This is a genomic window from Comamonas sp. (assembly GCF_036643215.1).
In the GTDB taxonomy this organism is placed as follows: Bacteria; Pseudomonadota; Gammaproteobacteria; order Burkholderiales; family Burkholderiaceae_C; genus Comamonas.
This window is the reverse complement of the sequence record NZ_JAVXSJ010000004.1, coordinates 170,180-213,113: the sequence shown is the minus strand read 5'-3', so window position 1 is coordinate 213,113 and position 42,934 is coordinate 170,180. Positions and strand designations below refer to the sequence as shown.

36 protein-coding genes (1 of these 36 only partly in view) are annotated in these 42,934 nt (G+C 60.1%); 22 read left to right on the top strand and 14 right to left on the bottom strand.

The annotated features are described in order from the left end of the window. Positions 1-177 precede the first annotated feature (177 nt). Complete coding sequence (gene dnaA, locus RSF91_RS05280) at positions 178-1,584, bottom strand: chromosomal replication initiator protein DnaA (RefSeq protein WP_332567424.1); 1,407 nt, start codon at positions 1,582-1,584, stop codon at positions 178-180. Between the two features lie 494 nt (positions 1,585-2,078). On the opposite strand from dnaA, the gene rpmH reads away from it, so the two are divergent. The 4 genes from rpmH (at position 2,079) to yidC (ending at position 4,849) form a co-directional block, all read left to right on the top strand. After that, entirely contained in the window at positions 2,079-2,213 is a 135-nt protein-coding gene (gene rpmH / locus RSF91_RS05275) for a 50S ribosomal protein L34 (protein ID WP_012207856.1), read from the top strand. Between the two features lie 64 nt (positions 2,214-2,277). Then, positions 2,278-2,835, top strand: coding sequence for a ribonuclease P protein component (locus RSF91_RS05270; protein WP_332567423.1), 558 nt, complete (start codon positions 2,278-2,280; stop codon positions 2,833-2,835). Beyond that, positions 2,832-3,131, top strand: coding sequence for a membrane protein insertion efficiency factor YidD (gene yidD, locus RSF91_RS05265; protein WP_169106476.1), 300 nt, complete (start codon positions 2,832-2,834; stop codon positions 3,129-3,131). Before RSF91_RS05270 ends, yidD begins: the two co-directional genes overlap by 4 nt. Continuing rightward, positions 3,128-4,849, top strand: a complete 1,722-nt coding sequence (yidC, locus tag RSF91_RS05260) for a membrane protein insertase YidC (RefSeq protein WP_332567422.1) — start codon at positions 3,128-3,130, stop codon at positions 4,847-4,849. Before yidD ends, yidC begins: the two co-directional genes overlap by 4 nt. Before the next feature lie 79 nt (positions 4,850-4,928). On the opposite strand, the gene mnmE is transcribed toward yidC, so the two are convergent. Beyond that, on the bottom strand, positions 4,929-6,362 hold the full coding sequence (gene mnmE / locus RSF91_RS05255; RefSeq protein ID WP_332567421.1) for a tRNA uridine-5-carboxymethylaminomethyl(34) synthesis GTPase MnmE: 1,434 nt from the start codon (positions 6,360-6,362) through the stop codon (positions 4,929-4,931). A 142-nt stretch (positions 6,363-6,504) separates the two neighbouring features. On the opposite strand from mnmE, the gene RSF91_RS05250 reads away from it, so the two are divergent. Both RSF91_RS05250 and RSF91_RS05245 read left to right on the top strand, forming a co-directional pair. Continuing rightward, on the top strand, positions 6,505-8,022 hold the full coding sequence (locus tag RSF91_RS05250) for a sulfatase-like hydrolase/transferase (protein ID WP_332567420.1): 1,518 nt from the start codon (positions 6,505-6,507) through the stop codon (positions 8,020-8,022). Between the two features lie 196 nt (positions 8,023-8,218). Continuing rightward, complete coding sequence (locus tag RSF91_RS05245; protein ID WP_332567419.1) at positions 8,219-10,528, top strand: NADP-dependent malic enzyme; 2,310 nt, start codon at positions 8,219-8,221, stop codon at positions 10,526-10,528. 65 nt (positions 10,529-10,593) lie between these two features. Here the strand turns inward: RSF91_RS05245 and RSF91_RS05240 are convergent, their stop codons facing one another. Together RSF91_RS05240 and RSF91_RS05235 are read right to left on the bottom strand one after the other, a co-directional pair. After that, positions 10,594-10,746: a hypothetical protein gene (locus tag RSF91_RS05240; RefSeq protein ID WP_332567418.1), complete on the bottom strand. Its 153-nt coding sequence runs from the start codon at positions 10,744-10,746 to the stop codon at positions 10,594-10,596. 137 nt (positions 10,747-10,883) lie between these two features. Next, positions 10,884-11,678: a tyrosine-protein phosphatase gene (locus RSF91_RS05235; RefSeq protein WP_332567417.1), complete on the bottom strand. Its 795-nt coding sequence runs from the start codon at positions 11,676-11,678 to the stop codon at positions 10,884-10,886. 181 nt (positions 11,679-11,859) lie between these two features. On the opposite strand from RSF91_RS05235, the gene RSF91_RS05230 reads away from it, so the two are divergent. From RSF91_RS05230 to RSF91_RS05220, 3 genes are all read left to right on the top strand, one after another. Then, complete coding sequence (locus RSF91_RS05230; protein ID WP_332567416.1) at positions 11,860-12,975, top strand: helix-turn-helix transcriptional regulator; 1,116 nt, start codon at positions 11,860-11,862, stop codon at positions 12,973-12,975. A gap of 105 nt (positions 12,976-13,080) precedes the next feature. Next, entirely contained in the window at positions 13,081-13,641 is a 561-nt protein-coding gene (locus RSF91_RS05225; RefSeq protein ID WP_332567415.1) for a lipocalin-like domain-containing protein, read from the top strand. Then, the gene (locus tag RSF91_RS05220; RefSeq protein ID WP_332567414.1) at positions 13,638-15,110 is read left to right on the top strand and encodes a flavin-containing monooxygenase; all 1,473 of its coding nucleotides are present in this window, start codon (positions 13,638-13,640) and stop codon (positions 15,108-15,110) included. The genes RSF91_RS05225 and RSF91_RS05220 overlap by 4 nt, the downstream gene beginning before the upstream one ends. A gap of 62 nt (positions 15,111-15,172) precedes the next feature. On the opposite strand, the gene RSF91_RS05215 is transcribed toward RSF91_RS05220, so the two are convergent. Then, the gene (locus RSF91_RS05215) at positions 15,173-18,112 is read right to left on the bottom strand and encodes a DNA topoisomerase III (RefSeq protein WP_332567413.1); all 2,940 of its coding nucleotides are present in this window, start codon (positions 18,110-18,112) and stop codon (positions 15,173-15,175) included. Between the two features lie 117 nt (positions 18,113-18,229). Between RSF91_RS05215 and RSF91_RS05210 the strand changes: the two genes are divergently transcribed. From RSF91_RS05210 to RSF91_RS05200, 3 genes are all read left to right on the top strand, one after another. Continuing rightward, positions 18,230-18,733, top strand: coding sequence for an SET domain-containing protein (locus RSF91_RS05210; RefSeq protein WP_332567412.1), 504 nt, complete (start codon positions 18,230-18,232; stop codon positions 18,731-18,733). Between the two features lie 129 nt (positions 18,734-18,862). Next, positions 18,863-19,693 (top strand): biotin--[acetyl-CoA-carboxylase] ligase, encoded by an 831-nt coding sequence (locus tag RSF91_RS05205; RefSeq protein WP_332567411.1) that lies wholly within the window; start codon positions 18,863-18,865, stop codon positions 19,691-19,693. Between the two features lie 21 nt (positions 19,694-19,714). Then, a complete protein-coding gene (locus RSF91_RS05200) occupies positions 19,715-20,560 on the top strand; it encodes an SPOR domain-containing protein (RefSeq protein WP_332567410.1) in 846 nt (281 codons plus the stop codon). Positions 20,561-20,651: 91 nt separating this feature from the next. Here the strand turns inward: RSF91_RS05200 and RSF91_RS05195 are convergent, their stop codons facing one another. The 4 genes from RSF91_RS05195 to RSF91_RS05180 all read right to left on the bottom strand — a co-directional run bounded on the left by RSF91_RS05195 (position 20,652) and on the right by RSF91_RS05180 (position 24,591). Then, the gene (locus RSF91_RS05195) at positions 20,652-21,629 is read right to left on the bottom strand and encodes a tripartite tricarboxylate transporter substrate binding protein BugE (RefSeq protein ID WP_332567409.1); all 978 of its coding nucleotides are present in this window, start codon (positions 21,627-21,629) and stop codon (positions 20,652-20,654) included. A 169-nt stretch (positions 21,630-21,798) separates the two neighbouring features. Then, positions 21,799-23,241 (bottom strand): sensor histidine kinase, encoded by a 1,443-nt coding sequence (locus RSF91_RS05190; RefSeq protein WP_332567408.1) that lies wholly within the window; start codon positions 23,239-23,241, stop codon positions 21,799-21,801. Between the two features lie 83 nt (positions 23,242-23,324). Beyond that, on the bottom strand, positions 23,325-23,999 hold the full coding sequence (locus tag RSF91_RS05185) for a response regulator (RefSeq protein ID WP_099739524.1): 675 nt from the start codon (positions 23,997-23,999) through the stop codon (positions 23,325-23,327). Positions 24,000-24,099: 100 nt separating this feature from the next. Further along, positions 24,100-24,591 (bottom strand): MarR family winged helix-turn-helix transcriptional regulator, encoded by a 492-nt coding sequence (locus RSF91_RS05180; protein ID WP_332567407.1) that lies wholly within the window; start codon positions 24,589-24,591, stop codon positions 24,100-24,102. A 137-nt stretch (positions 24,592-24,728) separates the two neighbouring features. Between RSF91_RS05180 and recA the strand changes: the two genes are divergently transcribed. The 3 genes from recA (at position 24,729) to RSF91_RS05165 (ending at position 27,240) form a co-directional block, all read left to right on the top strand. Beyond that, on the top strand, positions 24,729-25,844 hold the full coding sequence (gene recA, locus RSF91_RS05175) for a recombinase RecA (protein WP_169106462.1): 1,116 nt from the start codon (positions 24,729-24,731) through the stop codon (positions 25,842-25,844). 153 nt (positions 25,845-25,997) lie between these two features. Then, positions 25,998-26,474, top strand: coding sequence for a recombination regulator RecX (gene recX / locus RSF91_RS05170; protein WP_332567406.1), 477 nt, complete (start codon positions 25,998-26,000; stop codon positions 26,472-26,474). 40 nt (positions 26,475-26,514) lie between these two features. Continuing rightward, the gene (locus RSF91_RS05165; protein ID WP_332567405.1) at positions 26,515-27,240 is read left to right on the top strand and encodes a hypothetical protein; all 726 of its coding nucleotides are present in this window, start codon (positions 26,515-26,517) and stop codon (positions 27,238-27,240) included. Positions 27,241-27,326: 86 nt separating this feature from the next. Here RSF91_RS05165 and yddG read toward each other — a convergent pair whose 3' ends face one another. Next, a complete protein-coding gene (gene yddG / locus RSF91_RS05160) occupies positions 27,327-28,238 on the bottom strand; it encodes an aromatic amino acid DMT transporter YddG (protein ID WP_332567404.1) in 912 nt (303 codons plus the stop codon). 181 nt (positions 28,239-28,419) lie between these two features. Next, a complete protein-coding gene (argC, locus tag RSF91_RS05155; protein WP_332567403.1) occupies positions 28,420-29,352 on the bottom strand; it encodes an N-acetyl-gamma-glutamyl-phosphate reductase in 933 nt (310 codons plus the stop codon). Positions 29,353-29,834: 482 nt separating this feature from the next. Between argC and sucC the strand changes: the two genes are divergently transcribed. The 3 genes from sucC to RSF91_RS05140 all read left to right on the top strand — a co-directional run bounded on the left by sucC (position 29,835) and on the right by RSF91_RS05140 (position 32,748). Next, positions 29,835-30,995 carry an ADP-forming succinate--CoA ligase subunit beta gene (gene sucC, locus RSF91_RS05150; RefSeq protein ID WP_332567402.1) on the top strand — a complete coding sequence of 387 codons (1,161 nt, stop codon included), beginning with the start codon at positions 29,835-29,837 and terminating at the stop codon, positions 30,993-30,995. A 20-nt stretch (positions 30,996-31,015) separates the two neighbouring features. Continuing rightward, complete coding sequence (gene sucD / locus RSF91_RS05145) at positions 31,016-31,915, top strand: succinate--CoA ligase subunit alpha (protein ID WP_099739510.1); 900 nt, start codon at positions 31,016-31,018, stop codon at positions 31,913-31,915. A gap of 146 nt (positions 31,916-32,061) precedes the next feature. Continuing rightward, entirely contained in the window at positions 32,062-32,748 is a 687-nt protein-coding gene (locus tag RSF91_RS05140; protein ID WP_332567401.1) for a TerC family protein, read from the top strand. Between the two features lie 863 nt (positions 32,749-33,611). On the opposite strand, the gene RSF91_RS05135 is transcribed toward RSF91_RS05140, so the two are convergent. Beyond that, the gene (locus RSF91_RS05135; protein WP_332567400.1) at positions 33,612-34,493 is read right to left on the bottom strand and encodes a DMT family transporter; all 882 of its coding nucleotides are present in this window, start codon (positions 34,491-34,493) and stop codon (positions 33,612-33,614) included. 205 nt (positions 34,494-34,698) lie between these two features. On the opposite strand from RSF91_RS05135, the gene pyrF reads away from it, so the two are divergent. The 3 genes from pyrF to RSF91_RS05120 all read left to right on the top strand — a co-directional run bounded on the left by pyrF (position 34,699) and on the right by RSF91_RS05120 (position 37,645). Then, complete coding sequence (pyrF, locus tag RSF91_RS05130) at positions 34,699-35,526, top strand: orotidine-5'-phosphate decarboxylase (protein WP_332567399.1); 828 nt, start codon at positions 34,699-34,701, stop codon at positions 35,524-35,526. Between the two features lie 20 nt (positions 35,527-35,546). Then, positions 35,547-36,455: a LysR substrate-binding domain-containing protein gene (locus RSF91_RS05125; protein WP_332567398.1), complete on the top strand. Its 909-nt coding sequence runs from the start codon at positions 35,547-35,549 to the stop codon at positions 36,453-36,455. A gap of 206 nt (positions 36,456-36,661) precedes the next feature. Then, complete coding sequence (locus RSF91_RS05120) at positions 36,662-37,645, top strand: Bug family tripartite tricarboxylate transporter substrate binding protein (protein WP_332567397.1); 984 nt, start codon at positions 36,662-36,664, stop codon at positions 37,643-37,645. 118 nt (positions 37,646-37,763) lie between these two features. Here the strand turns inward: RSF91_RS05120 and RSF91_RS05115 are convergent, their stop codons facing one another. Beyond that, a complete protein-coding gene (locus RSF91_RS05115; protein ID WP_332567396.1) occupies positions 37,764-38,969 on the bottom strand; it encodes an NAD(P)/FAD-dependent oxidoreductase in 1,206 nt (401 codons plus the stop codon). An 89-nt stretch (positions 38,970-39,058) separates the two neighbouring features. Between RSF91_RS05115 and RSF91_RS05110 the strand changes: the two genes are divergently transcribed. Next, positions 39,059-40,141 (top strand): PQQ-dependent sugar dehydrogenase, encoded by a 1,083-nt coding sequence (locus tag RSF91_RS05110; protein WP_332567432.1) that lies wholly within the window; start codon positions 39,059-39,061, stop codon positions 40,139-40,141. Between the two features lie 68 nt (positions 40,142-40,209). Here the strand turns inward: RSF91_RS05110 and uvrA are convergent, their stop codons facing one another. Beyond that, a protein-coding gene (gene uvrA, locus RSF91_RS05105; RefSeq protein WP_332567395.1) for an excinuclease ABC subunit UvrA crosses the window boundary here: on the bottom strand, positions 40,210-42,934 show its 3' portion. 317 nt of this gene lie beyond the right edge of the window; the window shows 2,725 of its 3,042 coding nt (coding positions 318-3,042); its start codon lies off the right edge, out of view; the stop codon is at positions 40,210-40,212.

Genomic DNA, 42,934 nt, shown 5'->3' with positions numbered 1-42,934 from the left:
GCAGGACCGCGAGAACTTTGTCTTGTGTGGCTTTCAGGACGATCATGTCAACCTCAGTGAATTAAGTGCGCATTTGTTTTGACGCGGCGGCGTCCGCAGGGCGGAGCGGACGCTCCCTCATGCCGCGTAAATTCCCCATTTTGCCGTGTGTGAGTGACATCCATGGGGGAGTTTTCATCAACCCTTGAGCGTTTGCTCCAGCACATGCAATTGCTGGTTCAGCTCGGTATTGGTCTGGCGCTCGCCTGCGATCTTGCGTACCGCGTGCAGCACCGTCGTATGGTCGCGGCCGCCAAACAGCTCGCCAATCTCGGGCAGGCTCTTTTGCGTCAGCTCCTTGGCCAGGTACATGGCAATCTGGCGCGGGCGGGCAATACTGGCCGGGCGCTTCTTGCTGTACATGTCTGCGACCTTGATCTTGTAGTAATCGGCCACCGTTTTCTGGATGTTTTCCACAGAAATTTGGCGGTTCTGAATACTGAGCAGATCGCGCAGCGCCTCGCGGGCCAGCTGAATCGACACTTCCTTCTGATTGAAGCGCGAATAAGCCAGAATTTTGCGCAGCGCGCCTTCCAGCTCGCGCACGTTGGAGCGCACGTTCTTGGCCACGAAGAAGGCGACTTCCTCGGGCATCTCGGCGTTCTCGGCGCGGGCCTTGTTGATCAGAATCGCCACGCGCATTTCCAGCTCAGGCGGCTCGATGGCGACCGTCAGGCCGGAATCGAAGCGCGAAACCAGACGCTCGTGAATATTGGCCAGACCCTTGGGATAGGTGTCCGACGTCATCACGATGTGGCTCTTCTTGGCCAGCAGGGCTTCAAAGGCGTTGAAGAATTCTTCCTGCGTGCGGTCTTTGTTGGCAAAAAACTGCACATCGTCGATCAGCAGCAGATCGAGCGAGTGGTAACGCTCTTTGAACTCATCAAAGGTGCGGCGCTGGTAGGCCTTGACCACATCCGACACAAATTGCTCTGCGTGGATATAGAGAATCTTGGCGTCTGGCTTGTCCTTGAGCAGCTGGTTACCCACAGCGTGCACCAAGTGGGTCTTACCCAGACCGACACCACCATAAATGAACAGCGGGTTGTACAGATGACCGGGCGAGCCTGCCACGTGCATGGCCGCCGAGCGAGCCATGCGGTTGGCCGTACCTTCCACCAGTGTCTCGAAGGTGAGAGCCGGGTTCAGGCGCGTGCGGAAAACTGGGGCGCTGGCTTCTTCATTCGTCACCGTAGGCACGGACACATTGTGCGCCTGAGGTGCCGACTGTTGTGAAGATGAAGGAGGGCGCACATAAGTACGCACAACGCTTTCTCGCTGAGCAAGTGCTAACTCAAGAGTAACTGGCTGGCCGTACAGCGACTCCAGCATGGCCGAGATGCGGCCTGCGTACTGGGCGCGGATCCAGTCCAGTTTGAAGCGGTTGGCCACATAGACGGTGACCTTGGAAAAATCTTCTGCAACTAGAGCGGTAAGCGGCTTGATCCAGGTGTTGAATTGCTGCTCGGGCATTTCCTGGCCCAGTTGCTCCACGCAGACCTGCCACAGGGCCTGGCCTGCATCATTGGTTGGTTCCTCTGTCATTGTCAAAAGTCTAATTGTGGATAGGAGGAACAGTTGCGGGGCTTGTATTGTAGCTTTTGCGGAAGTTATCCACAAAATATCAGAAGGCTATCCCCGGCTCCGGTGCGTGATAGGCTGCACATCCTAATAGATTGGCAGTCCGCTGTTTGTAAAGAATCTCTGACGCGGCCGCGTGCGGGCCGTAATGACCCGTGAGTCCATGGCGATTTCAAAGGTCATTGCATCAAAGGCCCAACACTGTGATAATCGCAGGTTTCCCTGAATGTGTTCAGGGTGATATGAACCGGGCGCCAATTTTTGTGCGCGCGCGCCCAGTGGCTTTTGCGCTGTGGCGAGTGCTTTGTACCGTTTATTTCCTGCAAGCCTGATGACATGCTCGACATGTGAAAAAATATCGGACTTGACGGTGAGAGTGTGCGGCGCAAAACCTGGATGGTCGGGCGCGGATATAGCGCCTTGCCGACGCAAATACTGAACCTTCTCAAGGAACCAACATGAAACGTACTTACCAACCTTCCAAGACTCGCCGCGCCCGTACCCACGGTTTCCTGGTTCGCATGAAGACCAAGGGTGGCCGTGCCGTGATCAACGCACGTCGCGCCAAGGGCCGCAAGCGTCTGGCCGTCTAAGGCCAGAGTTGGTTAGCGGTCTGCACCTTCGCTGCGCTGAAGGCCTCTGACTGGAGGTTCTCTTATGCAAAGGCTGAAAACGCGTCCGCAATTCCAGGCCACCATGTCCGCGGGCACGATTGCCCGCACGCCTCATTTCGCCTTGCACCGTATGGAGCTGGCGGCTGAGGTAGCGGAGATGGTTGCCAACCCCAAGACAGGGCCCGGATCGAATGATCCGCAGGCCCTGTTTGGCGTTGGTGCCGTACGAGAGCAGGCTTGGCTGGGCGCCATGGTGCCCAAGCGCTGGGCGAAACGCTCGGTCACGCGCCATACCATCAAGCGCCAGATTTATGCGGTGGCCACGGATTACGAGGCGGCTTTGTTGCGTGCTTCTTATGTGGTGCGACTGCGTTCGGGGTTTGACCGTAAGCAATTCGTCAGTGCAACTTCGGAGCTGCTCAGTGCAGCCGTTCGTCAGGAGTTGCAGCAGCTTTTTGCCTCGGCCGCACGCCGCCTGGCGCAGCCGCGTCAAGCGACTGAGGGTGAGACGGGTTTTAAGAAAATAAAGCCTCAAGCCCTTGATAATCAAGCGCAAGTAGCTACTGATTTGATAGTAAATCAGGCGGAGCACCAGCCATGATGCAGCGATTGCTCATGGCCTTGGTGCGTGGCTACAGGTTGCTGCTCAGCCCCTGGCTGGGCTCGGCCTGCCGCTTTGAGCCGACTTGCTCGGCTTATTCCCTTCAAGCGCTGGAGCAACACGGCGCTGCTGTAGGCTCTTATCTGACACTGTGCCGTCTGGCACGTTGTCATCCGTGGTGTGACGGAGGGCATGATCCCGTGCCACAGCAAAAGCCCAGGCTGTTTTCCTTTCTGGATAACGCTTCGGACTCTTCCGCGACCACCCAACCTTCCTCACCTAAGAAGTCTTCATGAACGATATTCGCCGCACCATACTGTGGGTGATATTTGGCTTTTCCATGGTTTTGCTCTGGGACAAGTGGCAAATCCATAACGGCAAAAAGCCCACTTTCTTCCCTTCGCCGCAAACCGTCAGTGCGCCTGCGGCTGATGACGCCAAGCCCGCTGATGTCAGCGTCCCTCAGGCGGCAGCTACCGGTTCTGCCGGTGATGTGCCCGGCACAGCCACGGCTGCTGGCGCTGCGGCTCAGCCTGCTGCGCCCGCAGCACCTCGCCAGAGCGTGACCGTGACCAGCGATGTGATGAGCCTGACCTTCGACAGCGAAGGCGGCACCATTAAGCATTCTGAGTTGCTCAAGTACTCCGACACCGTGGATGAGAAAAAGCTCATGCAGGTGTTTGAAGAGAACGCCAAGCGTGTGTACATGGGCCAGACGGGTCTGATCGGTGGCAATTTCCCCACCCACAAGACACCGATGACCGTGATGCCCGGCGCACGTGAACTCAAGGACGGCCAAGACAGCGTGCAAGTGCGCTTCGAGTCCGCCGACATGGGTGGCGTGAAGCTGATCAAGACCTTCACACTCAAGCGTGGCTCTTACGCTGTGGATGTGCAGCACGATGTGGTCAACACCGGCACTGCCGCTGTGAACCCCCAGCTGTACATGCAGCTGGTGCGTGATGGCAACAAGCCTGAGCACGAGTCCAGTTTCTACTCCACCTTCACGGGCCCAGCGGTTTACACCGAAGCCAAGAAGTACCATAAGGTTGAGTTTAAGGACATCGAGAACAACAAGGCTGAAGTCGATAAGTCCTCCACCAGCGGCTATGTGGCCATGGTGCAGCACTACTTCGCCAGCGCCTGGTTGCTGGCCGATGGCACACAGCGCGACAACTTCGTGCGCAAGGTGGGCGACAACCTGTACGCCGTGGGCATGATCACGCCCGTGGGTACGGTGGAACCCGGCCAGACCAAGAGCGTGAATTCGCGCCTGTTCTCCGGCCCTCAGATCGAGCCCATGCTGGAAAAGCTGTCGCCCGGTCTGGAACTGGTCAAGGACTATGGCTGGTTGACGATTCTGGCCAAGCCTCTGTACTGGTTGCTGTCTGAGCTGCATAGCTTCATCAACAACTGGGGCTGGTCTATCGTGGCGCTGGTGGTGCTGCTGAAGATCGCTTTCTACTGGTTGAACGCCAAGGCATACTCGTCGATGGCCAAGATGAAGGCTATCAACCCCAAGATTCAGGAAATGCGCGAGCGCCTGAAGGACAAGCCTCAGCAGATGCAGCAGGAGATGATGCGCATCTACCGCGAGGAGAAGGTCAACCCCATGGGTGGTTGCTTCCCCATCATCATTCAGATGCCTGTGTTCATGGCTCTGTACTGGGTGCTGCAATCCAGCGTTGAAATTCGCAACGCGCCTTGGATTGGCTGGATTCACGATCTGTCGATGCCTGACCCGTTCTTCATTCTGCCGCTGCTGATGACGCTGTCCTCGCTGCTGCAGACGGCTCTGAACCCCGCTCCTCCTGACCCCATGCAGGCCAAGATGATGTGGATCATGCCGCTGATGTTCAGCGTGATGTTCTTCTTCTTCCCCTCGGGTCTGGTGCTGTACTGGCTGACGAACAACATCTTGTCGATCGCTCAGCAGTGGATCATCAACAAGCGCATGGGCGTACCACCTCAGTTCAACCTGCCAAAGTTTGGCAAGGCTGCTGAAGGCAAGTAAGCCGAGCGCTGAAACAAAAAACCGCCATCCTTTCGGATGGCGGTTTTTTTATGGGTGCTTGATGGGAGAAAGAGAGCGCTTATTTGCCGATGCAGAAGCTGGAGAAGATCACACCCAGCAAATCATCAGAGCTGAACTCGCCGGTAATCGAGTTCAGCGAAATCTGGGCCAGGCGCAGCTCCTCGGCCAGCAAATCCAGGTGTGCAGCCTGTGCGGCCAGCTGCTCATCGGCCATCTCCAGATGGGCTTCTACGGCCTGCAGCGCTTCCACATGGCGGGCGCGGGCCAGGTACAGACCTTCGGGGGCAGATTGCCAGCCAGCGACTTCCAGCAGGCGCTTACGCAAAGCATCGAGACCATCGCCAGTGCGGGCAGACAGAGCAATCTGGCCCGAATCCGAAGCCAGCTGGGCCGTGTGGCGGGCCTGCACATCAGCCTGCGCCATATCGGTCTTGTTCCAGACATGGATGACGGGCACCAGTGCTGGCAGCTTTTGCTGCAGGGTAGCGGCAATCTCGGTATCGGCGGCGGCATAGTCGGCCTGCTCTACGCGGGTCAAGTCATGCAGGAACAGCACGGCATCGGCGGCTGTAATCTCGTCCCAGGCGCGGGCAATGCCAATGCGTTCCACCTCGTCGTCGCTGTCGCGCAGGCCTGCGGTGTCGATCACATGCAGGGGCACGCCCTCAATCTGAATGGTTTGCTGCACCTTGTCGCGCGTGGTGCCTGCAATCGGGGTGACGATGGCCAGCTCAGCCCCGGCCAAGGCATTGAGTAGCGAGCTTTTGCCTGCATTGGGCTGGCCGGCAATCACCACCTTGATACCTTCGCGCAGCAGCGCACCCTGATGGGCGCGGGCCAGCACGGCGGCAACCTGGGCGCGCAGGCGTTCGAGCTGGCCAAAGGCATCGGCTTTTTGCAGAAAGTCGATTTCTTCTTCGGGGAAGTCCAGCGTGGCTTCCACCAGCATGCGCAGATGCACCAGGGCATCACGCAGCACATGAATTTCTTGTGAAAAAGCGCCTGACAGCGAGCGGCTGGCGCTGCGCGCAGCGGCTTCGGTGCTGGCGTCGATCAGGTCGGCAATGGCTTCGGCCTGGGCCAGATCGATCTTGTCGTTGAGAAAAGCGCGCTCAGTAAATTCACCGGGCTGGGCTAGACGCAGGCCGTTCAGCACGGCCTTTCCATCGGCGTCAGCAGTCTGCGCAGCCTCAAGGCAGCGGGCCAGCAGCAGTTGCAGCACCACAGGGCCACCGTGGGCCTGCAGCTCCAGCACGTCTTCGCCGGTGTAGCTGTGCGGGCCAGGGAAGTAGATGGCCAGACCGTGATCGATGGGCGAGCCCGCTGCATCCTTGATGGGCAGATAGGTCGCTTCACGCGGCTTCAGGTCCTTGCCGCAGAGCACCTTGACCAGCGCCGCGATACTTTTGCCTGAAACCCGCACAATCCCCACGGCTCCGCGACCCGGCGCGGTGGCTATGGCTGCAATAGGGTCGTTGTGGCGGGGAAGCATGGGCGGACTTTCGATCGAGAGGAACAGCCGCGAATCATAGCCCTGCGGGTCCAACCATTGAGCTCTGTGGTGAGTACAGCTCTCTGCGCTCTGTAACAACAGAGGACTTTTCATACAATGGTCATCAAACCGATCCCCAAAAATGAATCAATCTGCCTTTGTGACGAAACTGGGTTGTGTACTGGCCTGGATACTGCTTTTTTCACCTCCATTTCTCATTCGTGCGAATGGAAAAGAGGTTGGATACACGCTTTTAGCGGCGATTTTCTTTTATCCGCTGGCGCAGTCCCGAAAAACTCTCGCTGTGTGTATTCCGCTGCTGATTTTTGTTGGCGCGGCCAATATTTTTCATGCCCAGTTTTTGGGCAACATGATTGATGAGTTCTCTGTCGCCACGTTATTACGCACGGAGGTGCATGAGGCCACCGAGTTTCTGGGCTTGATCAACCATCAAATGATTTTTGTGCTGCTGGGCTGGTTGGTGGCAAGCCTTGGGTGTAGCTACTTTCTCTTCAGGCATTGCGGCGTTGATCAGGCGGGTACTTTTCCGAATTGGAGGAAGAGGATGCTGATGGGTATCGGATTGCTTTGGAGCGGCTTCTTTGCTTATGGTGCCACTCAGCAATTCACAGTCAATGACTATGTGCACAAACTACGGAATATCTATCCCATGCACATGGTCAAGGCGGCCGTGCGCTATGCCGATTTGGAGAAAGAGGTCTTCTATCAGCCTAAATTGCCCACCAAGCCGGGCACAGCACAGGCGAACACATTAGTCGTAGTCATTGGTGAAAGTGCCAGCAGTCATCGCTGGTCTCTGCTGGGCTATCAAGCAGACGATACCAATCAGTCACTGCGCCAGATTTCTGGCTTGCGCACTTACAAGGTCATGGCCAATGGCCTCAATACTGCCCAGGCCTTGCCGTATATCTTGACGGGGCAGTCTGCCTTCGATAGCCAGAAAAATGCATCGCCTTCGTTTCTGGATTTGGCTCGGCATGCAGGATATAAGACTTTTGTCTTTTCCAATTCCAGATTCAATGACAAAAGCGAAGACCTTTATTCGCAGATATTGCGTCGCTCAGCGGATGTTTATGCGAAAGTCGGCAACGGGGCACATGATGAAGTTATGACGTCTTGGCTGGAAAAATCGCTGGCGGATGAGGCCCCTTATAAGCTGGTGGTTCTTCATACCTATGGCAGTCATCCAGATTTCACCAAGCGTTATCCTCGCTCCCTCTACTCAGGGGGGGATGGATACGACAACTCGATTCGTTACACCTCGGATCTGCTGGCCGACTGGATTCGCCTGGTGGATGCCGCATCCGCTGAGCCCAGCGCTCTAATTTATGTCTCTGACCATGGCTTGGGTGTCCCGCCCTGTGTGGACAGTCCGCGTCAGGGCAATGACCAGTCCGTTCTGGAAGTACCGCTCGCGTATTGGGGAAATGCGGCAATAAGGAGTACCCAGGTGGATGAGGGCACCGTTATCTCTGACAAGCCTATGGTGCACAGCACGACCCTGGCTCCAGAGATTTTGGTCACTGCTCAGGGCTACGATGTGAAGAAAGCAATGCCCCATTTGCAAGACAGTCGCAAGCTATATTTTGATGGGGTGCCTTATGCGGACATGTATCGCAATGACTTCTGCACGCCCTGAAGAGCAAGGCTGCTATGTGTGTATTAGTCACCTCAGTGTGACCTAGGGCGTTGTGCTGGAACCTCTTTTTTTTGATAGCGCTCAGCCTACAATCGAAAACCTGATTCCTTCATCTGCAGTGTGAAACTGGGCCGGGCCACGAGCCCATAGAGAGTCCTTACTGCGGATGCTTCAAATAGCGAGCTGGAGACCGTTGATGTCCGACACCAAGCCAATTACTTCGATCGACAAGCGTGCGCTGCTGCGTCAGGCCGCTCTGGAATATCACGAGTTCCCCAAGCCCGGCAAAGTGGCTATCTCGGCGACCAAGCCCATGGCCAATCAGCATGATCTGGCACTGGCTTACTCGCCCGGCGTGGCTGCACCTTGCGAAGAAATCGTCAAGGACCCTGCGGCGGCCTACAAGTACACCAGCCGTGGCAATCTGGTGGGTGTGATCTCTAACGGCACGGCTGTGCTGGGTCTGGGCGACATTGGCGCTCTGGCTTCCAAGCCCGTGATGGAAGGCAAGGGCGTTCTGTTCAAGAAGTTCGCCGGCGTCGATGTGTTCGACATCGAAATCGATGAAAAAGACCCGCAGAAGCTGGTTGAAGTCATCGCCGCGCTGGAGCCTACCTTTGGCGCCATCAACCTCGAAGACATCAAGGCACCTGAGTGCTTCTATGTCGAGCGCGAGCTGCGCAAGCGCATGAACATTCCCGTCTTCCACGACGACCAGCACGGCACAGCCATCACCGTGGCGGCTGCTATGGTCAACGCGTTGAAGGTTGCGGGCAAGAAGATCGAAGAGATCAAGCTGGTGTCTTCGGGCGCTGGCGCTGCGGCATTGGCTTGCCTGAACCTGCTGCTGGAAGTGGGCCTGAAGCGCGAAAACGTGTTTGTGACCGATATCGCTGGCGTGGTCTACGAAGGCCGTACCGAGCTGATGGATCCGGACAAGGCGCTGTTTGCCCAGAAGACCGAGCTGCGTACGCTGGGTGAAGTGATTGAAGGCGCTGACGCCTTCCTGGGTCTGTCGGCTGGCAATGTGCTCAAGCAGGACATGGTCAAGAAGATGGCGGCCAAGCCCATCATCTTTGCGCTGGCCAACCCCAACCCTGAAATCACACCCGAAGATGTGAAGGCCGTGCGTGACGATGCCATCATCGCCACCGGCCGCACGGACTACCCTAACCAGGTTAACAACGTCCTGTGCTTCCCTTACATCTTCCGCGGCGCGCTCGACTGCGGTGCGACCACCATCACCACCTCGATGGAAATTGCCTGCGTGTATGCCATCGCTGATCTGGCGCAGGCCGAGCAGTCCGAAGAAGTGGCCGCCGCCTATGTGGGTGAAGCCCTGAGCTTCGGCCCAGAGTACCTGATTCCCAAGCCTTTCGACCCACGCCTGATGCTGATCGTGGCTCCTGCCGTGGCCAAGGCTGCAGCAGAAGCCGGTGTTGCCAAGCGCCCTATCGAGGACATGGACGCTTACCGCGAGCACCTGAAGACCTTTGTCTACGCTTCGGGCACCATGATGAAGCCCATCGTCATGGCCGCCAAGAAGGCCGCCAAGAAGCGCGTGGCCTATGCGGAAGGCGAGGAAGAGCGCATCCTGCGTGCAGCCCAGATCGTGGTGGACGAGCGCATTGCACGTCCCACCTTGATCGGTCGCCCGAGCATCATTGCCCAGCGCATCGAGAAGTTCGGTCTGCGCCTGAAGGAAGGTCAGGACTACGACGTGGTCAACGTCGAGCATGACGAGCGCTACCGCGACTTCTGGAAGACCTACCACCGCATGACGGAGCGCAAGGGCATTACCGAGCCCATCGCCAAGATCGAAATGCGCCGCCGCCTGACGCTGATCGGCTCCATGCTGCTGCACAAGGGCGAGGTTGACGGCCTGATCTGCGGCACCTGGAACAACACCAATGTGCACCTGAACTACATCGATCAGGTCATCGGCAAGCGCAGCGGCGTGACCACCTATGCCTGCATGAACGGTCTGCTGCTGCCTGAGCGTCAGGTCTTCTTGGTCGACACCCATGTCAACTACGACCCGACTGCCGAGCAGCTGGCCGAGATCACCATCATGGCTGCAGAGGAAATGATGCGCTTTGGTATCAAGCCCAAGGCTGCGCTGCTGAGCCATTCCAACTTTGGCTCCAGCAACCAGCCTAGCGCCGTCAAGATGCGCCAGACCCTGGAGCTGCTGCGCGAGCAGGCCCCTTGGCTGGAAGTCGATGGCGAGATGCACGGCGACGTGGCTCTGGACGGCAAGGCCCGCGCCAAGCTCATGCCCAACAGCACGCTGCTGGGTGATGCCAACCTGCTGGTGCTGCCCAATATTGATGCAGCCAACATCAGCTACAACCTGCTCAAGCAGGCGGCTGGCGGCGGCATTGCGGTTGGCCCGGTCCTGCTGGGTGCCGCCCAGCCAGTGCACGTGCTGACTCCCAGCACCACGGTGCGCCGCATTGTGAACATGACGGCGCTGACCGTTGCAGATGCGAATGTGAGCCGCTAAGCGCTCTCAACAAAAAAGCCCGCAGCACTTAAAGGTGCTGCGGGCTTTTTGCATCTGAGCTTTGTTTACCAGGTGCGGGTGACGCCGGTATCAATGGTGCCAAACACCTCTACGCCGCTGGCGCTGCCAGAGCTGCTGGAAGAGCTTGGCATGGTGCCCGAGCAGGCGCTCAGCGCCATCGCAGCGACGGTTGCGGCCAGAGTTAGCCATTTGCGCATAGTGCACTCCTTGCCCGCAAGCAGCGCGGGCCATGCTTCATGGTAGCGCGTGGTTGATGCCCGCTGGCCAGAGACGGTTATGCATGAAATATGCCTATAGCGCTTTAATATCAAGCGCTTGTAGCTATGCTTTTTGATTACTCGGAGAGGTAAAGATCGGCCAGTCGCTCGCGGGCCGCGCGGTCCACACCCAGAGCTTGAGTCAGGTAGCTGTCCAGGTTGTCGTACTGGTTGCGAACGGTATCGACTGACGCCATCAAATAGGAAGGCTGCACGCGCCACAGTGCATCCAGCGCCTCTTCCGATATCTGGCCCAGCATGGAGGCCGGGGGGCGGCGAAAGAGCTGATTGGTCAGCAGGTAGTCATCCATGATCTGCTCCTCGTCCACACCCAGAGCGGTGAGCAGCAGGGCGGCAGCCCAGCCGGTACGGTCCTTGCCGGCGGTGCAGTGAAAGACCAGCGGCGCATCGCTGCTTTGCAGCAGAGTGAAGAACTCGGCAAAGCGCTGACCATAGACATTCACAAAGCTGCGGTAGGTGTCATGCATCAGCTCCACTGTGTCGCCTGCCGTCAGGTCCTGGCCTTTTTCAATCATGGACTGGGCGCGCTGCACCACGGTGGGCTCTACGGTCAGTGCATGGCGGCTGAGCTGTGGCCAGTTGTAGGCCAGATGTGCGCTTTCCCCCAGACCACGAAAGTCTGCGCTGCGGCTCACGCCCAGGGCTTTGAGCTGGTTCAGGTCATCTTGTGTCAGATGGGCCAGATGGGCCGAGCGGTACAGCTTGCGCCACTGCAAGTGGCGACCATCCAGGCCCTGGTAGCCGCCCAGGTCGCGAAAGTTGGATGCACCCTCCAGGGCAATGGGGCGGCTGAAGTGAGGGGCTTGCGCTTCAAGGCCGGTGGCCATGATCAGGTCATCGTTTGCATTCATACCAATGCTTATAGCGGATTGCCGCAAAAAAGGCATGTCTTTGGAGTTACCGGCGATGCGCAAGCCCCGAAAAAGTGCTGCAGGCTTTGCAGCACAGCGCTTTCATTTTCACGATGACGCATCGAATGCCGGCTTGGCCTCAACTTGGCTTTAAGCTGGGTGTTTTAAGCTCAGGCATACCATGGCGATAGAAAACGGGCTGGACGAGTCACTGCTTCTGGCCATTTATGCGGGCCCGCTAGAGGCCGATCCCTGGCATGGCTTTCTTCAGCGCTATCGCGAGCAGCTGAAGGCACTGGACCTGGGCATGAGCATCCGTATTCCCCAGCTGGGCCAGACCCTGGTGTGGCTGCATGACGGCGCCACTGATCCACGGCATATCGCGCAATATCGCCAGACGTATTTCCGGCAAGACCCTTGGCATACCCATCCAATGACGGCGGGCGATGTGACCACCATGGACAAGGTGATTACGCTGGACGTATTGCGCAGCACACCGTTTTTTCGCGAGTTCATGCATGAGCATGGTGCGCTGCATGGCATGCGGGCTGTGATCTGCAGCGACGAAGGGGGGCTGGCTTCTTTGCTGTGCGGGCGCAGCAAGGAGCAGGGCAATTTCACCGCCACCGACCTGGCGCAGTGCCGCGCCATGCTGCCGCATCTGCAGCAGGCGTTGCGCAGTTATCAGGCGCTGGTTCTGGCGCAACTGCAGGGCTTGCAATGGACGGGAGGCGGCTTGCAAAGTCTGCTGCTGGATGCCCAGGGCTATCTGCTGCCCCTGGCGCAGAGCCCACAAGTGCTGGCGCGCCTGCCTTTCATCAAGACCCATGAGAATCGAATTTTTGTGCAGGAAGTGGAAGCCAACAGTCAGTTGCAGCTGTTGATCGCACAGGGCCTGAAGGCTTTGTCGCTGCCCAAAAACCAGCCACGTACGCTGGGGCATATCGGCCTGGGAACAGGTGCGCGAGATGGTCGCAGCATCGCGGTGCAGTTGCTGCCGGAGATGCCATTGCTCAAAACGGCATCGCCCAGAATCAGGTTGCTGATCGGTGCGGGAGGTCAGACTGACGGCGGCTCTTCGAGTGCTATTGCGCAGGTCTTTGGGCTTTCGGCTGCGGAGGCTGAGGTGGCCTTGTTGCTGGTCTATGGCCACAGCCTGCGTTCAGCGGCGGAGGTGCTGGGTGTCAGCGAACACACCGTGCGTACGCAGACCAAAAAAATCTATGCCCGCACCGGCTGTTCTGGGCAGGTGCAATTGGTGCGCAACATACTCGGCAGTAGCGCTTTCACGGCCTGAATTCATACACCATACGGTGTATGAAATTTCCTTTGACTGTCTCTATAGTTTTTGTGAGTCACCGCAGCAAGGCGGCAGGCACACAGGAATTGAAGGAGCACAGCAATGATGATTCAGACATGGAAAACAGGGCTGGGCAGCTGGCCATCAAGAGCGCTGCTCAGTCTTATGGCGAGTGGCCTGATATCAGCGCAGGCACAGCCGCAGAAAGTGGCTCAGGGCCGTCAGGCTGCGACTGCAGGCAGTGCTGCTGCGCTGGTTGGAACCTGGAAGCTGCTCTCTGTCGAAACCCGCATGACCGATGGCAGCAGCCATGCGACGTTTGGTCAGAACCCCGAGGGTTACCTGATCTACGGCAGCGACGGGATGATGAGCGTGAACATGCAATGGGCGGGTCGCAAGCCTTTTGCATCGGGCATTGCCAGAGAGGCCAGCCAGGAAGAAAAAGCCTCGGTCTCCGATCTTTTTTCAGGCTACGCAGGGCGCTACGAAGTGCAGGAGGCAGACAGCACGGTGATTCACCATATCGAGGTCTCCTCTTTTCCCAACTGGAATGGCGTGCAGCAGCCGCGCATCTACCAGATCGATGGTGACCAGCTGACCTTGTACAACAAGCTACCCATTGCGAACAGCATTTCCTATCTGGTCTGGAGGCGCGTGAAATGACAGATACGGAGCGATTCAACCGCCAGTTGCGCGTTGTCATCATCGGTGCTGGCATGTCTGGAATTCTGGCGGCCATCAAGCTGCGCGAAGCGGGCTACCGGCATGTGGCCATCTATGAAAAAGCGGGCCGCATAGGCGGTACCTGGCGCGACAACAGCTATCCGGGGCTTAGCTGTGATGTGCCGGCACACGCCTATACCTACTCGTTTGCACCCAATGCGGAATGGAGTCGGCATATGGCTCCGGGCCCGGAAATTCAGGCCTATTTCGAGCACATGGTGAAGCAGCACGATCTTGCATCCTGTATTCACTTCAACAAGGAAGTGACGGCCTGCGAATGGCTGGGTGATGCATGGCGGCTGGGCACCTGTGATGGCGGGTTTGAAGAGGCCGATGTGGTCATTGCGGCTACCGGTGTGTTGCACCACCCAAAGTATCCGCAGCTGCAGGGGCTGCAGAAGTTTGAGGGCGACTGCTTTCACAGCGCGCGCTGGGACCACGGTGCGGCGCTGGATGGCAAGCGCATCGGCGTGATTGGCAATGGCTCGACAGGGGCTCAGCTGATCTCGGCGCTGGCCGGGCGTGCGGCCAAGCTCACCCACTTTCAGCGCACTGCACAGTGGATTCTTCCGGTGGAAAACCCCGCTTTCACGGAAGCGCAGAAACAGGCGTTGAGGGATGATCCAGCGCTGCTCAAGCAAGCCCAGGCCAGCGAGTCTTACCTGGCGATCGTGGACCATTTCACGCGGGCGGTGATTGACGCCAACTCCCCCGAGCTGGCTCATCTGCAGACGGCCGTGGAAGAGAACCTGGAGCGCAGCATTACAGACCCCGTGCTTCGTGAAAAGCTCAGGCCCCAGTACCGCGCGGCCTGCAAGCGGCTGATTGTTTCGCCGGACTACTACCAGGCCATACAGCACCCACAGGTCGCCTTAGTCAACGATGGCATCGAGTGTGTGGAGCCAGGGGGTATTCGCACCCGCGACGGTGTGCTGCATGAACTGGATGTGCTGGTGATGGCCACAGGTTTTCACGCAGATCGATTTGTGCGTGACATGAATGTGGTGGGCAGCAATGGTCAGGTGCTCAACGAGGTATGGGCTGAGCGGCCTTTTGCCTATCTGGCCATGTCGGTTCCGGGTTTTCCGAACTTCTTCATGCTCAACGGCCCTTCCGGGCCAGTCGGGAATTTCTCGCTCATTGATGTGGCCGAAGCACAGTGGAACTACATCGCCCAACTACTGGAGCCATTGCGCGAGGGGCGCTATCAGCAAATCAGTGTCGGGCAGGAGGCCATGGATGACTACGAGGTCTCGCGCATAGAGGCTGCCAGAAACACGGTCTGGGCATCGGGCTGCAGCAGCTGGTATCTGGATGCCCAGGGCATTCCCGCCACCTGGCCCTGGAGTTATGCGCATTTCCGCGAAGTCATGACCACCCCAGACTTTGCGCATTTCGACTGCGCATGATCCATAAAAAAAACCGTGCAGCCAGAAGCTGCACGGTTTTTTTTTGCGGGTGCCAGCGGTGATCAGCTAACGTGCTTGCCCACGATGCCGGCCAGTTCAAACATATTGACCTGATCCTTGCCAAACACAGGCTTGAGCTTGGCGTCGGCATTGATGACGCGCTTGTCCTTGGCGTCTTGCAGGCTGTTGGCCTTGATGTAGTCCCACAGCTTTTTGATGACTTCGGGGCGCGAAGTGGCTGCGTCGCCAATCACGGCTGCCAAGTCGGCGCTGGGCTGCAGCGTGGCGCTGACGGTGCGGGGCTTTTTGACCGCAGGGGTCTTGGCGGCAGCCGTTTTCGTGGCAGTTTTTGTAGCGACTTTTTTGGCTGCAGCGCCCGTCTTCTTTGCGGCTGCAGCTGTTGTTTTGGTAGCAGCTGCACCAGCCGTTTTGCGCGCCGGGTACTTGCTCTCGCGCTGCTCGAACTCGAAGTTCACCTTGCCCGCAGCACCGTCCCACGCCAGGAAGGCCTTGAAGTTGCGGCGTGTGCGGTTGGAGACAAACTTCTCCAGCAGATCGGTCTTTCCGGTCTGCAGCAGCTTGGTCATCTGCTCGCGCTCTATGGGCTGCTGCAGGATGATCTGGCCGCTCTTGAAGTCGCAGCTAGGCGTGGCCTGATCCAGCGTAGGCACGGCCTTGGAGCAGACGTAGTTGGCACCATGCTCGAAGACGGGCGAGCCGCACTTGGGGCAGGGGCCTAAGGACTGCTGGCTGGCAAAGTCCACGATCTCGCCGGTGTCCTCGGAGTCCTTGTCGTCGCCGAAGTCGAACTCCAGCTTGTAGTTCTTGGCTTCTTCGTCGTGCACGATGGCCACTTCGGCCGTGAAGGGCCAGCCCGCCTTGGAGCGGAAGCCTTCCAGAGGGCCAATGCGGCGCTCGCGCAGCAACTGCTCAGCCTCGGCTGTTTCAAACGTACGGCCAGCGGGCGACTTGGTGAACGAGAAGCCGCACCCCTCGCTGGCACCTGTGGCACCCGTGCAGGCGTAGCGGCGGTAGTTTTCCTTGACCACGCCGCCGCAGTTGGGGCAGGGCGTGGCCAGCGTGGCGTAGTCACCGGGGATGGTGTCGCGGTCGTATTCCTTGGCCTTTTTGACCAGTTTCTCGGTCATGGCCTTGATCTGCTGCATGAAGGCTTCACGCGACAGCTCGCCCTTTTCCATCTGCGACAGCTTGTATTCCCACTCGCCGGTCAGGTCGGCGCGGCACAGCTCTTCCACTTCCAGGCCGCGCAGCAGTGTCATCAGCTGGAAGGCCTTAGCCGTGGGGATCATTTCGCGGCCTTCGCGCAGCATGTACTTTTCAGTAATCAGGCCTTCGATGATGGAAGCGCGCGTGGCTGGCGTGCCCAGGCCCTTTTCTTGCATGGCGCTGCGCAGCTCTTCGTCATCGATCTGCTTGCCGGCGCTTTCCATGGCACCCAGCAGAGTCGCTTCAGAGTAGCGGGCGGGGGGCTTGGTTTTCAGGGCCTTCACATCGGCGTGGTCGGTGCGGGGCTGCTCGCCTGGTTGCACGGCCACCAGGGGCTGGCCCTTGTCGCCTTCCTTGGCGTCTTCCACTTCTGCAGCGGCTTCTTTGCCGTAAATGGCCAGCCAGCCCGGCTTGACCAGCACTTTGCCTTCGGTCTTGAAGGAGTGCTGCTCCACCTTGCTGATGCGGGTGGTGACCTGGTATTCAGCGCTGGGGAAGAACACGGCCATGAAGCGGCGCACGACCAGGTCGTACAGCTTCTGTTCGGCCTCAGACAGGCCGCTAGGCGCCTGCAGCGTGGGGATGATGGCAAAGTGATCCGACACCTTGCTGTTGTCAAACACGCGCTTGGTGGGGCGGATGTAGTTGTCGTTGATGGCCTGCTGGGCAAACGGCGCCAGATGGCGCATGCCGCTGGTAGCCAGCATGTCGAAGGTCTGCTTGGCGACCGGCAGATAGTCTTCAGGCAAGGCGCGCGAATCGGTACGTGGGTAGGTCAGAGCCTTGTGGCGCTCGTACAGGCTCTGGGCCAGTGCGAGAGTTGTCTTGGCCGAGAAACCGAACTTGCCGTTGGCTTCGCGCTGCAGGCTGGTCAGGTCAAACAGCAGGGGCGAGGCTTGCGATGTGGGCTTGCTCTCTTCTGTCACTGTGGCGGGCTTGCCCTGCACGGCGGCGGAGATGGCATCGGCCTCGGCCTTGTTCCACAGGCGGTCGGCACGGCTTTCAGCATCGTCGCTCTTCTTCCACTGCGGGTTGAACCACTTGCCCAGGTAGGAGCCGGCCTGCGCGTTGAATGTGCCGTGCACTTCCCAGTAGTCGCGGCTGACGAACTTGCGGATTTTTTCTTCGCGCTCCACCACCAGCGACAGCGTTGGCGTCTGCACGCGACCCACGGTGGTCAGGAAGAAGCCGCCGTCACGCGAGTTGAAGGCCGTCATGGCACTGGTGCCATTGATGCCCACCAGCCAGTCGGCTTCAGAGCGGCTGCGCGCGGCGCTGGCCAGGCCCTGCATCTGTGCATCGCTGCGCAGGTTGTTGAAGCCGTCACGAATGGCTTGAGGCGTCATCGACTGCAGCCACAGGCGCTGCACGGGCTTGCCCAGGCCGCCCTTGGCACCACCGGCGTATTGCTCGATCAGGCGGAAGATCAGCTCACCTTCGCGGCCCGCGTCACAGGCGTTGATGAGCTGGGTGACGTCTTTGCGCTTGGCCTGCTTGACCACGGCGTTCAGGCGGGTCTTGGTCTTGTCCACGGGCTTCAAGTCAAAGCGCGGGGGGATGACCGGCAGGTTGGCAAAACTCCATTTGCCGCGCTTGACGTCAAATTCCTCGGGCGCCTGAATCTCAACCAGGTGGCCGACCGCGCTGGTCACCACATAGTTGTCGGATTCGAAATAGTCATCGTGTTTCTCGAACTTGCCTGCCACAGGGGTCAGCGCACGGACGATGTCCTGTGCGACAGAAGGCTTTTCTGCAATCACCAGGGTTTTATTCATTGTGTGTTCTCGTCGTCATTAACCACCTGAGTCTGAACATGTGCTCAGGCTCATACAATTCGCTTCTCACGCGCGCGTACGCGCACATGTGTGCATATTCAAAGTATCAGAGAAAACATGCCCCGCACATCCTTGGCACCATCAACAGGCCGCCGTATACAGGCCAGACGCTCCGGCGTGCACGGCAAAGGCATTTTCGCCGTGCAGGATATTGCGGAGGGCGAAACCATTATTGAGTATGTGGGAGAGGTCATTGACTGGCAGCAGGCCCAGGACCGTCACCCGCATGACCCCAGCCAGCCCAATCACACCTTTTATTTTCAGGTCGATGATGAACGTGTGATTGACGCCACGCACAAGGGCAATTCCGCACGCTGGATCAACCACAGCTGCGCGCCCAATTGCTATACCGACGAGATTGATGGCCGTGTCTACATCGTGGCGCTGCGCAATATTGCGGCGGGCGAGGAGCTGAACTACGACTACGGCCTGATGGTTGAAGAGCGTTACACCGCCAAGCTCAAGGCCGAATACGCCTGCTATTGCGGTGCAGCCGACTGCCGGGGCACCATGCTGGCGCCCAAGCGGGGCTGGCGTCCGCCGATGCCGGGGGACCGGTAAACACCCCCTGAGCGGCTTTGCCGCTTCCCCCCTCTCTCTTCGGGCGGGGGACGATGCCTTCGCCGCGAGGCGGCTCTTGCTCGGCATCCCTTACGTAGGATGCGCCAGTTTTTAGATTTGGATAGAAGAATGACTCAGCCGATTCACTGGAATGCCGAAGCTTTGTGGGAGGCGATTGCGCCGCAGCTGCCGGGCTTTACGGTCGAGGTGCTGCCCAGCATCGACTCCTCCAACACCGAACTCATGCGCCGTGCGCGCGATGGGCTGACGGATCCGGTACTCCTGATTGCAGAGCAGCAAACGCAAGGCCGCGGGCGACTGGGGCGCAATTGGGTCAGTGGTGTGGGCGATTCGCTGATGTTTTCTCTGGGTCTGCCACTGGCACCCAGGGACTGGTCCGGCCTGTCGCTGGCTGTGGGCGTGAGCGTGGCCGAGAGCCTGCAGCCCCATCTGCCCGCTGCAGGGCGTGCGCCCAAGATTGGCATCAAATGGCCTAACGATCTGTGGCTGGAAGGCGACCGCAAGCTGGCCGGCATTCTGATTGAGACCGCCAGTTTTGTCGGCACCCACCAGCACGATATGAGCGCGCCGCGCTATGTGGTGATTGGCATTGGCATCAACGTGCGTCCGCGCCCCGGCGACGGCATGCGCACGGCCCCGGCTTGTTTGCAGGAGCTGGATATGGCGCTGGACGCCCCCACGGCACTGGCTTGCATATTGCCGGCGCTGGTGGCCGAGGTGCAGGCCTTTGCCCAGCACGGCTTTGCGCCCTTGCTGCCCCGCTTTGCCCAGCGCGACCTGCTGGCGGGCCGAGAGGTGAATCTGAGCGACGGCACCAGCGGCATGGCCGAAGGCGTGGCGGCAGATGGTGGCTTCATGGTGCGCACAGCCACGGGCCTGCAGGCGGTGACCAGTTCTGAAATCAGCGTGCGCCCGGCTAGCAGCCCGCTGCAAAAATAAGACGGCATTCGAGGGAGATTTATGCTGAGAATCATTTTCTTGCTGCTGCTGCTGGGTAACGCGGGCTACTACATGTGGAGCCACGGCTATCTGGCCAGCATGGGGTTGGCGCCGGAAGTGCAGTCCGAGCCGCAGCGTGCGCAAGAGCAGATCAAGCCCGATGCGCTGGTGCTGCCAAAGCAGGATGCCCCGCAGGACAAGGGCAGCGAGCCTGCCGAATCTGCACCGCAAGAAGCCGAGCCGCCGGCGGTGGACGACAGCGCACCAGCCCCCAAGCCAGAGCCTGAGCACGAAGCCAAACCCGAGGCCAAAGACGCCAAGGCCGAGGCAGCTGCTTTAGCGGCCAAGGAGGCGAAGGAAGCCAAAGAGGCTAAAGAAGCGAAAGAGTTGAAAGAAGCCAAGGCCGCGAAGGAGCCCGAGACCTGCTATCAGGCCGGTAATATTGAAGAAAATCAGGCCGACAGCATTCGCCGCGCGCTGGCCAGCAAAGCCAAGGGCGACTGGGAGCTGGTGCCAAGCCACCAGAATGGCCGCTGGATGGTCTACATGGGCAAGTTCCCAGATGCCGAGTTTCTGGACCGCAAGCGCGGCGAGCTGCGCCTGATGAACATCGACTTTGACCGCGCAGGTGGCAATCTGGAGCCCGGCCTGTCGCTGGGCCGCTTCTCCACAGAAGAAGCGGCACAGCGCCAGCTGGGCATCTTTACGCGCCAGGGCGTGCGCACCGCGCGCGTGGTGCAGGAGCGCCCCGAGGTGACCACCTATGCGCTGCGCCTGCCCAAGGCCACGGCCAGCTTCAAGAACGATGTGGCGCTGCTGGCGGGCAAGAACCTGCTGCCCAGAGCTTTGCAGGCTTGTTCAAAGTAATTTTTGATAGCTGCCAGCGCAAAAAAGGCCTGCATCTGCAGGCCTTTTTGTTGTCAAAAGCAGTTGCGACGAGCGCAAGCAGCTCCTGTTTTTAATCCATCTGAATATTGGCGGCGGCTGCCAGCTTCTTCATCTTGGCCACTTCGCTGGCGATCTGCTTGGTGAAGTCGGCGCTCGATGTGCCCGAGGGGTACAGGCCCTGATCAGCCATGCGCTGCTTGACGGCTGGGTCCTTGAGTGCAGCGATGATGGCCTTTTGCACGCGATCCACTTGCGCGGCGGGCGTGTTCTTGGGGGCTACCAGACCGAACCAGGATGGCTCGTTCAGGTCGGGGTGACCGGCTTGTGCATAGGTCTGCACATCGGGCAGCACATCCAGGCGTTCATGCCAGGAAACGGCCAGCGCACGCACCTTGCCCGACTTGATGTGAGGCAGAGAAGAGTTCACCTGGTCGAAATACACAGGCACTTGGCCGCCCAGCACGTCGTTGATGGCCGGAGCGGAACCACGGTAGGGGATGTGGTGCATCTCGGTGCCTGTGCTCTTGAGGAACTGAGCGCCCCACATGTGACCGATGGTGCCGTTGCCAGGCGTGGCATAGGACACCTTGCCGGGGTTGGCCTTCAGGTAGGCCACGAATTCGGCAAAGGTCTTCACAGGGATCAGCTTGGGGTTGATCACCAGCACGCCGGGTGCCTTGACGATCTCGGTTACACCGACGAAGTCTTTGATCGCGTCGTAGGGCAGCTTCTTGAACACGGCAGGGTTCACGCCGTGGGTGGACAGGGTGGCGATGCCGAAGGTCACGCCGTCGGTGGTGCGGGCCACTTCGGCCATGCCGATGGAGCCGCCTGCGCCGGCCTTGTTTTCAATCACCACGGGCTGGCCGCCTAGCAGCTTGATCAGCACGTCCTGCATGTTGCGGGGCACCATGTCGGTAGGGCCGCCGGCAGGGAAAGGCACGACGATGCGCAGTGGGCGTGAGGCCTCCTGCGCCATGCTCAGGCCGGAGAAAGAAGAGGCGATGGCCGCAGCGGTGGCGGAGCAGATGAAGTGGCGACGTTGCATGAAAAATGTTCCCAGGATCCGATGATTCCAAATTGGCCGCATCCGAAGAGCGCTAGCGCTGACTCACGGTGCGACCTATAGTGGAATTCATTCTAGGGTAACTGTCTGGTTACGGAATACGCAATTTCCGCTACTCAGGCCACTGCAAATTGGGCGCATAAAGGGCCGCTCAGCGTTGTCCGGGCATGGCCTTGAAGCGCACGGTAAACAGCGCGCCCGGCGGGGTGTGGCCGGGTCTGGTGTCCTGCAGCAGCACCTGCGCACCATGCTGGCGTGCGATCTCCATGACGATGGGCAGGCCCAGTCCTGAGCCATCAGCTTCGGTGCCCAGCGCGCGGTAAAAGGGCTGAAAAATCAGTTCGCGCTCAGATTGCGGCACGCCGGGGCCGGAGTCTTCCACCTGTAGCAGCAGCACCTGACCAAAGTGATCGGCCTGCACGCGCACGGTGACCATGCCAGGGTGTTCGCTGCTTGATGGCGTGTAGTTAATGGCGTTGTCCACCAGGTTGCGCACCAGCTCCGTCAGCAGCGTGGCATTGCCATTGAGCCAGACGCCGGGCGTGCTGGCGCTGGCGCCCTCGTAGCCCAGGTCAATATGCTTGTCCATGGCGCGCGGCAGGCAGTCCTGAAACACATCGGTGACGATGCGCACCAGGTTGCAGCCCTGCATGGCGGGCACGGCGCTTTCGGCGCGCGCCAGCGCCAGCAGCTGGTTGACGGTATGGGTGGCGCGCATGGATGAGCGGCCGATCTGCGCCAGCGAACGCTTCAAATCCTCTGTATTCGTGCCCTCGCGCTGGGCCAGATCGGCCTGCATGCGCAGACCTGCCAGCGGGGTCTTGAGCTGATGCGCCGCATCGGCCAGAAAGCGTTTTTGGGTGACGATGGATCCATCGAGCCGCTGCAGCAAGTCGTTGACCGAATCGACCAGCGGCACCACCTCCAGCGGTACATCCTTGTGGTTGATGGGGGACAGGTCTTCGGGCTTGCGGGCTCTGATGCGCTCCTCCAGCCGGTGCAGCGGCTTGATGCCCCGCGCCAGCGCCAGCCACACCAGCAGGGCGGCCAGCGGCAAGATGACGAACTGCGGCAGCATCACGCCCTTGATGATTTCCGTGGCCAGCACGCTGCGCTTTTCACGCGTTTCGGCGACTTGCACCAGCGCGCTGGGCTCGCCCGGCAGAGGCATGCGCACCCAGATATAGGCCACGCGCAAATCAATGCCCTTGTACTCCTCATCGCGCAGCAGCACGGTGCCGGTGGGCGGCTCTTCCTCCGTGACGGGCGGGCGGGGCAGGTCGCGCTCGCCGGCCAGATATTCGCCCTTGGTGCCGCTGACCTGAAAGAACACCGTGTCCGACTCATCGGCCCGCAAAATCTCGCTGGCGGACTGTGGCAGGTTGAACTGAACCTTGCCGCGCTGCACGATGACCAGCTGCGCCAGCGCCTGAGCGTTGTACTCCAGCGCGCGGTCGAACGGCTTGTTGGCCAGGCCCTGCGCCACCAGCCAGGTCAAAGCCAGACTGACGGGCCACAGCAGCAGCAGGGGCGTGAGCATCCAGTCAAGGATCTCGCCAAAGAGGGAGCGCTGCTCACGCTGAAAGATCTTCAAGACGGCTGCTCGGTGGTTTTAAGCATTTTTGGCCTCTAGCCCTTTCTGAATAAGCGCTAGCAGCTATGAATTGCGAAGTCGGTTCAGCTGGGGATTTTTTCCAGGCAATAGCCCAGACCGCGTACGGTGGCGATGCGAATCGGCCCCTTCTCGATCTTCTTGCGCAGGCGGTGGATATAGACCTCAATGGCGTTGTTGCTCACCTCTTCGCCCCACTCGCACAGGCGCTCCACCAATTGGTCTTTGCTGACCAGACGGCCCGCGCGCTGCAGCAGTACTTCCAGCAGGCCCAGCTCACGGGCAGACAGCTCGATCATCTTGCCGTCAATGGTGGCCACGCGGCCGGTCTGGTCATAGACCAGGGGACCATGCTTGATGGTGGAGCTGGCCCCACCCATGCCGCGCCGTGTCAGAGCCCGCACACGCGCTTCCAGCTCGGATAGGGCAAAGGGCTTGGCCATGTAATCGTCGGCACCATAGTCCAGGCCCTGTACGCGCTCCTCAATGGAGTCGGCGGCTGTCAGAATCAGCACCGGCAGCGCATCACCGCGCCCGCGCAGGCGCCTGAGAACCTCCAGCCCATGGACCTTGGGCAGTCCCAGATCGAGAATCAGCAAATCAAATTCGCTGCTGGTCAGCAAGGCAGTATCGGCCTCGCTGCCATTGGCTACATGGCTGACCACGGCACCCGAGCTGCGCAGTGTGCGCAGCAATCCATCGGCCAGCACCTGGTCGTCTTCGGCAATCAGTATGCGCATCTCTGTCTCCTGCTGTTATCTGTGCTGGTTGCACTTTTGCAGCCATTGTAGAGAGGGGCTCTGCTTCCTTTACGGAATTTTTGGCAGCGGACAGCGGGTGTCAGTAACCGTCGGCGTAAGCCTCCAGCCCCAGCGCTACAACGGTCGCTACATCGTCTCCGACAGCTTCGCGAAACTCGGTTTCCGCCTGCGTGACGGCGGCATGAAAGGCGTGCAGCCATGCCAACCCTGCCTCGGTAAAACGCACACGCTTGGCGCGCGCATCGTGCGGGTCGGTTTCGCGCGTGACCAGGCCCCAGGCCTCGCATTGCAGAACCAGATCGGCCATGGCCTGCTTGGTCATGCCAGCCTTCTCGGCCAGATCCGTAATGCGGTCGCCCGCCAGCGACAGATGCCGCGTGATGTGGATATGTGCCGCCCCCACCTTGTCGCGTGCAGCGAGGTTGGATAGCGCCAGCGGCACTTCTACATCGCGGGCCATGAGCTGCAGCACCCGCGCATCGAAGCGGCGCATGGCGTGGCCCAGCAGACGGCCCAGATGGGTTTGCCGCCAGACGTCTTGAGGCGGGGTGACCGGGGAAATTTCGCTCATGAATAATAGTAAGGCAAACTGACTAAATATTTAAACACGAGACCAGTACAAGCCCATAAACTACTGTTCAAGCATCCAGCCTGAATGCAAAAACAGGTTGAATCACAGACAGTCACCCAACTTACCCGGAGCCTGAAATGAACGCCATCGCCAAGACCAACGACGCCAACAGCGAAAAATCCAAAGCGCTGGCTGCTGCCCTCGCCCAGATTGAAAAGCAGTTTGGCAAAGGCACCATCATGAAGCTGGGTGAAGGTGAAGCGATTCAGGACATTCAGGTGGTTTCCACCGGTTCGCTGGGTCTGGATATTGCTCTGGGCGTAGGTGGCCTGCCCCGTGGCCGCGTGATTGAAATCTACGGCCCTGAATCGTCGGGCAAGACCACGCTGACGCTGCAGGTCATCGCTGAAATGCAAAAGCAGGCCGGCACCTGCGCCTTTATTGATGCCGAGCACGCCCTGGACACCGGTTACGCCCAGAAGCTGGGTGTGAACCTCAACGATCTGCTGATCAGCCAGCCCGACACGGGTGAGCAGGCTCTGGAAATTTGCGACAGTCTGGTGCGCTCTGGTGCCGTGGACCTGATCGTGATTGACTCGGTCGCTGCGCTAACCCCCAAGGCTGAAATCGAAGGCGAAATGGGCGATTCCCTGCCCGGCCTGCAAGCTCGTCTGATGAGCCAGGCGCTGCGCAAGTTGACCGCCACCATCAAGAAGACCAACTGCATGGTCATCTTCATCAACCAGATCCGCATGAAGATCGGCGTGATGTTTGGCTCGCCAGAAACCACCACCGGCGGTAACGCTCTGAAGTTCTACGCCTCTGTGCGTCTGGACATTCGCCGCACCGGCAGCATCAAAAAGGGCGACGAGGTTATCGGCAACGAAACCAAGGTCAAGGTCGTGAAGAACAAGGTTTCGCCTCCCTTCAAGACCGCTGAGTTCGACATTCTGTTCGGCGAAGGCATCAGCCGCGAAGGCGAAATTCTGGACATGGGCGTGACCGCCAAGATTCTGGACAAGAGTGGTGCCTGGTATGCCTACAACGGCGAAAAAATCGGCCAAGGCCGTGACAATTCGCGTGAATTCCTGCGTGAGAACCCCGCACTGGCCTTTGAAATTGAAAACAAGGTGCGCGACGGCCTGGGCATTGCCCCGCTGCCCGGTGCTGCGGGTGAAGAAGCGGCTAAGCCTGCCAAGGGCAAGAAGGCGGACAAGAATGCAGCCGTGGATGAAGACGGTGTGATCAGCTGATCCCTCTGAGGCGCGGCGCGCCTTCCCCCTCTCTAAGCGCTGCGCGCAACGAAGGGGGACGGCAGCTCCCATCGCTTGGGCCGCGCCAGTTTTGAAAAGTTTGCCATCTTTGCGCAGGTAACCCCTGCGCTTTTTTGTTGTGGAGATGTGTTCATGAGCTTTGCCAAGCTCTCGCTCAAAGGTCGTGCCTTGAAGCTGCTCAGTCAGCGCGAGCATTCGCGGCTGGAGTTGCAGCGCAAGCTGGCGCCGTATGTGGAAGAGGGCGACGATCTGCGCGCAACCCTGGATGAGCTGGAAAAGCGCGGCTTCATCAGCGAGCAGCGAGTGGTGGACTCCGTCATTCACAGCAAGGCCAGCCGCTTTGGCACGGCGCGGCTGTTGCAGGAGCTGCGCAGCAAAGGGCTGGACGATGAAATGGTGCGCAACGCCAGCGAGCAATTGCGCGACACCGAGCTGGAGCGCGCCCGGGAGCTGTGGTGCAAGCGCTTTGGCATGCCGCCCGCCAATATCAAGGAAAAAGCCAAACAGCTGCGCTTTATGGCTTCGCGGGGCTTTTCCTCAGGCGTGGCTTCGCGAGTTTTGCGAGAGGCACCATACTCAGACTTCGACGAAGGTGATGAGGCTGATTGATTCAGCCACCCGTTTGACTCTGTGATGCAAAGGACCCTGCATGCCCGCTGCCGCCTCGACTACAGACTCCCCATCCGCCCTGCGCGTTGGCCTGAGTGCCGGTAAATCCCTGTTGGGCGGCTTGATGCTCGGCCTGGCATTGGCCCTCGTGTTGGGCGGCACCACGACCGCGTTCTACTTCACGCGGCTGAACGGACCAGGCATGCCCGCAGCGGCCCATGCGGGCGGCGCGGGGGCGTTTATTACCCTGCTGTTTTCACCGTCGCTAGTGGTGGCCTTGCTGCTGGTGTTCATCATTCCGGCCTATGTCTTTGTCGGCCTGCAGATCGGGCGGGCTCGCGCCACGGGCAAACTGGTGGCGCGTTACGGCCAGGGCCTGTCGCAGCGGCTGGCGGAGATGCTGGCCCAGCGCGTGGAATCCATGCCCCGCGCGCACAAGGCCATGCACAAAACGGCGGACCTGCTGACCATGAGCGCCGCCATGGAGCACTTGAAACCGTGGATTGGCGACGGCCGCGCCGTGCAGTGGGTAGTGCGCACCGTGCTCAACCGCCTGCCGCTGTCGGACTTGATGGACGAATGGGGGCAGACCCGCGCTGAGTGGGGCACCGAGGCCAGCAAGGGCGACCCGGCGCTGCGCGCTTTTCTGGGCGACAAGGTGCACGGATTGCTGGAAGACATGGCCGAGCCATCGTGGACGCTGCTGTGGCTTTTGATGGGCGTACACGCCGTGGTGCTGGGCGTAGGCATCTGGCTGACGGCGTAGCTGTCACATCAAGTGACTCCTGATTTAATAGCTGCTAGCGCAATACCATTGAGCGCTGGATGCTATTTCTATGTCTGGAACTGCTTTTATTGACTGCGTGTCGCCCACCAGCAAATCAACGACCCCAGCGTAACTAGCACCACGCCTTGCCAGAAGCTCCAGCCCGGCAGCACTTGCAGCAGCAAACTGGCCATCAAGGCCGAGAGCACGGGCGTGAAATACGAGGCCGCCGCCAGCACGGCCAGCTTGCCGTGCTGAATACCGTGTTCCCAGCAGCTATAGCCCAGCGCCGTCAGCGCGCCGGCCATGAACAGTTGCGCACCAGCGGGCCATGACCATTGCATGACGGGTGCAGCATCCAGCCTGAACCATTGCAGCCACAAGACTAGGGCGGTGCCAGTGACAAACAAGCCCACGGCGTTAAAACCTGCGCCATAGCGGCGTGCCAGCAGCGAATAGGTGGGCCAGAGCAGGGCGGCGGCAAAGGCCATGCCGTAGGCCAGCGGGTTGCCTTGCACATGGGTCCATAGCGTGGGCAGGCTGAAGCTGTCGCCACCCAGCACGCGGGCCAGACCCCACAGGCAAATCAGCAGGCCGGGCCAAAGCCACCAGCGCGCTAATTGCTGGCGGCAGAGCACGGCCAGGGCGATGGTGAGGCTGGGCCAGAGGTAGTTGATAACGCCGATTTCCATGGCCTGACTGCGGTCGTCTGCCAGCCCCACGGCGACGGACAGGCAGACCTCATAAATCACAAACAGCACGCCGCAGCCCCAGAGATAAACCGGGTGCATTTCGCGCCAGCGGGCCACTTCACGCCAGCCTTTGCGCCCGCGCGCCACGGCAATGCAGATGGCGGCTGTGGTGTAGAGCGCTGCGGCACCGCCCACGGCGCCCAGTGGCTCGGCCACGGCGCGCATCAGGCCTATGGTGCAGCTCCAGCAGAGCACGGCCAGCAGGCCGATGAGGGTGGCTTTGTCTGTGGCGTCAGTCTGGGTCATGCCTGCGTGCTCCAGAAATTACTCCTGAATGCATAGCTGTTTGCGCTTGTCTTGACTTGGTCTCGTTCCATTTTTTGCATAAATATAGCCATCGATGTGCGCTGGCCGCTCTGGTTTCAGAAGCAAAGCGTAGACGAAAAAAACGGCCCATGCGGGCCGTTTTTGTACTGCTCGGGGTGGCTTACAGGCCCAGCATGATCTGCAGGTTCTGCACGGCAGCGCCGCTGGCGCCCTTGCCCAGATTGTCCAGACGCGCAATCAGCACGGCCTGGCGGTATTGCTCGTTGGCAAACACGCGCAGCTCCAGCTTGTTGGTGTTGGCCAAGGTGTCAGCGGCCAGCTTGTTGTCGTCCGTCGGGGGCAGCACGCTGACCCAGTTGGCGCTCGTGTTGGTGGCGGCGTAGTGGCTGGCCAGTGCATCGTGCAGGTCGGCGGCCTTGGGCGCGCCGGGCAGCAGGTCGAGGTGCAACGGCAGCTGCACCAGCATGCCTTGGGCAAAGTTGCTGACTGCAGGGATGAACACGGGGCGGCGTGTCATGCCGGTGTAGTGCAGGATTTCGGGGATGTGCTTGTGCGACAGGCCCAGTGCATAAGCCTCGTAAGGCGCAGCGTTGCCGGCCTCATAGGCTTCGATCATGGGGCGGCCGCCGCCGCTGTAGCCGGACACGGAAGGCAGGCTGACGGGGAAGTCTGCAGGAATCAGGCCCGCAGCCACCAGCGGTGCCAGCAGGGCGATGGCGCCCGTGGCGTAGCAGCCGGGGTTGGAGACGCGGGTGGCGGTCTTCACAGCGTCGAGCTGGCCTGCGCGCAGTTCGGGGAAACCGTAGACCCAGTCGGGAGCCGTGCGGTGAGCGGTCGATGCATCAATGATCTTGATGGCGCGGCCAGTTTCTGCGGTGATGGAGTCCACCATGGCGGCGGTTTCGCGGGCTGCATCGTCGTGCAGGCACAGAATGACCAGATCGACACCGGCAATCAGGGCGCGTTTGGCGGCAGGGTCTTTGCGCAGTGCGGGGTCGATACTGACCAGCTCTACACCTGCGAAATCCACCAGACGATCACGGATTTGCAGACCTGTGGTCCCTGCTTCACCGTCGATAAAGACTTTTGCCATTGCATTTTCTCCTGCACCGGCGCGCGCATTTGATTATTTTCATGCCGCTGCCTGCGGCACCATTGCCGCTTTCCGGCGTCGATTGTCCTTGAATCTGAGGTGGGATGCGCGCTGCCTGTGTTTTAAGCAGATCACCCACAAATGGCCTAGTTCATGCTGTGACTATTGCGAGTTGTCAGCACATTGCCAGCCTGCCCTCCACGACTAGTTCAAGGCCCTTCACTTTTATATAAGACATAAGAAAGTTGCGGGAAGAAAAAATATCGTGTAGAGATAATTTTTCCAACGAATTCAATACATTGCAGCAATTTCGCGAACGCGACAAAGATGCGCGAAATTGTGGATTCTGCGCATATTGAGGGGTCGTTTTGCGCGGTGCAGCATGGTACATTCCTCCTCGCCATGTCATAAGAACCCGATGGCCAGGCTCCACAGAGTCTGCGACAAGCGGGTATTTCCCCTCAGTTCAGAGAGACAAAGTCATGAAGATTCATGAATACCAAGGCAAGGAAATCTTGCGCCATTTTGGTGTGCCCGTTCCCCGTGGCATTCCTGCATTCACAGTGCAAGAGGCTGTTGAAGCAGCCCAGAAGCTGGGTGGCCCCGTGTGGGTCGTGAAGGCCCAGATTCACGCGGGTGGCCGCGGCAAGGGTGGTGGTGTGAAGGTTGCCAAGACCATTGACGACGTGCAGAAGCTGTCTGAGCAGATTCTGGGCATGCAGCTGGTGACGCACCAGACTGGCCCAGAAGGCCAGAAGGTTCGCCGCCTGTACATCGAAGATGGCGCCGAAATCAAGAACGAACTGTATGTGTCGCTGGTGACTGACCGCGCTACACAGAAGGTGGCCCTGATCGCTTCGAGCGAAGGCGGCATGGACATCGAAGAAGTGGCTCACTCCACTCCCGAGAAGATCGTTACCGAAATGATCGACCCGCTGGCCGGTATCACCGAAGCGCAATCGCGCAAGGTGGCAGCTGCCATCGGTCTGGAAGGCGCTTCCATTGACCAGGCCGTAGACATCTTCGCCAAGATCTACAAGTGCTACATGGAAACCGACGCGTCGCTGGTGGAAATCAACCCCCTGAACTGCGACTCCAAGGGCAACCTGATGGCGCTGGACGCCAAGTTCAACTTTGACCCCAACGCGCTGTTCCGTCACCCAGAAATCGTGGCTTACCGCGATCTGGACGAAGAAGACGCTGCCGAAGTGGAAGCTTCCAAGTTCGATCTGGCCTACATCTCGCTGGACGGCAACATCGGCTGCCTGGTGAACGGTGCTGGTCTGGCCATGGCCACCATGGACACCATCAAGCTGTATGGCGGCGAGCCAGCCAACTTCCTGGACGTGGGCGGCGGCGCAACAGCCGAGAAGGTCACCGAAGCCTTCAAGATCATGCTCAAGAACCCTGAAGTCAAGGGCATCATGGTCAACATCTTCGGCGGCATCATGAAGTGCGACACCATTGCCAATGGCGTGGTTACCGCTTGCAAGGCCGTGAACCTGCACGTGCCTCTGGTTGTGCGCATGAAGGGCACCAACGAACAGCTGGGCAAGCAAATTCTGGCTGACTCCGGTCTGCCCATCATTGCTGCCGACACCATGGCTGAAGCGGCTGAAAAAATCGTCGCTGCCGTTAAGTAATACGCCCCGGAGATACACACATGTCGATCTTTATCAATAAAGACACCAAAGTCATTACCCAGGGCATTACTGGCAAGACTGGTCAATTCCACACTGAAAAGTGCCAGGAATACGCGAACGGCAAGAACTGCTTCGTCGCCGGTGTGAACCCCAAGAAGGCTGGCGAAAAGATTTTCGACATCCCAATCTTTGGTTCCGTCAAAGATGCAGCCAAGGAAACTGGCGCCACCGTGTCCGTGATCTACGTGCCTCCCGCTGGTGCTGCCGCTGCCATCTGGGAAGCTGTTGAAGCCGACCTGGACTTGGCCATCTGCATTACCGAAGGCATTCCTGTCCGTGACATGCTGGAAGTGCGCAACAAAATGCGCGCCAAGGTGGCGGCTGGCGGCAAGGAAACTCTGCTGCTGGGCCCGAACTGCCCCGGTCTGATTACGCCTGACGAAATCAAGATCGGCATCATGCCCGGTCACATCCATAAGAAGGGCCGCATCGGCGTGGTCTCGCGCTCCGGCACGCTGACTTACGAAGCCGTGGCTCAGCTGAGCGAACTGGGCATTGGCCAGTCCTCCGCAGTCGGTATTGGTGGCGACCCCATCAACGGCCTGAAGCACATCGACGTGATGCGCGCTTTCAACGACGATCCCGACACCGATGCCGTGATCATGATCGGTGAAATCGGCGGTCCCGATGAAGCTGAAGCCGCCATGTGGTGCAAGGCGAATATGAAGAAGCCAATCGTCGGCTTCATCGCTGGCGTGACTGCTCCTCCCGGCAAGCGCATGGGCCACGCAGGTGCCCTGATCTCCGGTGGCGCTGACACTGCAGATGCCAAGCTGGCTGTCATGGAAGAGTGCGGTTTCACCATCACTCGCAACCCATCCGAAATGGGTCGCCTGCTGCAAGGCCTGCTGAAGAAGTAAGCCCTGTGCAGAGTTCGTAATGCTGCGCTGAATTTACGCAGTATTACGAACTGGCAAAGTGGGCTCAGGCCCCTAAACTGCCTCCACTCTTAAAAGAAAGCGCCGCCTCAAGCGGCGCTTTCACATTCATAACAGTGGAGTTACAAATGGAATTTCTCAATAGCGCCGATTTCTGGATCGGTCTGGTGAAGATCATCTGGATCAACATCATCCTCTCTGGCGATAACGCCGTCGTGATTGCGCTCGCCGCACGCTCACTCCCCCCTGAACAGCAGAAAAAAGCCATCATGTTTGGATCCGGCGCCGCCGTGGTGCTGCGCATTGTGCTGACGGTGGTGGCAGCCAAGCTGCTGGAGCTCTCCTTCCTGCAGGTCATCGGCGGTGTGTTGCTGCTGTGGATCGGCTACCAGTTGCTGACGGGCGAAGAAGACGGCGACGGCGAATCCAAGGGTAACGGCTCGATGATGGTCGCCATTCGCACCATCCTGATCGCAGACCTGGTGATGAGCCTGGACAACGTGATCGCCGTGGCCGCCACTGCGCAGGGCAATATGGTTCTGCTGATCCTGGGCCTGGCCATTTCCATCCCTCTGGTGGTTTTTGGCTCCACGCTGATGATCAAGCTGATGGAACGCTTCCCCGTCATCATCACGCTGGGTGCAGCGCTGATCGGCTGGGTGGGCGGTGAAACCATCGTCAACGACAACCTGCTGCATGGGGTCGCATTGGCTCACCCTTGGCTGCACTACGTGGCCGCTGCCGCCGGTGCTGTGCTGGTGGTCGGACTGGGCAAGTTCATGCAGGCACGCGGTGCCCAGCATCAAGCGGCGTAAACCTTTCGCTTAGCTCATGGCTATGAAGCGCACTGTGGAAACGCAGTGCGCTTTTGTTTTTGTAGCTGGTGGCGCTTGCTGTGATTGGGGTGGATGTCGATTTGAGTCGATTTCTGAGGCTTGCTTGATTTCAGGGCAGAGGCCGGGTCTCGCCCCGGCAGGCGAGGTACTTTCTTTTGCTTCGCCAAAAGACAAGTACCCAAAGAAAAGGCGACCCGATTGTCTGCGTCCCTACGCTTCGCTCCGGGCAAACCTGCGTCACGCAATTCAGTCTGCGATGCTGCAAAACTCGCTTTGCGCTGCGCGCGCCGCTCAAACACGTTGCCGCAAGTTAGAGCACGAAGCATTGGCACTCTTCGGTGCCAATGCCCGCAGCCTGAACCGCGTGCCACAGGCGCAGCCAGACGGGCGGGATCGGACGGCCTGCAAGACTTGTGACGAAATTGGCTTCAAACCCAATTAATGATTGCGGTAGCTGCTATTAGTTTTTCAAAGAAGCTATCCCGTACCCGGTACTGCCCCTTGTGACCATGCCTGCGACGGCGGCCTCTTGGGGCTGGCGTCTGCACCGCAGAGTGCAGACGCTTCGTGATCTGACTTGCGGCAACCTGTTTGAACGAAGCGCCAAAGGCGCGCAGTGAGTTTTGCCGCACTGCCTCAAGAGGTTGACGGCGCAGGTTGCCCCGCAGCGCAGCGAAGGGGTCGTGGGCAGTAGGGGCCGTGTTCTTTGCTTACTTTCGGGTACGCCAGAAAGTGAGTCGCCCGCCGGGGCGAAATCCCGGCCCCTGTCGCTTGCGACGAAGAACAATTAAAAACAATAGCTTCTAGCGCTTAACTCATAAGCGCTAGAGCCCAAAAAGACCTCAAGCCTTCTTGCTAGGCCACAGCACAGAAGCAATCGCAACCACCATCAGGCACACGGCCGTCCAGTCCTGCCAGTGCAGCACTTCGCCCAGCCACCAGGCACCGACAAAGACGCCCAGCACCGGGATCATCATCACGCTCAGCGTGGAGGCCACGGGCGGCAGGCTGCGGGCCAGGTAAAACCAGACGGCCTGGGCAAAGCCCAGCACCAGGACGCCATTGAAGGCGATAGCAGCCATCGCGCTCTGGTCGGGTGCGTGCCACTGTTTTCGCTCAAAGGTAAAGGCCAGTACGGTCAGCACCACGGTGGTGATGGCCACCATCCACAGCGATAGCGTCATCAGCGGCACGGGCGCTTCGGTACGGCGCAGCAGTTGCGTGCCCCAGGCCCAGCCAGCGGCGGCAATCAGCATCAGCATCACGCCCAGGGGCTTGCTGCCTAAAGCGCCCACTTCATGCCACAGCAGCAGCAAAACGCCTAAAAAAGCAGCGCCCACGCCCGCCCAGGCGCGGGGGCCGAGTTTGTCCTTGAAGAACAGGCTGCCGAAGACGGCCGAGAAGATGGGCATGGTGTAGCCAAGAATCGCCGCGCGGCCGCTGGAGAGCGTGGGGATGGCGATGATGATCAGGCAGTGCCAGAGCACCATGTTGAAGAGGGTGAGCTTGGCCAGCTGTCCCCAGTAGCTGCGCGGAATGGTCAGCGGCAGGCCTTTGCTGGCGACAAAGATGGCCAGAATCGGCAGGCCGATCCACATGCTGACCATGCGGAACGACAGCGGGGGGAAGTGCTGCACGCCCAGTTTCATCACGGGCCAGTTCAGGCCCCAGACGATGGTGAGAAGAACAAGAAGAATGAGCTGTTTGGGCGTGAACGAAGGCATGGGCTGGATTATCTCCCCCGGAATGATCTTCTCCCCCTGAGCGGCTGCGCCGCTTCCCCCTCACTCGCTTCGCGGAATGGGGACGACACCGTCGGTGCGCTGCTGTGCTTGCTCGCTGGCTCTTGGTTAGGGCGTGCCGGCTTTGCCCCTTGGCGCAAGACCTGTAGCGGGGCTTGGAAGAGGCGAGCAATTAAAATCTCCCTTTATGAATTTTCTCGACATGCTGCGCGACGCGTCCACGCGCAATGACTCCATGCTGTGCGTGGGTCTGGACCCTGAACCCAGCCGCTTTCCTGGCGCAATGAAGGGCGATGCGTCCAAGATTTACGACTTCTGTGCAGCCATCGTCGATGCCACTCACGATCTGGTGAATAGCTTCAAGCCCCAGATTGCCTACTTTGCCGCTCACCGCGCCGAAGATCAGCTGGAAAAGCTGATGGAACACATGCGCCGCGTGGCACCCCATGTGCCCGTGATTCTGGATGCCAAGCGTGGCGACATCGGTTCCACCGCCGAGCAGTACGCCAAGGAAGCCTTCGAGCGCTACGGTGCCGATGCCGTGACCCTGTCACCCTTCATGGGCTTTGACTCCATCACGCCTTACCTCAAGTACGAAGGCAAGGGCGCCTTCCTGCTGTGCCGCACCTCCAACCCCGGCGGTGACGATCTGCAGGCGCAGCACCTGGCCGATGTGCCCGGTAACCCCGCCATGTTTGAGCATGTGGCCAAGCTGGCCCAGGGCCCGTGGAACACCAATGGCCAGCTGGGTCTGGTGGTGGGCGCAACCCGCCCCAACGAGATCGAGCGCGTGCGCGCCGTGGCTCCCACGATGCCCTTGTTGATTCCCGGTGTGGGCGCACAGGGCGGCGATGCCGTGGCTACCGTCAAGGCGGCCCGCATTGGCGGCGGCCCCATCATCATCAACTCCTCGCGCGCCATTCTTTATGCGGGTCAGGGCGATGACTTTGCCAAGGCAGCGCGCGAAGCCGCGATTGCCACCCGCGCCACGCTGCAGGCTGCAGCACGCAGCTAAGCCAGGATAGGGTTCTGGCCATGCAAAGCAAATGGCTGGAAGACTTTCTGCTCCTGGCCCAGGAGCGCAGCTTTACCCGTGCGGCAGAGCTGCGCCATGTCACCCACCCCGCCTTTGGTCGCCGCATTCGCGCGCTGGAGGCCTGGGCGGGCACGCCGCTGATTGAATCGGGCGGCGGCCCGGTGCGGCTTACGCCCGCAGGCGAGGCTTTTCGAGACACTGCCGAGCAAATGGTGCGCACGCTGGCCCAGTCCCATGACGAGTTGCAGGCCGTAGCCGGGCGGCAGGCCCATGTGATGACACTGGCCACTGGCCGTACGCTGGCCCGCACCATCGTGGCCGACTGGCTGGCGCGTTACAGCGCCGTGCTCAATACCGCGCAGATATGCATCGTGACCCGTACGCTGGATGAAACCGTGCACATGCTCCAGCGCGGCGAGGTCAGCTTTGCGCTGCTCTATCACCACGCTGCCATTGCTGTGCGACTGGATGGCCGCCAGTTCAGCCACCTGACCGTGATGCACGACAAGCTGGTGCCCGTGGCGCGGACCGATGCGCAGGGCAAACCGCTGTTCTCACTGGCGCAGGCGCTGCAGCCGGGGGCTAGCTCCGTGCCGTATCTGGCTTTTTCGCACAACATGGCGCTGGGGCGGCTTGTGGAAGACCACCTGGCCCGCAACCCGGTGCTGGCAAGGCTGCGCCGCTGCATTGACTGTGACTCGGCCGACGCCAATTACGAGTACGTGCTCAAGGGGCTGGGTGTGGCGTGGATGCCCTGGTCCATGGTGCAGCGTGACTGTCAGGCCGGCCTTTTGGCGCTGGCAGGCGACAGCAGCCTGAATGTGCATTTCGACATACGTCTGTACCGACCCAAGCGGCGATTGAGTGCCGCGGCAGAGCAGTTCTGGGCCGATATCACCCGGCAGTAACTGAGCGATTACTTTGGGCAAGGCCAAGAACAGGTCTTGCCCACTGAAAAACAATAGCGGCGGTCACCGTCGGATGGCGCTTGTCACCCCAAAACGATTAAAAAATACGCAATTGTGCTGAAATGGCACGGGGATGTGCTGCATCGGCACAGAAAGTCTTTCCCTGTATTCGCACAATCGACCCCATACAGAATTGGAATAACTTCATGCAAAACACCAATACACTCCGCCGCACCGTTGTGGCCGCAGGCCTGCTGATGGCCGCTGCCGTTGCAGCCCCCGCTTTTGCCGCTGACAACTATCCATCCAAGGCCATCACCATGGTCGTGGGCTACCCCGCTGGCGGCAGCACCGATCTGGTGGGCCGTCTGGTGGCCGACGGCCTGAGCAAGAAGCTGGGCCAGCCTGTGGTGGTCGAAAACCTGGGCGGTGCTGGTGGTGTTATCGGTGCGCAAAAAGTGGCCAAGGCCCCTGCGGACGGCTACACCATCATGGTGGGCGCCAATAACGAACTGGCTATCGCCAAGCTCATCAACAAGGCGGTGAAGTACAACATTGGTGACTTTACCCCCATCGGCCTGGTCGGCTCCCAGCCCATGGTGCTGGTCGCATCGCACAAGGCTGGCGTGAAGAACGCGGCCGAGTTTGTGAGCCTGGTCGCCAAGAACCCCGAAAAGTTCAGCTACGGCAGCTCCGGCGTGGGCACTGCGCTGCACCTGGCTGGCGAGCTGATCAAGGAGCAGGGCAAGCTGCAGATGACGCATGTGCCTTACAAGGGCGTGGCTCCGCTGACCACCGATCTGGTGGGCAACAACATCGAATTCGGCATGTTTGTGCTGTCCTCCGGCCTGCCCCAGATCAAGGCTGGCAAGGTGGTGGCTCTGGGTACGACCGAAGCCAAGCGCTCGGCCATCACGCCCGATATTCCTGCGCTGTCTGAACTGCCCCAGTTCAAGAATGTAGACATCAACAGCTGGTTCGCCATGATGGCGCCCAAGGGCCTGCCTGCTCCCATCGCTGCCAAGCTGAAGACGGCGCTGGATGAGGTGATGGCTTCGCCCGAGTTCCGCAAGAAGATGGAAGAGACCGGCAACGTGGTAGCCGATCCCAAGGTGGATGCGGGCAAGTACATCAATGCGGAGATTGCCAAGTACTCGAAGATTGTTCAGTTTGCGAAGATTGAGAACTGATCTGGGCAGGCCCGGCTTCGGGTCGTGCTGAATTTTTAAGCGGCTTGTGCCTTTGGGCACAGGCCGCTTTTTTGATAGCAGTTAGCGCTTGATACACAAGCGCTGCAAGCAATAAAGATCAGCTTTGTTGGCAACGCGCAGGCGACACAGCTATCGCATCCACTTTTTGCCCCACCAGCAAAGAATCCACCGCCTCGCCTAGCAACAGGTTGCGCGCCAGCAAGCTGTAGCCTGCAGCGCTCTGGATGCCGTAGCCGCCCTGCCCGGCAACCCAGAAGAATCCTGCGACAGGTGTGGGCGATGCATCCCAGCCAATCACCAGCTCGCCATCTGCGACGAACGAGCGCAGCCCGGCCCAGGTGTGCGATGGGCGGCGAATTTGCAGCGTCGTGGCTTCTTCGATGTGATAAATGCCGGTGGCTATGTCCAGCTCCTCGGGCACCACATCGTGTGGGGCTACGGGGTCGGCATTGGCGGGCGAGCCCAGCAGCTGGCCAGCATCCGGCTTGATGTACCAGTTTTCATCGGCGCTGATGATGGCGGGCCAGTGCGTGGCGTCCATGCCTTCGGGGGCGGGGAAGGTGAAGGCGCTGCGGCGCTTGGGCACGATGCCTATGGGCGCTGCACCGGCCATGGCGGCCAGCACATCGGCCCATGCGCCAGCGGCGTTGATGAGGGTTTTGGCCTGAATGCTGCGGCCTTGCGGCAGGGTGATGTGCCAGAGACCGTTGGCGCGGGTGATGCCTTGCACTTCAGCGTTGCACCACAGCTCGCCGCCGCGCTGGCGCAGGCCACGGATGTAGCCCTGGTGCAGGCCGTGCACGTCAATGTCGCGCGCGCCGTCATCCAGAAAACCGTCTACCAGCACTTCGGTGTTCAGCACGGGCACCAGCGCCTTGAGCTGCTCGGCGTTCAGGCGCTGGGCGCTGGGGGAGTGGATGGCGGCTTCGGCATAGGCGGCATCGACCAGTGGTTTTTGCTCGGCTGTGCCCACGTAGAGCACGCCGCGTGGCGAGAGGATGGGGGCGTCGGCAAAGCCAGTGGGCGGTGCATCGTAGAAGGCGCGGCTGGCGCGGGTCAGGGCCTGCACTTGCGCGGGGCCGTAATGCTCTTCAAACAGCGCGGCGGAGCGGCCGGTGGTGTGATAACCGGGCTGTGATTCACGCTCCAGCACCAGCACGGAAGGAGGGGCATCGCCGCCCGACTGAGCCAGTTGCCAGGCGGTAGATGTGCCGGCCATGCCTGCACCGACGATGACGAAATCCCAGACAGCATCAGGGGCGCGAGCGAGGCTAGCGAGGGGAGAGCGGTTGGCGGTATCCATGACCTGCATGGTACTGTCTGCAAAACACCATGGAAGGGCCGCTTGTGATGACATGCTCACCATTTCGCCGTCTGAGGCTGGCAGCGCTGATGGGCTCTGGCCTGTTGGCGCTGGCCGCCGGTGCGCAAGGCACGGCTCCCCGGCAGGAGGTGCTGGCGACGGGTATTGCCAATGGCTGGGCCATTGCCCCACTGCCCGACCAGCGCTTTGTGCTGAGCGAGCGCGCAGGCAAGCTCTGGCTGCTGGATGGCAAGGGGCAAAAGCAGTCTGAGTTGAGCGGCGTGCCACCCGTAGACTTTGGCGGGCAGGGCGGTTTGCTGGATGTGGTGGCGGACAGCCAGTTCGCCAGCAACCGCCGCATCTACTTTTGCTATGCCGAGCCCGGCAGCGAAAAGGGCACGAACAGCACGGCGCTGGGTACGGCCCGCATTGCCCGTGATGAGCGCAGTCTGGAAGACGTGAAAGTGCTGTTCAGTCAGCGCCCCAAGGTCAAAAGCAGCGCCCACTTTGGCTGCCGCATTGCCGAGGCGCGTGACGGCACGCTGTTCCTGAGTCTGGGTGACCGCTATTCGCGCCGCAATGATGCGCAGACGCTGGACAACCACCACGGCAAGCTCATCCGCATCGCCAAGGACGGCAGCGTGCCTGCAGATAACCCGTATGCGGCTCGCAAAGACGCGTTGCCAGAGATCTACAGCAATGGCCACCGCAATAGCCAGGGCCTGAGCATCGCGCCTGACGGCAAGCTGTGGCTGCATGAGCATGGCCCGCAGGGCGGCGATGAGATCAACCTGCCGCAGCCCGGAAAAAACTACGGCTGGCCGGTGATTACCTATGGCGAGGAATACGGCGGCGGCAAGATTGGCGAAAGCACGCAGAAGGCGGGGCTGGAGCAGCCCCTGCATTACTGGGAGCCCAGCATTGCACCGTCTGGCATGGCCTTTGTAAGCGGCGAGCGCTATGGCGCGGCCTGGAAGGGCAATCTGCTGATTGGCGCGCTCAAGGGGCGCCACCTTGCGCGGCTGGAGATCAAGGACGGCAAGGTGCTGGCCGAGCACAAGCTCTACGCCCAGACGGGTGACCGCATTCGGGATGTACGCCAGGGCGCAGATGGGCTTGTTTACTTGCTGACGGATGGCCCGGACGGCAAGCTGATTCGTCTGCAGCCCTAGAGGCTTGACTTAAATTTGATAGCTGCTAGCGCTTGATGTATAAGCGCTAGCAGCCTTTTTCATTCAAATCAGCGTTTCTTGAGATAGGGCTTGAGATAGCGCCCCGTCACGCTGGCGGGGTTGGCCGCCACCTCTTCAGGCGTGCCCACGGCCACGACCTTGCCGCCGCCCGAGCCGCCTTCGGGGCCCATGTCGATCAGCCAGTCTGCGGTCTTGATGACGTCTAGGTTGTGCTCGATGACGACGATGGTGTTACCCGCATCACGCAGCTGGTGCAGCACCTTCAAAAGGAGAGCAATGTCGGCAAAGTGCAGGCCGGTGGTGGGCTCATCAAGGATGTAGAGCGTGCGGCCCGTGTCGCGCTTGCTCAGCTCTTGCGCCAGCTTGACGCGCTGGGCCTCGCCGCCCGACAGCGTGGTCGCGCTCTGACCCAGACGGATATAGGACAGGCCCACATCCAGCAGCGTTTGCAGCTTGCGGGCGATGCTGGGCACGTCTTTGAAGAAGGCGTGCGCGTCTTCTACGGTCATCTCCAGAATCTGCGAGATGTTCTTGCCTTTCCAGAGCACTTCCAGCGTTTCGCGGTTGTAACGCTTGCCGTGGCAGATGTCGCAGGGCACGTAGACATCGGGCAGAAAGTGCATTTCTACCTTCACCACGCCGTCGCCCTGACAGGCTTCGCAGCGACCGCCAGAGACGTTGAAAGAGAAGCGCCCAGGGCCATAACCACGCTCTTTGGCGGTGGTGGTTTCGGTCATCAGCTCACGAATCGGTGTGAACAGGCCGGTGTAGGTAGCGGGGTTGCTGCGCGGTGTGCGGCCAATAGGGGACTGGTCGACGTTGATGACCTTGTCGAAGTAATCAATGCCGATGATGTCGTCATGCGCTGCGGGCTCGGTGCCTGCGCGGTGCACCTGGCGGGCGACTTCGGCATACAGCGTGTCGTTGACCAGCGTGGACTTGCCCGAGCCCGAGACGCCGGTCACGCAAGTCAGCAGGCCCACGGGGAAGTCCACCGTTACGCTCTTCAGGTTGTGGCCGCGTGCGCCTTCTACGCGCAGGGCTTGCAGGTCGCCGACTGCCGCATCTTTGCGGGCACGCTTGTGCGCTGCCGTGGTGGGGAACTGCGATGTGCTCTTGGCCTCTTCCCCATCAGCGGTCTTGCTGACCACGGGCAGCCAGGGCGTGCGGTGCTTGGGCACGGGAATGCTTTGCGTGCCGTTCAGGTAGCGGCCGGTGGGCGATTCGGGGTTGGCCTTGATGTCGTCATACGTGCCCTGCGCCATGATGCGGCCACCGTGCACGCCCGCGCCGGGGCCCATGTCAATGATCTGGTCGGCGGCGCGCATCATGTCTTCGTCGTGCTCGACCACGATCACGCTGTTGCCGATGTCGCGCAGATGCTCCAGCGTGGAGATCAGCTTGTCGTTGTCGCGCTGGTGCAGGCCGATGGAGGGCTCGTCCAGCACATACATCACGCCCGTCAGGCCGGAGCCGATTTGCGATGCCAGACGAATGCGCTGGGCCTCGCCGCCCGAGAGCGTGTCGGCGCTGCGGTCAAGGCTCAGGTAGGACAGGCCCACGTCGTTGAGGAATAGCAGACGCGAGGCAATCTCGCGCACGATCTTGTCGGCAATCTCGGCCTTGGCGCCGGCCATGCTCAGGTGCTTGAACCAGTGCAGGCCATCGGCCAGCGTGGCGTGGCTGACTTCATAGATGGCGCGGGCCTGATCGCCTTCGCCCACGCGCACAAAGCGCGCCTCGCGGCGCAGGCGTGTGCCTTCGCAGGCTGGGCATTTGCGGATGGTGCGCATCTTGGCCAGATCGTCGCGCACCACGGTGGATTCGGTTTCGCGAAAGCGGCGCTTGATGTTGGGGATGATGCCTTCGAAGGGGTGACTCTTGATAAAGGCCTGGCCTTTGCGTTCGCCGCTCTCAAAAACATAGTTGAAGGCCATGGCTTCGTCGCCCGAACCCCAGAGGATGACGTGGCGCACGTTCTCGGGCAGCTCGTCAAATGGTGTTTCGGTGCTCACGCCGTAGTGCTTGGCCACGCTTTCCAGCATGGAAAAGTAGTAGTTGTTGCGCTTGTCCCAGCCTTTGATGGCACCGCTGGCCAGACTCAGCGTAGGGAAGGGCACGACGCGGTCTGGGTCAAAGTCTTCGCTGTTGCCCAGGCCATCACAGGCCTGACAGGCGCCCATGGGCGAGTTGAAGGAGAACAGGCGTGGCTCCAGCTCGGGCAGGGAGTAGTCGCATAAGGGGCAGGCGAACTTGGCGCTGAACAAATGCTCTTTGCCGTTGTCCATCTCCACCGCCAGAACGCGGCCACCGGCGTCGTTGCCGCCAGCGCGCAGGGCGGCTTCAAAGCTTTCGGCCAGGCGCTGCTTGATGTCTTCGCGGACTTTGACGCGGTCAATCACCACGTCGATGTTGTGGCGCTCGTTCTTTTCCAGCTTGGGCAGAGACTGGGCGTCGTAAATCTGCCCATCCACGCGAAAGCGCACATAGCCCTGTGCCTGCAGCTGCACAAACAGCTCTGCAAATTCGCCCTTCTTCTCGCGCGCCAGCGGGCCGAGGATCATGAGCTTGGTGTCTTCGGGCAGCTGCAGCACGCTGTCCACCATCTGGCTGATGGTCTGGGATTGCAGCGGCAGGTTGTGGTCGGGGCAAAACGGCGTGCCGGCGCGGGCAAACAGCAGGCGCAGGTAGTCGTTGATCTCGGTGACCGTGCCCACGGTGGAGCGCGGGTTGTGGCTGGTGGCCTTTTGCTCGATGGAGATGGCGGGCGAC

Bases quoted from the DNA above. Each gene is read 5' to 3' on its own strand.
- dnaA (WP_332567424.1), bottom strand. From the start codon at position 1,584: ATGACAGAGGAACCAACCAATGATGCAGGCCAGGCCCTGTGGCAGGTC.
- rpmH (WP_012207856.1), top strand. From the start codon at position 2,079: ATGAAACGTACTTACCAACCTTCCAAGACTCGCCGCGCCCGTACCCAC.
- RSF91_RS05270 (WP_332567423.1), top strand. From the start codon at position 2,278: ATGCAAAGGCTGAAAACGCGTCCGCAATTCCAGGCCACCATGTCCGCG.
- yidD (WP_169106476.1), top strand. From the start codon at position 2,832: ATGATGCAGCGATTGCTCATGGCCTTGGTGCGTGGCTACAGGTTGCTG.
- yidC (WP_332567422.1), top strand. From the start codon at position 3,128: ATGAACGATATTCGCCGCACCATACTGTGGGTGATATTTGGCTTTTCC.
- mnmE (WP_332567421.1), bottom strand. From the start codon at position 6,362: ATGCTTCCCCGCCACAACGACCCTATTGCAGCCATAGCCACCGCGCCG.
- RSF91_RS05250 (WP_332567420.1), top strand. From the start codon at position 6,505: ATGAATCAATCTGCCTTTGTGACGAAACTGGGTTGTGTACTGGCCTGG.
- RSF91_RS05245 (WP_332567419.1), top strand. From the start codon at position 8,219: ATGTCCGACACCAAGCCAATTACTTCGATCGACAAGCGTGCGCTGCTG.
- RSF91_RS05240 (WP_332567418.1), bottom strand. From the start codon at position 10,746: ATGCGCAAATGGCTAACTCTGGCCGCAACCGTCGCTGCGATGGCGCTG.
- RSF91_RS05235 (WP_332567417.1), bottom strand. From the start codon at position 11,678: ATGAATGCAAACGATGACCTGATCATGGCCACCGGCCTTGAAGCGCAA.
- RSF91_RS05230 (WP_332567416.1), top strand. From the start codon at position 11,860: ATGGCGATAGAAAACGGGCTGGACGAGTCACTGCTTCTGGCCATTTAT.
- RSF91_RS05225 (WP_332567415.1), top strand. From the start codon at position 13,081: ATGATGATTCAGACATGGAAAACAGGGCTGGGCAGCTGGCCATCAAGA.
- RSF91_RS05220 (WP_332567414.1), top strand. From the start codon at position 13,638: ATGACAGATACGGAGCGATTCAACCGCCAGTTGCGCGTTGTCATCATC.
- RSF91_RS05215 (WP_332567413.1), bottom strand. From the start codon at position 18,112: ATGAATAAAACCCTGGTGATTGCAGAAAAGCCTTCTGTCGCACAGGAC.
- RSF91_RS05210 (WP_332567412.1), top strand. From the start codon at position 18,230: ATGCCCCGCACATCCTTGGCACCATCAACAGGCCGCCGTATACAGGCC.
- RSF91_RS05205 (WP_332567411.1), top strand. From the start codon at position 18,863: ATGACTCAGCCGATTCACTGGAATGCCGAAGCTTTGTGGGAGGCGATT.
- RSF91_RS05200 (WP_332567410.1), top strand. From the start codon at position 19,715: ATGCTGAGAATCATTTTCTTGCTGCTGCTGCTGGGTAACGCGGGCTAC.
- RSF91_RS05195 (WP_332567409.1), bottom strand. From the start codon at position 21,629: ATGCAACGTCGCCACTTCATCTGCTCCGCCACCGCTGCGGCCATCGCC.
- RSF91_RS05185 (WP_099739524.1), bottom strand. From the start codon at position 23,999: ATGCGCATACTGATTGCCGAAGACGACCAGGTGCTGGCCGATGGATTG.
- RSF91_RS05180 (WP_332567407.1), bottom strand. From the start codon at position 24,591: ATGAGCGAAATTTCCCCGGTCACCCCGCCTCAAGACGTCTGGCGGCAA.
- recA (WP_169106462.1), top strand. From the start codon at position 24,729: ATGAACGCCATCGCCAAGACCAACGACGCCAACAGCGAAAAATCCAAA.
- recX (WP_332567406.1), top strand. From the start codon at position 25,998: ATGAGCTTTGCCAAGCTCTCGCTCAAAGGTCGTGCCTTGAAGCTGCTC.
- RSF91_RS05165 (WP_332567405.1), top strand. From the start codon at position 26,515: ATGCCCGCTGCCGCCTCGACTACAGACTCCCCATCCGCCCTGCGCGTT.
- yddG (WP_332567404.1), bottom strand. From the start codon at position 28,238: ATGACCCAGACTGACGCCACAGACAAAGCCACCCTCATCGGCCTGCTG.
- argC (WP_332567403.1), bottom strand. From the start codon at position 29,352: ATGGCAAAAGTCTTTATCGACGGTGAAGCAGGGACCACAGGTCTGCAA.
- sucC (WP_332567402.1), top strand. From the start codon at position 29,835: ATGAAGATTCATGAATACCAAGGCAAGGAAATCTTGCGCCATTTTGGT.
- sucD (WP_099739510.1), top strand. From the start codon at position 31,016: ATGTCGATCTTTATCAATAAAGACACCAAAGTCATTACCCAGGGCATT.
- RSF91_RS05140 (WP_332567401.1), top strand. From the start codon at position 32,062: ATGGAATTTCTCAATAGCGCCGATTTCTGGATCGGTCTGGTGAAGATC.
- RSF91_RS05135 (WP_332567400.1), bottom strand. From the start codon at position 34,493: ATGCCTTCGTTCACGCCCAAACAGCTCATTCTTCTTGTTCTTCTCACC.
- pyrF (WP_332567399.1), top strand. From the start codon at position 34,699: ATGAATTTTCTCGACATGCTGCGCGACGCGTCCACGCGCAATGACTCC.
- RSF91_RS05125 (WP_332567398.1), top strand. From the start codon at position 35,547: ATGCAAAGCAAATGGCTGGAAGACTTTCTGCTCCTGGCCCAGGAGCGC.
- RSF91_RS05120 (WP_332567397.1), top strand. From the start codon at position 36,662: ATGCAAAACACCAATACACTCCGCCGCACCGTTGTGGCCGCAGGCCTG.
- RSF91_RS05115 (WP_332567396.1), bottom strand. From the start codon at position 38,969: ATGGATACCGCCAACCGCTCTCCCCTCGCTAGCCTCGCTCGCGCCCCT.
- RSF91_RS05110 (WP_332567432.1), top strand. From the start codon at position 39,059: ATGGGCTCTGGCCTGTTGGCGCTGGCCGCCGGTGCGCAAGGCACGGCT.